A 57671-nucleotide genomic window follows, 5' to 3' on the forward strand; every position below is an offset into this window, starting at 1 on the left:
TTTGTCAACTTCATTCGCATTCCTGAAAATGCAAAGAAATTTGGATTGTTGAAATTATTTTGTGAGACTGTAGTTTCAGCGGGCTCAATCCAAAACTGTAAAAGCTGTTTTAGGTGAAGATTAATAAGCGGTTGTATCTCTCCGTTATTTACCATAATTGAGAACTCTTCTGTTTTAAAGTAAGGATACCTTGCTTGAAACGTATAATTACCATTTTGAAGTGTATCAAATTGAAAATATCCTTGCGAATCGGTTGTTGTCCATCTGTTCAACTCTAATATCTTTACCATTATGCCAGAGTGTTCTGTTTGATTCTCAAGCCTCACGAACATTCTGGGTGTTTCATTTGGCTTTGTCGCTTCTTCTTGGCACCCAGTTAATAGAACCACCGTCACTAACATCAAAAGAAAACGTGAAAGTAAAGAGAATGTTTTCATTTTAACAATTCCCTTTTAGCGGGTTAAAAATAATTTGTATGTTTTAAATAGCAAAAAATATTCAGGATTAATTGTAGCAAGTTATTCCTAAAATTTTACATTAAAAGTGTCCAAAAAAAAATTGAAAGTCAAGACACAATAGTTCAGCTGACTTTGTCTTGTAAGCCAGACAGACTAAAATCTTTCGGTCAAGCTTGAGAATAAAGCGACCGACTCAATTCTGACAGAGTCGGTACCAACCGGCGGTGCCAATTCGCAGTAGTGGACAAGTCCGCTGGGACGGATAAAAAGCAGAAAAAGAATTTTGTTGTGTCATAATGCTTTTCTTCTTACTGTCACGATCCGTCAACTGACGGAGGTCCGTGACGGCACTAAACCGCGCCATTTTTTAGTTGATCATAAGAGAAGTTTGTCATATTCAGAGTGGGTACCGATCCAGAACCACAGTATTCCTTTTTCGATTTCTATTCCAATGGTGCGATATTTTTTTCCAACCCTTGCCGAATAATAGCTTTTAGCCTTCTTAAAGTATAGTGAGGGATGTTCGGGGTTTGATTTAAGTAGCTCAAAATTTTTGTCCGCCAATTCTTGCACTTCTTTTGGTAATTTTTCGTAACACGCCCAGAACGATGGACCGGCAAAGTGTTTTATATCTCTTTGCATTTACCCGTTCTGTAATCATCGAGAGCTGCATTGGCAAGAACATCTAATTTCCCCGAAGATACATCTTCCTCGAACTGTTTATCCCATAGCTTAGCGTCAAATTCTTCATACCATTCTCTAAATGCCGCCAATTCATCTTTTGCGAGTTTTTCAATAGCTGATTCAATTTCTTTAACAGAAGTCATTTGCTAATCTCCTCAGTTATGATTTTTTGTTTATTGACTTTCTTTTCTGTAGATAGTCCGTAGATGTTTGAAACACGAATAATCTAATCAAAATTATTTTTAGTTAAAAGAGAAGGCAATTATTTCTAACTCTCTGAGTATTCATCATCCAATTCCCATTTTAATGGATTGTTGATTATATATTGGCGGATGTTGTAAAGACTTTTTTTGCTACGGATTATATGTTCGTAGTAATTGCGCTGCCATCTGAAATATTTAAGTTCGTTTTTATTGCACCATTGTGTTACCGAGGATTTGAAAGCGCGTATGATCGAACCCAACGATTTTGGTATAATATGTTGAAATTTATTTTGTTGGGGTTCAAAATTTTGAACCCCAACATTATTAATTATAATAATCCCATGTAAATGATTCGGCATTACAACGTACTCGTCTAATTCAACATGGCAAAAATGTTTTGGGATTTCTTCCCAATGTTTTTTAACAATAGTTCCAATTTTATTCAATATCGTTTTCCCATTAACAACTCTACCGAATAAGCACATTTTATCTTTTGTGCAGATTGTAATATAGTACCAGCCTGCCTGTGAGTAATCATATTCTTTTAACCTAATAGATTTACATTTGTGAATCTGTTCCATCACAGCATTAAAATGCCTTCGTGTTTCAGCAGCCATTCCTTTCTCCACAAACCGCCGGCATATCCGGTGAGGTTTCCATTACTTCCGATTACACGGTGACACGGAATGATTATCGCGATTTTGTTCTTACTGTTTGCTTTACCAACTGCACGAATTGCTTTCACATCACCAAGTGATTTTGCAAGTTCCAAATAACTGACCGTTTTGCCGAATGAAATTTTCAGCAGTTCATTCCAGACTTTTTTCTGGAACTCTGTTCCATCGTGATTTAGCTTTACGGTGAACTCTTTTCGTTTACCTTTGAAGTATTCATCGAGTTGAGTGACGCACTCATCTAAAATTGGATGAGTTCGCAACCCCTTTTCAGCTTGTTCTTCGATAAAATCTACTGAGTTGATTCCATTTTCGCTGGCTGTGATTTTGGTCAGTCCAATTGGAGAATTGTAGTAGGTTTCGTGTTTATCTATATGGTTTGTTATTATCATTTGTTGCATTTCAATATCATTTGCTGTAGGACAGATTAATCACAAGGATATTTCGCATAATCTGTCCTACCATATTCAGGCTGTCACGATCTGTCAACAGACGGAAGTTCGTGACAGCCTGCAAATTACCGATTTTACGCTGTTGCTTTCTGCATTCCTGCTGGTTTTTCCTTAAATAAAATTGATGTGATTAATTCTGTAAGGAAACCATATACAATTCCCATAACTAAAGTTGCTATCATTATAGCTGGTCTGTCCATTACAGGAAACGCCATAGGAATACTACCGATGAAGCCGATAACAATTCCGTGAAGCCACCATTGCAATCTTATGGCGCTTACACCGATTGTAAAGCCCATCAGTGTTCGGCTAAAAATTATTGTCCACTTTGTTGCTGTGGATATTGGCTCGTCTGGATTTGAGCTTGCTAAAAGCATGCAAACGATTCCAAAGATGAACCCGCAGATTGTTGCGATTAGTACTCGTTTTGTTGTAAGCATTGTTGTGCCTCCGATTTTTTTAAAGGTGTTGTTTAAAGTTTAGTCAATAAGCAATTGACAATTCCGAATTCTACAATCCACTCCGTCGGTTGACGGACGAATTCCGCACTCCGCGTTTGACATTATCTTTTCTTTCTTAATTGAGAGCTATGACTTATTATTTTTTTAACTTAAAATTTTATGTGTTCATTTAGCTCACAATAGTAATTTTATAATTAAGCCTCAACCCTTTCCTTCCTCTAATGCTCTTTCTAACAAATCAGAAATATCTAATTCTTTTGCCCAATGTTTGAGGTATTCTACATCGAGTAAATTTCCTTGAACTTTTATAACGCCTAACACATCCAACCATTGGCGTTCAGATACTTTTTCGCCTAACTTATACCACTCAAGTTTGTTTAGAATAATATCTTCTGCAGAGCAAAGGTAAATTTGAAGCGAATTGTTTTCAACATCAATTGTATCTTTTCGTTTTCTTTCGAATGCTTTTTGAGAGTATAGTTTTTCTTTTAATATAAATACATCGACCTTCAGCATTGTTTCAAGATGTATCAAATTAAAAGAAGAAGTTGTTTGGATTGCATCTTGAATCATATTTTCATCGATGAAATAATCCGGTTTAAGTTTTTTTACAAGCGAGTTAACTTGATATGGCTTTAGATTTGAAATTAAATCAACGTCTAATGTTGCTCTTGCAATACCATAAGCAGAACTTGCTATTGAACCACCGATGTAATACGATATTCCTAACTCTTCAAAAGCTTTTATAACGGGCTCTATTGCAGATAAAATTTCCATTTTTCACATGTGATTTTCTTCAATAGATGCACGATATTTGTTAGCTAATTCGTCGCCGTAGTGATATTTAATAAAAAGCATGTCCAATTCATTTGGGGATAATTTGGGATTAGCTCTTGATATTGCTCTTCGAGAAAGTTGTAACATTGTCTTGGTTAAATGTTGTACTTGCAAAATTCTTTTTGTCACGCTTGAATTTCTTATGAGAGAGATGAGAAATTTTTCTACTTCTGGATTAGTATCTATCGATTGAGTAATCATAAGTTTTAGTATCTTGTTTTTAATTTCCTTATTTAACACTTGGTGGTATATTTTTTAGGTTTCTAATAAAATTCCTTTTTTCTCTATTTCGTTTTTAGTAAAAGGGGAATTTTCAAAATCTGCAGGAGTAAACGGATGAGTCTCTATTCTTGGTTCAACTTTAACGACTAGTGGAATAAGCATTTTATTGTCTTCCAATCTAAATCCCATAAAGCTTTCGGAGACGATGGCAATATCTATATCAGACCATTCTAAATTAGCTTCGTCATCATTTGCAAAAGAACCAAACAAATACATGGCTTGGATTTTTATATTATTGTCTCTTAAAACCTTAGCAAGCTCTTTTGCTTTTCTTATTGCATATTGTTTATCGTATTTAATACCCATTGTCTTAGTTTGTTAATTCTATTTAATTCGTTGCTTACAAAATCAAATGTGTACTTTTTATAAAAACTTTCTTTGTATTCAGGATATCTTGTCTGAAGATTGTACTCATTAGTGATTTTTAATTCAGCAATAATGTCTTCATTTAAATCCATTTCACATTTTAAAGCAAGCATATATAAATCGTGCTTAAAAGGCGGAATCTCACCAAATTTTTCAACATACAATGCTTTAAAGAGTTTTTCGAGACTTAAATGAGCAATGAATAAAGCAAAATGTTTCCGTTCATTTTTTTTGACAGATTTCATTTGCTGAAATCCAATCCTCTTCAGAACTATCAAGCCAGTATTTAACGTGTTGTTCTTTATTCATCATAACTTTGTTCAAATATGATTATTAAACTCAACACTTGCAATTATGTTTTACTTAACTTCACACTTCGCATTTAACATTATCCTTTCTTCCTCATACTTCTATAAACGCCAACTACCGCACCAATTATTTTAAATTTATCGTAGTTGTGTTTTATCTCGATTGGTTTGTAAGCTTTGTTTTCGGGTTACTACTTATAACACGGAGATTCGATTTGTAGACTAAGTTTTATGTATTTTTGAATTGATTAATAATAATCCTTATGCCAAAAGCTATACATCCTAGCGATAGAAATAAAGAGATTATAGTTTCTGGTTTGTATGGTGGGGCAAAGAATAATATCAAATGAACTATTGGAATAGCAATACTCAATATGAATATTTGAAGGGAAAACTTTTTCGTTATAAAAAGAGAAATCATTATTAAAAGATTAAAGCTCAAAACTAAAATTCTAAGCCATGGGGCAGCTCCATATAACCATTCCATTATGAATTAATTCGCTTTTTTTTTCTACTGTACCAAATTATTATTGATATCAATCCCCCAGCTATTATTGTTGTTTCGAATGCAATAAAGAAAACACTTTGCCATATAGAGTTAGAGTTTTGTAAGGTAAACCAATAAAAATACCATAATGTTGAAAAACCAAATATAATATATATGTCTTCCTTTTGAGCTTTCCTTATATCAATTATAAAAACTAGTATTGGAAAGAAAATTACAGCAATGTAGATGAAAACATTCATAAAATTTTTAGATAAAACAACCCGCTAAGCCGGCAGTAGCAAGAGCATAAGCTGCGGCAGCTACTACGCATCCCACTAATCCGGCGCAAGTAATAAGTCCTATAAATGCTACAATAAAGGAAAGAATGGCAATAATACACATCACAATATTTTTTTGTGTTTCATTAAAAACATCGCCATCCAAAATTACTTTGTAAGAATTAATAAAATTTTTTCTTGTTAAATTCTCTTTAAGTCGTTCGCAAATTTTTACAAACTCCGCATTCTCAGATGATCTTTTAATAGTTTCCATTATGGATGCAAAATTTCCTAATTCCTTAGCTGAGATAAGATTGTTAATATCGTTACTGTTTAGATTTACCTCTACCTCCTCTTCGTTGAATTTTGCTCTGATTACTTGCTCATTTAGCGGTTCTGATAGATCTGACAGAATTACCTCAGTATTTACAATTATTCCTTCGCCCATTCTAATTTCGCCGATGGCTTCTCTTTCAGTGAGATTTGTGCTAAAATTAATCTCGCCGGTTTCCGCAATATAAGTTCCAGAAAATTCTGCTGTACCATTTATAAAGTTGTTAAAGTTAATTTTTAACGTATCTGCGATTTGCATTTCGGAAATATTGTCGCCCAAGTTTCTAAATACTGACGTATTAAGCCTCTTTTTAGTTTAATAAAAAGTAAAATAAGATGGTAATAAATGCAAGGTAATATTTAAGATCCGCCAATTTCGAATTGATAATGTAGAAAAGACAATTTCATAATCCAAATTCCACACTATCCTTTCTTCCTCATACTTCTATAAACTCCAACAACAGCACCGATGATTTTGAATTTATCGTAGTTGTGCTTTATCTCGATCGGTTTAAATGCTTTGTTCTCGGATTTCAGCATTATTGTTCCGTTCTGACGGAAATATCTTTTTACAACAGCAGAATCATCGAGCACGGCAACGACGATTTGTCCATCTGTAATCTGTGCATTTGGATTTACTATCACAACATCTCCGCTGAAAATGTATGCATCCTTCAAACTGTCGCCTTTTACTTTTAGAAGAAAAGAATCTTTTGGCATACGGACGATTGTAGGCAGTTCTACTGTATCGATTGCGTCGGGATAAATCACGAGCGGATTTCCTGCGGCAACTTCTCCAAGCACCGGACGAGGAACAAAAAACTTATCCGAAAGCGTTAGTTCAATTCCTCTCGCAAGCAATGGATTTCGTTTGATGAATCCTTTTTGCTCAAGTGCTTTCAAGTGTTGCTGAACTGTTGAACGATTTTTGTAATTGAATTTTTTTGCAATCTCTGCCAATGTAGGCGGAATTTGTCTAAGCGACATCATATCAATTATGAAGTCAAGAATTCGTTTTTGTATTTCAGTTATTTGTTTGGACATGGAAACCTCTTAGGAATGTACAATTTATAATGTATAATTAATAATTACGGTGAATACAAATTTAGTTAGATAGGTAGAGATTTTAGTAAGGTATAAAATGTTTCAGTTTAGGAGTTGAAATTTTTATAAAATTATAGAGATGTCATCCCGACCATAAAGTGATAGGAAAGTTACAAGTCGGAATGACATCTCTTGTATAATTATTTTGTTAGTAAAAGCTTCTTAGTTGAAATAAACAATCCTGAGGTAAGTTGGTTCACTCCGTTCACCACAAGCTGATAGAAATAAACCCCGGAACTTAATTCGTATTTACTCGCATTGAACTCAACTTCATATTCACCGGGTTGCTTTGGTTCGTTAACAAGTACAGCCACTTCACGACCGAGTAAATCAAAGACCTTTAAATTCGTAAGTCCAAAATCTGAAATCGAAAATCTTATTTTGGTTGTGGGATTAAACGGATTCGGATTGTTCTGATACAATTGATAAGACAATACTTTGTTTTGACTTAATGCTTTTTCCATTGGTGGCCCATATACTCTTGTAGAAGCCGCATCAGACGGTACAGATTCTTTACTGGTATTATCTACAGCAGTTACTCTATACGAAGCAACACGCTCATTCGCAATTAGAGGACCTGTAATGCACTGCTCAGTATTATCTACAAAAAAAGTATCTGTTGTTTCAGCTAAGTATTGAAATCCCCATTCCTCAGTTACTTTTTTATAGACTTTATATTTGTGCATATCAGGTTCTTGGTTTCTGAACCATTTTAATAAAGGTTTGTTATTAGCATTGCAACTTATGGTTAAATGCTGTGGTTTGGATGGGGGTGCAGCCAATGGATTATTAATGAATATATTCACATGAATGTTATTGTATTGATCTTTTTGCAGTAGTTCTGCACATAGATTCTGAATATCCGGATATGTACTTGGATTGCTCCAAGGTGAAAATATCTGATTATATCCAATATTAAAATAATCTACAGTAGAACCCAAAAAGTCAGTATGATTTTTGGTCGAATAATAATTGAGTGGGTCTATTCTTTTCCCCCTTAAATTCAGTTTGTCTTCACCGAAAGGTTTATTCGGATCTAACCTCTTAAACGGAAAAGTATATAACCAATCGGGATATGGATAATTCGGAAAAGTATGCCAAACTCTTTCCCAGTTCCATCTACCAAAGGCACTTTCGATATCAACAGAATTATTAGTGCAGTGAGAAATTAAAAGCCCTGTTCCAGGACTCCTAATTGGACCACCATTATATATTAGCCAGGAGCTTTCATAAAAATTTACACGTTGGTGGTTTTCAATTAGAAAATATTCTGAAGTACCTGGAATACTAATTTTATAAACCTTGTGTGTGGTTAATGCATCTGTTAGGATAGAATCCACAGCATTTGAAGTTATAAGAATAGGAGTAATCCATCCCATTTTTATTCTCTCAAATGAGCTCATTACACCTGTTCCACTACCATCCATTAAACCATGATAACCAATACCCTCATAATGAGCATCAAACAAATAGTGCCCAAATTCATGTAGCATTACTGGAAGTCCACCGTGAAGATCAGTAACTCCATTTTGAAATGTGCCCGAACCCCACAAGTTGGCGCTTATAGTTACACCATCCCTAGTTAGTGAAGTACCACTGCCAAATGTTTGTCGAAATCCTGTAAGTCCAGCTATACCCTGATAAGGGCTCCCATCAAGCATTAGAGTGTTTGCAAATCTAAAACAAATTTTTATCATATCAACTTTGCCATCATTATTACTATCATAATTTGCAAAGTTTATAACTGGATCTATAGAAGTTAAAATTTCCTCAGTTAAATAACCTATATGTCTGCCGCTTGATATAAAATAATGACTCTGATTGTGTTGTGGCTGATAAAAAACAACATCACCAATAACATCATAAAGCCCATTAGACATTGTCTTAAAATAACCGCTCATGCTTGGATTAGAATAAGATTGTTGAACAGTGCTTGAAACTAAATTAGGGCCCCAGCTTGGCATTTGATTTAGTGTATCAGGCCATAAATCAGTGTGGGGCGATTGGTTAAAGTTATCATCAGAAAATTTACACAAGACAATTAGTATTCTAAAAGTTCCTGTGTTAGGAATAGCTGAACTTGTACTCGTACTATTCACCATGCAAAAATCTTCCTGACTATAAGAATAGTTAAAGGACAAACAAAAGAGCAGTAAAATGGAAAAATACTTTTTCATATTGTTACCTCGTTATTTTAATAAAGTTAATTTTTTAATCCTTGACTGCTGATTATTGACTGTCAGCCGACAGAAGTATATACCACTTGGCAATTCTTTATTCTCATCATTACGTCCATTCCAAAATACCATATGCATTCCTTCATTCATATTTTTAGAAAGAATTGTTTTTAATAACTGCCCCTGTAAGTTGTAAACTTGTAGGCTTATATCAGCAGATTTAGGTAAATAGAATTTAATTGTTGTAAGCGAATTGAATGGATTAGGGTAATTCTGAAAAAGCTCAAAACTTTTCAAAGGATTATAAATAATGTTTTCTACAGAAGTAATAGTAGTGTCTCCAAATGCAACTCCATTAATAATTGCACCTACCAATCCAATCATATATAAATCTCCTGTAGTTTCTGATAGTCCTATATCCCGAACGAAACTCCTTGTTTGAAAATTTATATCTGGAAACAATTTGATATGTAGGGCATTTCTCCATTTTTCATTCATTCTCCATACGAAGCTAGTTACAAATGAAGCTAATGTATCGCCGATACAAGAAGATAGACTATATATAAGCTCCTTCTTAGATTCTCTTAAATTCCATCTGCAAATTTGTCCTTGACTATCTACCATATCATACGTGTAATATGTGTATCCGAACGTATGATCAATTTCTCTTATCTTAAAATACTTGTCTCCATCACTTGTAATTGTGTCAGCTAAAACTCTTCTAGATATTGTCAAGGGAATAGCTCCTACATATCCCATATATTTCCAGAAATTTCCAATACGTAATGGATAAAACTCTCTCCAGTCAATTTCTTGTTTCAATACAATCATATCTCCGTAAACAGCTCCATCTATTACAGCACCCCAAAAACTTCCTTCTGGATTGAGGTAATCGTCTCTTAAATTTCCTTGATAAAAAACTACACCAAAGTTTTCAATAATTGTTTCGCTGTATTTCCTAATATTGGTTGAGTCAAATAGAGCTATATCGATTGCAAGCAATGTATCGCTAAACCCAACGACATAATATTTCTCTAAAACTTTCCAGAAAAAGTTTTCAAAGGGTGAAGGGTAAGTCTCATTTTTATTCTTAGTTAAATCATATAAAAGTTTATCTGAATTGTTTAAATAAGTATAGATTTTTCCCAAGCTGTCGGCTCTCTGGAAAGAATATTTAATCTCTCGATTTACACTATTGGCACAGTTCCACATCTTTATTTTCTTATATACTATTCCGTTCGGCATCAGTGTATCTGCGATAATTTCTTTAGCTATAGAAAAGTTTAGTCTTCGTGTAATACCAAACAATGTTGTCGTATCTTTCTCAATGAATTCCCAAAAGTCCCCAATGTTTAATGGATAAAATTTGTTCCAATCACCTTTAGTCTTTGGGTTAATTTCTCCGACTACCCTTGTAAATTTTCCACCGTATAAATCTTCTTTTTTATTATCTGCAAATACTGTGGAAAGAAATAAAAATAAAACAATTGAAATAAGTTTTAATTTTTTCATTTTTACCCTTTGAAACTTGTTTATTACTTGAAATGAATTAATCCTTATATAAACCCTGTCGTAAACTCACCGCAGTGTAAGAGACAGGCAACCACCTCCGCTTTTAATTTAAAAACTACCTGAACATTTTGAATGAGTTGAACACGCGCAAACTCTACACGGTATATATATAGAAGTAAGTAGTAAGTAGTAAGTAGTAAGTAAAACTCTCCCCTTAGAAAACTTTTTTAAACCGCCCCAGTTAACCCAGCCATATTTATGTACTGATGTTGTTTTCATTACTAAGTTATTCTTGTAATAAATATCAAGAAAGAAAAATTAAAACACAAGAAGGGATTAGATAAGACCAATAGTTGCCTTACTGTCATCATCTCGATTATGAAGTCGAGAATTCTTTTTTGTATTTCGGTTATTTGTTTGGACATGGGAATTATTCTCAATTAAAAGATTAAAAGATTTGTTGACCGAAGGTTGATTGAAAAATTGAAAGACGGAAATATTAAAAGATAGTTAATGTGAATTTCATAATTTAAAATGTGCGCTGGGAATTCTGATTTTAAAATTTTGTAGTAAGATGATCTTAGAGCTAATTTGCTTTAAGTCTATTTATTTCTTTTTTGATTTCATCAATGATTTCAGTATTAACTATTTCTTTTTTACCATTGATTTTCGTAGAGAAAATGTAAAATACTTTTCCACCAAATACTTCTGTAAATTTTAAATGAGTTTCTTCTTGAATAGCCCTTTCTTTATAGCTCTCCGGAAGTTGTATCCCTTCGTTAACCGGCTTAATCTGAAGCCCAATATATTTTTCATTTATTTTAATAAAGAAATCAACATTAAATAATCTATCCCAATCGTCCGGCGCTGGTTCAATTTTAATATCGAGATTTTTTTCTAGTTGCCCGTAAATTGTTTCAATCTCTGTCATGTAACCATCGAAAGTGCAATTGATGACAAGATTAATCATATAATCAATACAATCTTGTTCTGTGATATCATCAAGCTCAGCTTGTACAACCTCGGTGATTTTTACATAGAGTTTTTTACCAAGTTCTGTAATATGCTTTTTGCTTTTTACATTTTTGAAATAGTATTTTTTCCATTCTTCAATTGTCTTCGGTGAACACTTACGAATTGATTCAGAAGTCGGACCAACATTACGTTTGAAATTAAGTTGGAATCGATTCATTACACTATTAAGGATCCATTCTTTAGGCATTATCTGTTCCAAGTAAGTGCAGAAATTTATTTTTGTATTTAAAGTTGAGATCTGTATCAACTAAAACTAATTTTTCTTTAATAAGATGTGCATTTATAAAAGTTTTATTTTGTAAATATAGATAACAAAGTAATCGATCATAATCATCGTATTTTTGCTCATCGAATTTCAAATATACTTTTTGTCCCTTCGTTTTATTAAGAAGGAATTCCTTTGCTTTTCCGGTTACTTCTGGTTTTTCTTTTACTCCGATTAATCTAACAATCAAGTCATTATTTAGCTTTAATAATTCTGGGCTAATTATTTCGTTAACAGAATAATAATCTTCTCTTTTACTACCATTATTATCTAGTTTGGAGCCAAATTGAAGTTTTTTCAGGTCTATTTTTTTATCAAGCTTATGAGGGTCGTTAAATATGTAAGATTGTTTTTCAATTTCTTTTTGGAAGTCTATTTGAAGTGTTTTCTGAGTTAGAAACTCATACGAATATTCTTCAAAAAATTTATTTTCTTTAACAGATAGTTTATCTTTAATAACCGGAATAAACTTGTGATTAATTTCATAGCCAACAGAATTTCGGTTTAGATTTTTCGCGGCTAAAGAAGTTGTTCCGCTTCCAAGAAATGGATCAAGAATCGTATCTCCTACAAATGAAAACATTCTTATTAATCGCTTTGGAAGTTCTTCAGGAAACATTGCTATATGATTATCTTGTTTTGCCCCACCAAAATTCCAATGACCATGAAAATATGTATTCCATTCTTCTGTTGTTAATTTTGAAAGTTCTTTATTTTCCTTTGGAACTTTAGGTGGAAATCCACTTTTTTTGAATATCAAAATAAACTCATAGTCTAATTTTAATATTCCATTGCGAGGATAAGGAAACGAGCCCATTATAGTTGCGCCGCCAGTTGTGTTTGTAGTTGTCACTTTCTGCCAAATAATTGCTCCCATATAATCAAAGCCAATCGTTTCGCAAAACTTTATTATTTCGGTTCTAATTGGTATTACTTTATATCTTCCATAATAAACAGAACGGGCAAACTGATCGCCAATATTAATACATAACCTGCAGCCATCATGAAGAACACGATGACATTCTTTCCAAACGAGATTCAAGTTGTTTATATAATTTTCATAACTATCGTTGAATCCGATTTGATCACCGCTTCCATAATCTTTTAGCTGCCAATAAGGCGGAGATGTGATTATCAGATGAACGGATTCATCTTTCAACTCGTTCATCTTTCGTGAATCGCCGTTTATTATTAAGTGTTTCGTGTTCATTTTAGATTTTCATAAATATCAAAGAAAAATTTAAGCCTCTTTTTAATTTTTTCATTCATTTTTTCTACGTCAATATTTGTCATAACTTTTAGCCTTTAATTATGTTGATATTTCCACTTCTCTCTTGGATAATGTCTAAATATTCAGATTGAAGTTCTATTAATATTGATTTTCGATTTAATTCTTTTGCTACTTTTCCGGTTGTACCTGAGCCAGCAAACGGATCTAAAACAATTCCGTCTGAAGGGCAACAACATTTTATAGCAATTTCTGGAATCCGCGAAGGGAACACAGCAAAATGACGATATTGACTTTTTGCAGTGTTAATTTTGAAAAAATCTGGAATCATATCGACATCAATTATATCCCCTGGATTTTTACCATTTGGATGATAATTAATTTGCTGCAGCACTTCTTCAGTTTCTGTCATTTCAAAATCATGTTTGGAATCAAACTTTAATAATTCCTTAAGCTTTAGCCAATCTTCTATAGAAGGATAAGAGCCGCCAGCATCTTTGCGGAACCAATGTCCAACAGTATGCCGGTAAGAGTTACCAAAAAATTTGACAATATCTATATTTGTGAATCCTCTCTTATCTCTCCAAAAAGCTAAGTAATCACAAATTGTCTCTTGCGAGGAAGTTATTTTTCTTTTGGTTATGTATTTGATCCCATTTACTGAGATTCTTCCGCCAGGAGATGCCCCAATGTTAGATTCGTTTCCTTTAAATTTTCCATTGTAATTAGTTTTAGCCAGTTTTAATTCGAGCTGTTCTGTTTTGTGGGGAATTCTAATTGCATCAATATTGAAATAAACTTTTTTTTCCCAGTCATTTTTTGTAAAGAAATAAATTGGTTCGTAAGTATTCTTAAATCTTGATTTGACCGGAGAGGGCATATGATCAGGTTTATACCAAATTATTTGATTCCGCAATAACCATCCCCTTTCTTGCATTCCAATTGCAACTCGTTGAGGTATCATTTGTAAATTTTGATCAACGTAAGTATCTCCAATATTTAGAAAATATGCACCGTCATCTTTCAAAATGCGTAGGAATTCCTTACTTAATTGTACAATTTTTTCAACGTAATCTTTTGGATTTTTTTCTCTTCCAATTTGTTCTTCAGCGTTATAATCACGGAGATTCCAATAAGGAGGCGAAGTAACAATAACGGAAATTGATTTATCGGGAATCATCTTAATGCACTCAAATACATCACCATTGAGTATTAACGGAGTTGTATTTTTGGGTAAGTTTACGAAGTCTTTAACTCTGGCGTAGCTTGTTTTTTCATTTGTTCTTTTTAAAAGTACATTATAACTGTTAGCGGCTCTTTCTTTCACTAATGGAGGTTTTTGCTTTGTGCCTTTATAGCTTACTTCTTTTTTGGGGGAACTTGTTTTAGCTTTCTTTTTAACAGCCATACAATTATTCGTCTTTGTGTTCTATTAACAATAACTTCATGATTTTCAATTTATATAAATATAGATAAATATTCTTAAAGTAAAAGTTCGATTTTGAAAAATCGTTCTTATTAATTTGATACAACTCCGTCACGTAAGTCACATTTTTTCTGCTTATTGAATCAGATTACAGTGTAAAAATAATACCATACATCTGTATGGTAGTTTATAAAATCGAAGGGAATTTGTCAAGAGCTTTTTTTGATTACACTGATTTAATTTGATTGAAGCATGGTTATGGAAATTATTCCTCAAAAAAAATAAAAACCTAAGATTTTAAGCTTTGAAATACATCCCCGCGATTGAGGATTGTAAATTTATTTTTCGGGACTTAGTGTAAGAAGCTTATATTTTTGATAAACTTTAGCCGAAGTATTGAATTGGATATATTTTCCTTTCAGCCACATTCTGGTTTGGTCTGAATAGTTATCGTGTGTAATGTGACCGGATTGCCCGCTTGTAAGAATTATAAGTGAACTGTCAATCTTGCTTAAATCAACTATCTGCCGCATTGAAGGTCCGAGATAATTATCGTAAGGTTCAGAGAATTTGAAGCTTGTATTATTAAGAGTGGTTTGATCGCCGCCGATTTCAAACGGACCGATATCGACAAGATAATCTATTATCGAACTCTGTCCGCTAAAAGGATGTTTGAACTTAACTTTATGAATTTTTCCCCACTGCCAGGATCTTGGATCATCTCCAAATTCATTTTCTAGTTTGGTAATCGCTTCGACTAAACTTTTGCGAATGATTTCTTCTTTGGTTTCTGTCTGATCTGTGTTGATGTTGTCGAACCAGGAAATGGAGACTGGATTTTGATGAATTATCGTTGAATCTGCAGTCCTGCTTTGCTTGTTATACTGTTTTGATAGTAATTGAAGAATGACTCTATGCGGAACATTACCAATAAATATGAATTGTTTGAAAAGTTCTTCACCCATTTCATCGACAAATGTATTTTTCAAAAGTTCGGAATAAAAATAATTGTAAATACCCGAAGTCTGATCATACTGATTCATTTCTGCGTTCCAATTTTTGAAGTAAGTCAGTGCAGTTTCGAGGTTCTTATCTTTTACTTCAACGTTTTCAAATGCATCTAAAATGTGGCGAGTGATTTTTCTGGCGTGTGGTGAAACTACATCATTTTGAAATTTAATGAAGTCATCCTTATTGAATTTTTCCTTTGAAGTTAAAAGTTCGTGAATCCGTTCAGTGCGCGATGCCGGCTCCCACAAATTGCCTATATAATAAGATAGGTTGTGAGAGGGTAAATTGTTGTTGGTCGCAATAAATCCATCTGCAGGATTTAAGACTTCAGGCAGATCTTCAAAATGTACAAAATCCTTCCAATCAAACTCAGAAGTCTCACCATTTTTTGGAATAAGTGGAAAAGGATTATTCCGTAGCGAAATTTTACCGGCGGCTTTATAAAAAATATTTCCGTCGGAATCAGCACAGAGAAAATTTTGGGCAGGTGCATTGAAGTGTTTAAGAGCATTTTTGAAATCACGATAATTTCTTGCTTTGCTGATCTTATAGAATGTTAAAACCTCATCGCTTAATTCGTATCCAGTCCAAGACATTGAGAGTGTATTATCGATTTTTGCTTCATTTGAAAATTCATTTGCTTGATCAATTATCGGTCCGCGGTGAGCCTTTTTTATTTTGAAGATCACATCGGCGGAATCTTTTACTCTAATGGTATCTGACTTTATTACAAGATTTTTATATTCACTATTGAAGAAGTATTTTGTTTGTGTAGAATCAAGTGATTCGATAAACAAATCGCAATCATCCAACATTAAATTTGTAAGTCCCCATGCAAGTTCTTTGTTTTTTCCGATAACTACTCCAGGTGAACCGGGAATTGTAACTCCCGAAACTGAAAGAGTTGGTGAACTTAAAGAGACAATATACCATTTCGAAGGGAGTGAATAAATCAAATGCGGATCGTTAGCTAAAATTGGTTTTCCGCTCTCAGAACGTTTTGATGATACAACCCATGAATTACTTCCCGATTGCGAATCATACCAACCCATGAACTCACGAAATGAAACATTCAGTTCGTAAAAATCAGAAAGGTGGTTGTGAATAGATTTCACTGAATTAAATCTGGGTAATGATAATTTTTTTAATTCCGCATCTCTCGACAGGGCTCGAGATAAATTCCGGACTCCGAATTCCGCACTTTTAATAATTGTTGGTGCATCGACTGGATATTCTGGAATAATTTGGATGAGCTTTTCAGACGGAATTTTCTCTGCAAGCTGTGCATAAACAACATCTGTCCACCAGCCCATATTCAATTCCCAAGCCATCAATCGAGCCATTATGAAAGTCTGCCAAGGTTCCCATTTATCAGGTTTATATGCAAGCAGATCGAATTCAAGTTGATAATTTTCTTTATTAATTCGTAAAAATTCATTTATTCCCTTTGCATAAGAAGAGCAAATTCGTTTTGTTTCTTGGGAAGATTCTGCAAAAAGTTTCTTTGCAAGCTCTTCGATCCCGATTGTTCTGAACATCTTATCAAATTTGATTGTCTTAGTTCCAAAGATTTCCGAGAGTCTTCCCATTCCTGCACGTCTCAGAAGATCCATTTGCCACATTCTATCTTGAGCATGTACAAAACCAAGACCGATGAATAAATCGTCTTCATTCATTGCTTCGATGTATGGAATCCCAAAATCATCACGGCATATTTTTACTGTTTGATTCACTGAAGGAAGAGTAATTTCTCCATCCATCTGTGGAAAAGATTTTGTGATCATCCGATTGACAAAAAACCATGCAGCAATTGAAATAAGAACAAAAACAATCCCTAACCCGATTAATACTTTTTTATAAGGTTTCATTACAAAACTTTTTATGAAATATCTAATTCTTTTGTAATAAAAATCCAAATCCAATCGTAATAACTGGCATTAGCAAATAAGTAATACCGATATCCGATAAATATTCACCAAATGTCATTTTCATTGGACCCCACATAAACATTGATAGGTCAATGATAAAACTTACAAGGAAAAATATAAGTCCGAGAAGAATCCCTTCTTTAAGAGAATTCGTTTCAACTTTTTTGAAATATAGAATTGAAAAAATTACGACTGCTGCACAAACAGCTACAGGCATAATTGATTCAAACAGAGGGCGGTTAGATTCTCGAATAGGAAAGATGAACATTGCTACAACAAATGGAATTACCCAAACTGCAAGTGCATAAAGAAGCGCTGATTTGATTGATCTCATTTTAACTCCTACTGACTTTTGGAAATTTTTTCTTTATATCATCTTAAACTCTATGGATACTGTGGGAGAACATCGCCAAGCTTGCCAATCAAAATTATTTTTCAAAAGATTTTAACTGGTAGAATAACTTTACTTATTAAAATTACTTCAATCTTTGATATTTTCTAAATATACTCACTAATTTTTTCAACGAACCTAACTGCATTCTCATAGTTTATTCTAATTTCTTTGGCATCAAGAAGTGAATGAATAGTATAGTCACTTTCCTGTCTGTTCTCGAAAGCTTCTTTATAGGCATCATATAGAGTTTGGTCAAAAATTTTCTCTTCGTGAATAAATTTTTTATTGAACCATCCCATGAGTTGTTTATGCTTTGAAGTAATATAATTCTCAAGGTAAGCGAGAGCTACCACAGAGTAAAAAATTGAATAGTAAATTCTATTAAGAGCATTTGCCAATCTTACGTTTTCGAGATTGATCCTCGCATCTTCCAGAGCTTCTTTTGATTTATTTAGGAAGCTTGATATGAACAGTTTTTTCTCCTCAACCATAGTATAATCCATACTTTGTTACTTCTTCATAGAAAAATGGATTGAACCTGAATTGTTGAGGAGTTAAAATTTTTATATCAAGAAAAATATTTTGCTCGTACTCTAATTCACTAACGAATCTATAAATTTTGTACTTCTTGTTTCTATTAACGTTGTCAAATAAAGCAACGTAATCGTAATCACTGAACTCAGTGAAATCTCCTTTAGTATGTGAGCCAAAAAAATATAATCCTTTAAAATCAGTAAAATTCTGTTGAAAGAACTCTTTTATCTTTAGAGTAATTAAATTGTCGCGAGAACTTAATTTGTTCATCTTATTTATTTAAGCGTTTACTATCAAAATAATTTAATTTTTCAATAATTGCTGGCAATATCTCGCCGGACTTACCAATCAAAGTTACATTCGCATAGTGTGACAGATCGGTATAATCAACATTTACTTCAACAATGAAAGCACCAGATTGTTTAGCATAAATTATCATGTAAGCGGCGGGATAAACTACAGCAGAAGTACCAACAGAAAAAAACACATCGCAATTTTCTGCTGCTGATGCTGCACTTGCATATTGATCTTGGGGTAATATCTCGCCGAACCAAACTACGTCTGGACGAATTAAACCGCCGCAATCACACTTAATCGCGTGTTCAGAATAGTTGCCGGTTAAGTCGTGATTTTTTTTACACTTGATGCAATAATTTCTCTCGATGTTACCGTGCAGTTCAAATATTTTCTTAGAGCCGGCACGCCGATGAAGATTATCAACGTTTTGGGTAATTACGCAAAAATCAGCGAACAGTTTTTCAAACTCTGCAATTGCATAATGTCCGGGATTCGGTTTTACTTCGCTCATTATTTTTCTTCTGTGAGAATACCAGCTGGTAACTAAATCGGGGTTTTTCATAAATGCATCGAAGTTAGCAAGCTCTTCTGGTTTGAATTTAGTCCATAGTCCGCCTTTATCACGAAATGTAGGAACACCGCTTTCGGCCGAGACACCTGCACCGGTGAAAACAACTACAGATTTTGCCGTAGAAAGTTTTTCAATTACTGTTTCAATTTGAGCATTAAAAGAGGGATTGCTCATCTTTAATCTGAGTTTTTTTAGATGGGGATTTTTTCCGATCAGAATCAATTGGGTTGTTTAATTGTCCCTCATCCATTGACAATTGTCCATTATCATTTGTCCTTTTCGAAATGTAAAGCGAGCTGCCTATTAATGAGTGGAATCTAGTCCATGTTGCATCGCTTGATTCTTGCTGGACTAATGTTTTATATGCGTTAGTTTTTGCGCTTAACTCATCAGCATGATAGAGGGCAATCGCTTCAATTGTTTTTGGTTCAACCGGAGAAGCATTTTCAAGTTTACCTTGATGACTCAATATCAAATGAAGAAGAAGCGTTTTCAGTTCATCGGAAAAGTTTGGGATTTGCTGACAAGCATTTTCAATCCAGCTTACCGCCATCACAATATGCCCGATCAATCTTCCTTTATCGGTATAGTCAAATGCAGTTTCGTACGAGAGTTCCTCAATTTTACCGATATCGTGAAGAAGAGCACCGGTAATTAATAAGTCACGATTCAAATCAGAATGAATATCGCACATCAGGTCACAGATCTTTACAATTTCAAGTGTGTGTTCTAGCAGACCGCCAATGTAACTATGATGCCAGGATTTTCCAGCTGGTGCATAAGAAAATTTTTGAAATTTTTCCTCATTGAAAATCAGTTCGAGTAACTTATTTAATGGTTCATTTTTTATCTTTTTAACTCGCTCCCAAAATTCATTTTGCATTTCGGTAATGTCGCGATCGGATGTTTGAAGAAAATCACTTATGCTGACTTGATCTTTTTGAGTCGAGACATGCGCACGCTCAATTTTAAGTTGAAGCCGGTCATTGTATGACTCAACAAAACCTTTGATTTTTACTATCGAGCCTTGGACTGCAGAAGACTGAAACTCCTCAAATCCATCCCAATAATTTGCAGTGATTGAACCGGATTTATCACCGAATTCAAGACTTAGATAGTCTCTTCCAGTTTTAGTTTGCTTAACTTCAATTTTTTTGAGTAGAAAGAAATGGTTAACAATTTCTTTGTTTTGCAGTTCTTTAATCGGTTTTTGCTGAAGCATCTTAAATAAACTTACAAAAGGAAGGGGTGAGAAACAACTGGTGATTGAGCTTAGCAAACATCGAACTGAATGTAGAATGTATAATGTAAAATGGAAGATGGAAAATGGTTGATGGTGAATGAAAGATGTGAAATAGTTGGTTGAAAATCGAATGTGTTTATAAGTTGACCTATTATTTTAACTATACTAATTGAGAGTATAGAACAACTGAGTTTATTCCCTTTGCGCTAATTGTATGAAATACTGCGATGGAGTCTTCGAATTCTTTAAAAAATAGACCAATCAATTTATTCCCTTTCATTCAATCTCTTCTTATATTTCATTATGAAACAGATTAAAAAGGTATTGGAACCAAAGATGAAATGGGGAATTGCCGGCTTAGGTTACATTGCCGAAAATTCCGTTATTCCTGCAATTAAACTTTTAAGAAGAAATCGAATTACCGCTGTATTTAGTAATTCATTTGACAGAGCGAGAACTATCTCGCAGAAATATTCTGTAAAAGATTACACAAGCGATTATCAAAAATTTTTGGAGTATGACTTTAATGCACTTTATGTGGCGAGCGCGAATAAAGATCATTACTATCAAGTCATTCAAGCCGCACGAGCGGGCAAACATATCATCTGCGAAAAACCTTTAGCGATGAACTCTGCCCAAGCTAAAGAAATGGTTGAAGCGTGCAAGGAGAATAATGTTAAGTTATCGGTTGGATACATTCAGCGGTTTCATCCGTTAACAATAAAAGCCAAAGAGATTCTTGAAAACGGAATGATAGGGAAACTCGTGCTCATAAATGTTTCGCAATCTTTGAACTATCCGCCCGGAGACAACTACCGCTTCAAAAAAGAATTTTCTGGCGGGGGAGCTTTAAGAGACGTCGGAACTCATTGTATCGATTTGCTAAAGTACTTCGGGGACGAAATTACATCAATAAAAGGATTTTTAGACAATGTAATCTATCAAAGTGAAGTCGAAGATTTTTCCTGTGCTAATGTCAAGTTTAGAAGAGGAGGTTATGGAAATTTTTATGCTTCATATTGTATTTCGAAGCCAATTAATCGGATTGAGTTAATTGGATACAAAGGAACATTGATAATCGAAAATCTTATCGGCAAAAGATTTGATTATGCCAAGCTGATAATTTCCATTGACGGGCAAACTAAAAAAGCATTTCGCAAGCGTGGAAATAAAATTGTGAATTTACTTAAAAACTTCCAATCATCTGTTTTGAAAGGAACCCCGCTTTTAGTAACCGGTGAAGATGGTCTTTTCAATCTGCAACTTATGGAGGAGCTTGAAAAAAGTTGTGGGTAAAAGCTGAGCTTGTTGAAATCTGTAAATTGATTTATGAGAAGGGCTTCGTTGCCGCAACTGATGGAAATATTTCTGTACGGCTTGATGATCAAAAAATTCTTTGCACACCGAGTGCTGTTTCGAAGGGAAAAGTCAAACAAGATCAACTTGTCACAGTTGATTTTGATGGGAATGTTGTTTTTGGAAACAGAAAACCTTCGACTGAGCTTGCTCTGCATCTTGAAATTTATAAAACTCGAGACGATGTAAATGCAGTGATCCATGCTCATCCGATTTATGCAACCGGATTTGCAAGCTCGAAATTAGCACTGAGCAGTTGTGTTTTTCCTGAAGTTATTTTAGGGCTTGGAGTTGTGCCAGTTTGCACATATGGAACACCAGCTACAAATGAAGTTGTTGATTCGATCAAACCATTTTTAAATCAGACAAATATTTTACTTCTTCAAAATCATGGAGCGGTAAGTTTCGGGACGAACCTTTGGGATGCATATTATAAGATGGAAAAACTTGAACATGCAGCCAATACTTTATTTGTGGCGCGAATGCTCGGCGGTGAAAATGTTTTGACACAAGATCAAATGAATAAGTTGTACGAAGTGAATGAAAATATTTATAAGATTTCGCAAAAAATGAAAATTCCTTGCGAACCTTTGAAATAAAACTGCTTCTCACTATTACGTGTAAATGAAGATTGTTATATATAGAAGAATTGAATTCCGGGAGATAATTTGAAGATAATTGTACTAACGGGTGGTACTTCACCCGAAAGAGAAATTTCTTTAAGAAGCGGCAGAGCAATCGCAAATGGACTAAGAGCAAAAGGGCATGAAGTGATTGCGATTGATCCAGCATTTGGAACAAAACAACTAAAATCTGAAGAACAACTCTTTACTTACGATCCATTGGAGAAAAGAATTTCAAATGAGAACTATATAAAATGTATAGATTCAAATTTATTCGATGGTTGTGAGCTGATTTTCATTGCTTTGCACGGCAAATGGGGGGAAGATGGGACGGTGCAATCTTTACTGGATCTTAAAGGATTGAAATATACGGGTTCAGGAGTTCTCTCAAGTGCAATGGCGATTGATAAAACTCTAACAAAAATTCTTTTTCAGCATTATCATGTAAATACACCAAAGTGGCTGACAATAAATGGAACCGGTTATGAGATTATTTCAATTCAAGAGCACGTCATAAAACTTATCGGTCTTCCTTGTATAGTTAAACCAAATGATCAAGGTTCAACTGTTGGATTTACTTTGGTAAAAACAATTGATGAACTCGAAGCCGCAATTGAATTAGCTTTAAAATATTCAAACCGTGCATTAATTGAAGAATATATTCATGGAAGAGAATTGACAGCTTCAATTTTAGGAAAACAAGTTTTACCAATTGTTGAAGTTCGTCCTAAACACGAACTGTATGATTACGAATGTAAATACACAAAAGGAATGACCGAATATTTTTGTCCGGCATCACTCGATGAAAAAATCGTGAAACAAATCGAGCATCAGTCTCTTTTGGCTTTTGAATCGTGTGAGTGTGAAGCATTTGCTCGCGTTGATTTTATTTTGAACGATAAGAATGAATTATTCTGTCTTGAAATTAATACAATTCCCGGAATGACAGATTTGAGCTTAGTACCAATGGCTGCAAAAGCTATTGGTATAGAATTTCCTGATCTCGTGGAAAAAATTGTTGAGCTTTCGCTTTGACTTCAACACAAAAAAAAATTTTAATTTTGTTTGGAATCGTCTCGCTTTTACTCCTCATTGCATTCACTTTGATTTTTACCGAAAAAGGATTTTATACTTATTATAAAATGAAAAATGAAAAAGAGCGGCTTCAATTCGAAATCGATAGTCTAAAAAGAGTAAACGATAGCCTTCGAACTGAAATTGAATTATTGCAAACCAGTGACGAGAAAATTGAACAAGTTGCCCGCGAAAAGTATGGTTTAGTTAAGCCTGGGGAAAAAATATACAAATTTGAAAAATGACAAAATTAATTCCGCTTGCCGAACGTGCCCGCCCGAAAAAACTTTCTGAATTTGTAGGACAGGAACATTTACTTGGAGAGGGTAAATCTCTCAGTATTTTAATTGAAAATCAAAAAATCGGATCGATGATTTTTTGGGGACCGCCTGGCTCTGGAAAAACTACTCTTGCAAGAATAATTGCACAATCATTGAACTCTGAATTTTTTCAAATTAGTGCAGTGACTTCAGGTGTACGTGATATTCGTACAATCATTCAGCATGCTGAGAAAAATTTTCAAATTGACCGAAAGACAATTTTATTTATAGATGAAATTCACCGTTTTAATAAAGCACAACAGGATTCTTTACTTCACTCAGTTGAGTCTGGCGTTCTAATTCTAATGGGTGCAACAACCGAGAATCCATCATTTGAAGTTATATCTCCCTTATTATCTCGCTGCAGAGTTTATGTCTTGAAACCTTTATCTGAGGAAAATTTAAAGACGATTTTAACCAACATTATTCATTCAGATGAATATCTTAAAAAGTTAAATATTGAAATTATTGATATCGATTATCTAATCTTAATGTCGAATGGCGATGCTAGAATTTTATTAAATGGATTAGAAACTTCGATTGAAATCGCTGATAAGTCAACGACAGAAAAAATTATAATAACAAGAGAAATCATCAGCGAAGCATTTCAGAAGAGAAAAGTTGATTACGATAAAGCCGGCGAAGAACATTACAATCTAATCTCAGCATTCATAAAAAGTGTTCGCGGCAGTGATCCAGATGCCGCTGTTTATTGGCTCGCTCGTATGCTTGAAGGCGGAGAAGATCCTTTATTCATAGCTCGTCGAATGATAGTTTTGGCATCAGAAGATATTGGAAATGCATCTCCGACTGCGCTCGTTTTAGCGACGAATACTTTCACAGCGTGTCACTATATTGGGATGCCTGAGGCTAGGATAATTTTAAGTCAATGTGCTACTTATCTGGCATCTGTTCCAAAGAGTAATTCCTCATACAAAGCTATTAATGCGGCTATGAACGACGTCGAAAAGCTCCCAAATTATCCTGTCCCGCTCCATTTAAGAAATGCACCGACTCAATTAATGAAAGACCTTAACTACGGAAAAGATTACAAGTATGCACACAGTTTCGATGAGCATTTTGTTAAAGACGATTACCTGCCAATAGAAATAAGAGGCAAGCAATACTATGAACCAACTGATCTTGGGCAGGAAAAAAATCTTAAAGAAAGATTAAAATCTCTTTGGGGAAAAAGAAAAAAGTACTAACCGGCATTACTCTCGTATAAAATATTTACCTGGCAGCTGTTTTATCAAACCTTTGAATTCGAGTGTGAGTAAGTGTACCAAACATTCTGAAGTCTGACTTTCGGCTCTTTCAGCTAATGAATCTATGTGTATCGGATTAGTATCTATTAATTCAAATAGCTTACTTTCGAAAATATTTAACTGCGAAGTATCAATCCTCTTTTCTTCTTTCGACTGAATTCTAAACTTATTTCCGAATTCAGAGATAACATCATCAACCGAAGTGATTAATTTTGCATGCCCACGCTGAATGAGTTGATTCGTTCCGCGGCTTTGCTTTGTTTCAACGGGTCCTGGTAAAGCAAAAACTTCTCTATTTTGGTCTAATGCAAATTGAGCGGTAAGTCTGGCACCACCATTAAAATCAGTCTCAATAACAATTGTGCCCAGGGATAATCCACTAATAATTCTATTCCGTCTGGGAAAATTCATTGCGTCAGGTTTTGTACCGAACGAATATTCAGAAATCACACAACCGCTCTCAGTGATTTTATCAAAAAGCTTTTTATTTTCTGGCGGATAAATTATATCGAGTCCTGATCCAAGTACAGAAATGGTTCGTCCGCCATGTTTCAAAGCTGAATAATGAGCAGTCGTATCTATCCCTCTTGCCAGTCCACTTACGATTGTGATATTGTAACTTACTAAGTCCGAGACCAATTTCTCTGTCGACTTATTCCCATAACTAGTCGGTGTACGAGTTCCAACAACAGCAATAGCATTTTCATCAGATTTTTCAAAGTTACCTTTAGCAAAAATTATTACGGGAGGATCATAAATTTTTCGAAGTAAATATGGATAATCTTCATCCCAGAAAGAAATGATTTGAGTTTTATTTTTTTCGGATAGTAAAATTTGACGCTCGGCAAATGGAAGAAAATTATTCTCTTCAGCTTCTCGTAAAATTCTTTTGCTAATTGTAGAATTGATACCTTCTATTGAATTAAGTTCGGTGAAATCAGCATCAAAGACATCATGAAGAGAGGAAAAATTAGAAACTAGTGTTCTGAGTTTGTTTACTCCAATCCCCTCGATTTTTGATAATTGAAGGATTTTTAAGTAATCGTTTGAGGTAAAAGCAGTCATGACCTCTTAATAAAAAATTATTTTTTAATTTCTAATTGATCAACAACTGCCACAATAACACTGTGGACAGGTGCGTTTTTATGCCCTAAAATTTGTTGCGCCGCATCTCCTTCTTGAGTTACAAGTACGATATCGTTCACTCCAGCATCCACAAAATCTAAAGCAATTAAATCTTTTTCCCCTTTTAAATTTAAATTAAGATCAACTGGATGAACAATCAAATGCTTATGAGAAATAAGATGCTTATTTTTTTGAGTCGAGACTAAGGTTCCGGTTACCCTACCAAGAATCATTTATTATCTGAACTTGAAACTAATTTTGCAGATTTCTTTTTTGCAAATATCCCGAATGGAAAAATTAAGAAATATGCAACTCCTAAAATAATAGGAGATATATACAGTGCCGCCGTGCTATCCCAAGGCTGGGTGGTCATTACGACGAATCCAACAAAAATTAATGCGAAACCAATTGCAAATATCAAAAAGCTTTTCTTGCCAAGTGGGATATTAAATAAATCAGCTCTCTTCTTTTGCAGAACTGTTTTTTTTATTTTTTTGACCATATTAAATCCTGCATCATATATTAAATAAATAGCCCAGTGTTGGGGGAACCACTGGGCCGACCATCTTACTGTATAATGAACAGTAACCACAAAGGTCTACCGTAAATTTATAAATAGATATTATCTAATTCAAGAGTAATTATTCTTTGAGATTTGATAGACAATCTTTCTTATGGTATCGAATTGTAAATATGGATACTCCTCACGAATATTATCTATTGCATCTCCTGCACTAATTCTATTTGCTCGTAACTCTTTGAATTTTTTTCTGATTTGATAATCTCTGACGGCTTTTTCATCGACCAAGTTATGCTCTTTTAACAAAGCATAAATATCATCCGAAATTAAATCGGAAAGTGGATTGTTAAATTTATCTTTCATAGTTAACCTCATCATCTAATTTATCGCCATATAAACAAACAATTTTGCATAATAAATAATTCCTTAGTCATTATATTTCAAAACATTAAAATTACTTTGGTATTTAACGTAATAAAATATACAAAGTTCGATTTCAAAAAGCGATAAAATTGTTTCAAAAAAAAATATTTAAAATCACTTGACAAACCACATTCCATCAGGTATATTTGTGTCCCATTTGAACATATAAAGTTCGTTTGAAAAATTGAAAAAAGAGTGCGTCTTGCGAGACGCATTTTTTGTTCTTTGAAAGAATGAGTGTGTTGAACCAGTCAGTTCAACAGTTTCAAACCTCAAAATTTTATACAGAATCAAACTTTACTACGGAGAGTTTGATCCTGGCTCAGGACGAACGCTGGCGGCGTGCTTAACACATGCAAGTCAACGAGAAAAGTGTAGCAATATGCTGAGTAAAGTGGCGCACGGGTGAGTAACGCGTAGGTAATTTGCCTTAGGGTTGGGAATAACCCCGCGAAAGCGGGGCTAATACCGAATAATGCAGCGGGCCCGCATGGGTATGTTGTTAAAGAGGCAGCAATGTCTCGCCTTAAGATAAGCCTGCGTCTGATTAGCTAGTTGGTAGAGTAAAAGCCTACCAAGGCAACGATCAGTAGCTGGTCTGAGAGGATGATCAGCCACACTGGAACTGAGACACGGTCCAGACTCCTACGGGAGGCAGCAGTGAGGAATATTGGGCAATGCCCGAAAGGGTGACCCAGCAACGCCGCGTGGAGGATGAAGTCCTTCTGGATGTAAACTCCTGTTGGAAGGGACGAACAACTAATGCCCGTAAGAGCATTAGTCTGACGGTACCTTCAAAGAAAGCACCGGCTAACTACGTGCCAGCAGCCGCGGTAATACGTAGGGTGCTAGCGTTGTCCGGATTTACTGGGTGTAAAGGGCGCGCAGGCGGACCTTTAAGTCATGGGTGAAATCTTTCCGCTTAACGGAAAAACCGCCCCTGATACTATTGGTCTTGAGTACGGTAGAGGGAGATGGAATTCCAGGTGTAGCGGTGAAATGCGTAGATATCTGGAAGAACACCAGTGGCGAAGGCGATCTCCTGGCCCGTAACTGACGCTCAGGCGCGAAAGCGTGGGTAGCAAACAGGATTAGATACCCTGGTAGTCCACGCTGTAAACGATGGATACTAGATGTTGGCTCGCAAGAGTCAGTGTCGCAGCTAACGCATTAAGTATCCCACCTGGGAAGTACGATCGCAAGGTTGAAACTCAAAGGAATTGACGGGGGCCCGCACAAGCAGTGGAGCATGTGGTTTAATTCGATGCAACGCGAAGAACCTTACCTAGGCTCGAAAGACTAGATTATCCATCGGTGAAAGCCGGTGGCGCTTCGGCAATCTAGACAGGTGCTGCATGGCTGTCGTCAGCTCGTGTCGTGAGATGTTGGGTTAAGTCCCGCAACGAGCGCAACCCTTGTCCTTAGTTGCCATCAGGTAAAGCTGGGCACTCTAAGGAGACTGCCTACGCAAGTAGTGAGGAAGGTGGGGATGACGTCAAGTCCTCATGGCCCTTACGCCTAGGGCTACACACGTGCTACAATGGGTGCTACAAAGGGCTGCGAGACCGCAAGGTGGAGCCAATCCCAGAAAAGCATCCTCAGTTCAGATTGGAGTCTGCAACTCGACTCCATGAAGCTGGAATTGCTAGTAATCGCGCATCAGCACGGCGCGGTGAATACGTTCCCGGGCCTTGTACACACCGCCCGTCAAGCCATGGAAGCTGGGGGTACCCGAAGTCGCTGTACTAACCGCAAGGAAGTAGGCGCCTAAGGTAAAACCAGTGACTGGGGCTAAGTCGTAACAAGGTAGCCGTACCGGAAGGTGTGGCTGGATCACCTCCTTTCTAAAGAGTAATAAACTGTTACTGATTGACTCGCACTCATTCTTTTATTTGTTCTTTAATAATGTGATTATCCCTAACGGGCCTGTAGCTCAGATGGTTAGAGCGCACGCCTGATAAGCGTGAGGTCAGTGGTTCAACTCCACTCAGGCCCACAAACGGGTGTTCGCTCCAACCTTCTGGTATCAGAAGATGTTGGGGCTATAGCTCAATTGGGAGAGCGCCTGCCTTGCACGCAGGAGGTTAGCGGTTCGAGCCCGCTTAGCTCCACAAGTCTTTTTGAGTGTTCTTTGAAATTTTGGATGAGTGAATTTCTAATTGCTATTTTATAACAATTAGAATGAAACTTTGAGCCTAACTAAGTTTACCTGTGAAAAAATTTTTATAGTAATTTTTGGTTAAGTTACTAAGAGCATACGGCGGATGCCTTGGCACAAGAAGTCGATGAAGGACGCGGTTACCTGCGATAAACCACGGCGAGGTGGAAACAACCTAAGATCCGTGGGTCTCCGAATGGGGAAACCCTCCTCGAGTAATATTGAGGAACTGCCATTTGAATAGATAGAATGGCTAGAGACAACCCAGCGAAGTGAAACATCTCAGTAGCTGGTGGAAAAGAAAACAAATGTGATTTCCTTAGTAGTGGCGAGCGAAAAGGAAACAGCCTAAACTATCCAACATGTTAAAGCCTGCAAGCCTTGTGTTGGTAGTGTTGTGGGAATTAGTTTGATCTAATTGCAGTATGATCGAAGAGTCAAAAATTAAAGAGATAATCGAATCACTTGGAAAGGTGAACCACAGAAAGTGAAAGTCTTGTAGGTGAAATCTTTTTAACTCTTTGAACTAGTCTCCCAAGTACCACGGAGTAAGTGGAAGTCTGTGGGAATCTGCCAGAACCATCTGGTAAGGCTAAATACTCTCTTGTGACCGATAGTGAACCAGTACCGTGAGGGAAAGGTGAAAAGCACCCTTAAGAAGGGGGTGAAATAGTACCTGAAACCGTATGCTTACAAACGGTTGGAGTCCCGATTTATCGGGATGACAGCGTGCCTTTTGGATAATGAGCCAACGAGTTACTCGTACGTTGCAAGGTTAATCCCTTAAGGGGAGTAGCCGAAGCGAAAGCAAGTTCGAAATGAGCGATTTAAGTAACGTGCGGTAGACGCGAAACCGTGTGATCTACCGTTGACCAGGATGAAGCCCCGGTAAAACGGGGTGGAGGTCCGAACTGATGTGGGTTGAAAACCGCTCGGATGAGTTGACGGTAGGAGCGAAAGACCAATCAAACTCGGTTATAGCTCGTACTCCTCGAAATAGCTTTAGGGCTAGCCTCGTATATAGTGTTATGGAGGTAGAGCACTGATTGGGCTAGGGCCGTCACAACGGTACCAAACCCAGACAAACTCCGAATTCCATTAACATGTTTTGCGGGAGTCAGGCAGTGGGGGATAAGCTTCATTGCCAAGAGGGGAACAACCCAGACCGTCGGCTAAGGTCCCCAAATTCCAGTTAACAGAGAAAGGATGTTAAGTTGCTCAGACAACTAGGATGTTGGCTTAGAAGCAGCCATTCATTTAAAGAGTGCGTAATAGCTCACTAGTCTAGCGACTTGGCGTCGACAATACTCGGGACTAAAACTGGATACCGAAGCTGCGGATTCTCCGTTTATCGGAGAGTGGTAGAGGAGCATTCTATATGGGAATCTGGAACAGATATCCCGCCTTCGGCGGGATGAAGGTGTGGTGCGAGCCATGCTGAACCGTATAGAAAAGCAAATGTTGGCATAAGTAACGATAAAACAGATGAAAAATCTGTTCACCGAAAGTCTAAGGTTTCCTGAGCAACGTTAATCGTCTCAGGGTTAGTCGGACCCTAAGCCGAGGCCGAAAGGCGTAGGTGATGGGAAACAGGTCAATATTCCTGTACCTGGTAAGTTTTGTTTAACTTTAAGGGGTGACGCAGGAGTGAAAGGTCAGCCACCTGTTGGATTAGGTGGTCTAAGTGTGTAGGCGGGGAATGCAGGCAAATCCGCATTCTCTTAACGCTGAGGCACGAACGGGAGTCCGCAAGGACACAAACTGACACTAAACATGCTGCCAAGAAAAACCTCGTAAAGGAGAAATTTATCAGACCGTACCGCAAACCGACACAGGTAGACGAGATGAGTATTCTAAGGTGCTCGAGTGAGCCGTGGTTAAGGAACTCGGCAAATTAACCCCGTAACTTCGGAATAAGGGGTGTCCTGATTGGTATAAGATTTACGCGAAAGCTAATCGGGATCGCAGTGAAATGGGCCAAGCGACTGTTTAACAAAAACACAGGTCTCTGCGAAGTCAATCAAGACGATGTATAGGGACTGACACCTGCCCGGTGCTGGAAGGTTAAGGGAAGAGGTTATGCCGACTTGTCGGCAGAAGCTTTGAACCGAAGCCCCAGTAAACGGCGGCCGTAACTATAACGGTCCTAAGGTAGCGAAATTCCTTGTCGGGTAAGTTCCGACCTGCACGAATGGTGTAACGATTTGGTCACTGTCTCAACCACGGGCTCGGTGAAATTGTGGTACCGGTGAAGACGCCGGTTACCCGCATATGGACGGAAAGACCCCGTGCACCTTTACTGCACCCTAACATTGGGTTTGAGTAAAGCATGTGTAGGATAGGTGGGAGACTTTGAAGTGGCGCCGCTAGGCGTCATGGAGTCAACGGTGAAATACCACCCTTGTTTTATTTGAATTCTAACCTCGGTCCTTGAATCAGGATCAGGAACAGTGTTAGGCGGGTAGTTTGACTGGGGCGGTCGCCTCCTAAAATGTAACGGAGGCTCCCAAAGGTACCCTCAGCATGGTCGGTAATCATGCGTCGAGTGTAAAGACATAAGGGTGCTTAACTGCGAGACCTACAAGTCGAGCAGGTGCGAAAGCAGGGCTTAGTGATCCGACGGTAGCGAGTGGAAGTGCCGTCGCTCAAAGGATAAAAGGTACGCCGGGGATAACAGGCTGATCTTACCCAAGAGTTCATATCGACGGTAAGGTTTGGCACCTCGATGTCGGCTCATCGCATCCTGGGGCTGAAGAAGGTCCCAAGGGTTTGGCTGTTCGCCAATTAAAGCGGTACGTGAGCTGGGTTCAGAACGTCGTGAGACAGTTCGGTCCCTATCCTATGCGGGCGCAGGATATTTGAGAAGAGTCGCTCTTAGTACGAGAGGACCGGAGTGAACGAACCTCTAGTGCACCAGTTGTCGCGCCAGCGGCATCGCTGGGTAGCTATGTTCGGTTGTGATAAGCGCTGAAAGCATCTAAGCGCGAAACACACTTCAAGATTAGATATCCCCTTCCCCGATTTTTCGGGGAACTAAAGACTCCAAGGAGATTACTTGGTCGATAGGCTGCAGGTGTAAGTATAGTAATATATTTAGCCGAGCAGTACTAATAAGTCGTGCGACTTAACCTATATTTTTATTTTATCACAGAAAATTTAGTTGTGTTTGAAGTTTCCACTCTCCAAAATTTTTTATTATGATTTTCGCTTAAAGCGAATGAGTTTTCTTGGTGACCATAGCCAGAGTGGTACACCTCTTCCCATTTCGAACAGAGAAGTTAAGACTCTGAACGCCGATGGTACTGCATGGGCAACTGTGCGGGAGAGTAGGTAGTCGCCAAGTTTATTTTTTAATCCCGACTAATTTCTAGTCGGGATTTTTTATTTTAAAGGTGTGCTGGAGTTATGATAAACATTGAGAGTGAACACCAGAGGTGGGCCTGCACAATAATCTAGTTTCCAAATATTTAGATGTCGATTATTTCATCAAAGGGATTCTTGATTCGTTATAAAATCTATGTGATTATTTAGAATTGAGTGTAAATCTATTCGGTGTTTCAATCAGAAATTTTCTCACCACTTAATTCATTTATTATGAAATCGTAAATTTCATTCTGATCAGAATTAGATACAGAAGACGAAGGAGTATTTTGCTGTTCGCTTGTTTGCTTGACGGGAGTTTTGGAAGGTTCTTTTTTCACGCTGAATCTGATCGGAGCGCCAAAATACTTTTTTGATTCTTGTGAGAGATAATCTTTGAAGCTTTCTATTACTGTTATCTGTTCAGGCTGGTTGCAAATTAAATTTATTTGATTTTTTTCTATTGAGTGTAATGTAGATTTTTCCAATGAGCTGCCAATTAAACTGCGGTCGTTTTTTACTATCTCTATAAATGATTTCCACCTTTGCTGAATTTCTTCCATTGAATTCGAGGTGTATGATGGAATAATTTTATCAGCGATAATTTTTGGCTTTTCGGATTTTTCCAAAGTGTTATATAGTTCAAGGGCAGGTTCTTTCTGATTCGAGCTTGTTTTGGCCGTTTCAGATATTGTTTTATCGATAGGGTGAGCAATCTTAGTGGTTAAATTGGATGAAATAGTTCTTGAAACTGATTTTCCCTTCAATGACTTTATTTCTTTGATCAAAGATTCAATGTCCACAGCACTTGGGAGTTCAACCAACTGAGCAAGTGCAATTTCCAGAGTTAATTTTTGATTTGAGCTTTGTTTTAAGTCTGTCTGACACTTTGTTAAAAGTGAGAGAATTCTCAATATATCATTATTGCTAAATTGGCTTGAGAACGATTTGTATTTTTCTTTTGCTGTTTCACTTGCTTCAACTAAAGAAGTGTCGTTTGTAATATTGACTGATAAAATATTTCTAAAGTGTTCGATGAGTCCATTAACGAACGTTATCAAATCCCAGCCATTGTAGTAAACTTCATTTGAAACCTTGAAAGCGTCCAAGTGATTTTTGGAAATTACAGCATCTGATATTCGAAAATAAATATCTTCGTTTATTGCATTTAAAATATTTGAGACTTCGTCAAATGTTACCTTCCCGCCGGAATAAGCAACTATTTGATCAAAAATGCTTTGAGCATCGCGCATCGCACCATCGGCTTTTTTCGCGATTATACTGAGGGCATCATCTTCGAATTCCACATTTTCCGCTTTAGCTATGTTCGCAAGATGAGTTTTGATCTCGTCCATTGTGAGCCTGCGAAAATCGTACCGCTGACAACGAGATAAAATCGTCGACGGGACTTTGTGAATGTCTGTAGTGGCAAAAATGAAAATCACATGTGCGGGGGGCTCTTCAAGTGTTTTGAGAAGTGCATTGAACGATTCATTTGTTAGCATATGCACTTCATCGATAATATAAATCTTATATTTTACGGTTGAAGGTGCGTATTTAACTGACTCTCGCAGAGTTCTAATCTCATCGATTCTACGATTTGAAGCTCCATCAATTTCGATTACGTCAATATTTGCTCCGCTCGTGATTGTTTTACAAGTTTCACATACGTTACATGGATTGAAATTCTTCTGATTGGGACAGTTCAGAGATTTTGCGAGAATTCTTGCAGTCGAAGTTTTTCCAATTCCGCGAGGTCCGGCAAAAATGAAAGCATGAGCAACTTTACCGGCTTTGATAGAATTCTTTAATGTTTGGGTGACATGTTCCTGCCCAATTACATCATCATAAATTTGTGGACGCCATTTTCGTGCGGTTACTTGATAGATTTGCTCGCTCATATTTTACTGTATTCTAAATTGGAAATTCTCTCAGCAAGAATATAACATAATTTTTCAAGATTATCTTTATCGATTAAGTTGAAATTCGATTGATTATAACTATCGATGTCAAGAACTCCAAAGATATTCCCTCTTAAAATAATTGGAATGACGATTTCAGATCTTGAACCGGAATCGCACGCAATATGTCCGGGAAATTTTTCTACATCGTCAACAATTATTGTTTCCCGCGTTTGAACAGTCGTACCGCAGACTCCTTTTCCGATTTCTATCTGCGAACAAGCAACTCTACCTTGAAATGGACCGAGTATTAGTTTCTCGTTTTTCAAAAGATAAAATCCAACCCACGAAAACGAACTGAAAGCTTGTTTAAGAATGGCTGTAAAATTTGAGAGCAGCGATATTAATTCATTCTCACCTTTAATGAGTGATTCGCATTGCGGGAGAATTTCGGAATATATCTCTTGTTTATTGCCCGATGAGATTTTTATTTCTTTCACTTCTTAGTTTTCTTCAACGATGATGTTGAGAGGACTTTATTTCCAAATACGAATGGAATCGCATCAAGAATTGTATTGATAGGAATAATCTTTAATCCTTTTTTGACTGTTTCGGGAATATCTACTAAATCTTTCATGTTCTCATTCGGGATTAAAACTTTTTTAATTCCGCTTCTTTGTGCGGCGAGAAGCTTCTCAGTTAATCCACCAATTGCAAGAACATTCCCACGCAAAGTTATTTCACCAGTCATTGCGACGTCATGATTCGCTGGTTTTGTTTTAATCGCAGAAAGCATTGCCATCGTCATTGTGATGCCGGCAGATGGTCCATCCTTTGGGATCGCTCCTTCGGGAAGATGGATATGAATCTCCTTTCCTTTATAGAAGTTTGAATTGATACCAAGTTTTTTTGCGTTGGACCGAATGTAACTTAGTGCTGCTTGAGCTGACTCTTTCATCACATCGCCAAGCTGACCTGTAAGAGTTAGTTTTTCAGGTCCGTTCATGATAGTAACTTCGACATCGAGAATTTCGCCCCCGACACTCGTCCACGATAATCCAGTAATGCTTCCGATTTTCTTCTCTCTTACAACGGTTTTACTTCTGAATTTCGGGACGCTGAGATATTTTTCAAGATTATCAGCAGTGATTTTTCTTTTAATGTTGGATATATCTTTTCCATTCGATGATTTCTCGAATACGATTTCCTTCGCGACTTTTCTGAAAACAGTTGCGATTTCCCGCTCAAGATTTCTTACGCCTGCTTCTTTCGTGTATTCTCGAACAATTTTCTGAATTGCATCATCTTGAATCAAAATATTTTTTGGATTCAATCCATGCTCGGTTAATTGCTTTGGTATAATATGAAGTTTTGCAATTTCAAGTTTGTCATGTTCTAGATAACCTGGCAGCTCAATTATTTCCATCCTATCCTGTAATGGAAGTGGAATATTATAACGAATATTTGCTGTAGTAATGAATAAAACTTTTGAAAGATCGTAATCGCAATCGAGATAATGATCGTTAAAAGTATGATTCTGTTCAGGATCGAGAACTTCAAGCATTGCGGCTGATGGATCGCCCCTAAAGTCCATACTCATTTTATCAATTTCATCAAGAAGAATTACTGGATTTATGACGCCAGCTTTTTTCATCGATTGAATAATTTTACCGGGCATTGAACCGATGTAAGTTCTGCGGTGTCCTCTTATTTCTGCTTCGTCTCGTACACCGCCAAGAGAGATGCGAACAAAATTTCTGTTGAGTGCACGAGCAATTGATTTTGCTAAAGATGTTTTTCCAACGCCTGGAGGACCGGAAAAGCAAAGAATTTGTCCTTTCATTTCTTTTACTAAGTTTAAGACAGCTATGTGTTCTAAAATTCTTTGCTTCGGTTTTTCGAGTCCAAAGTGATCTTCTTCAAGAATTTTTTCAACATGCTTCAAATTCAGATTATCTTTTGTTTTTTTACTCCAGGGTAAATCGGTGAGCCAATCCAAATAATTTCTAAGAACTGTCGATTCAGGAGACATTGGTGGAGTTTTTTTCAATTTATTAAGTTCTTCGAGAGCTTTTTCTTCCACCTCTTTCGGCATTTTTGCTTTTTTAATTTTATCACGTAATTTTTGATTTTCCGGTGATGAATCTTCCTCCTCCCCAAGCTCATCTTGAAGAATTCTGATCTGCTCTTGAATTAGAAACTTTCTCTGAGTTTTTTGAATGTTCTCTTGGACTTTGAGATCTATCTCTTTCTCAATTTTGAGTACATCAATTTCGGATTTTAAAATTTTTATCAATTCATAAAATTTATCTTTTAAGGTGTATTGTTGAAGAATCGCCTGCTTAACTTCTACGGTTTGAATTACATTGGCTGCAGAATAAAAAAGCTTTCGGATTGGATCGGAAATATTATCAAAGGCAGTTAAAGTCTCGCTTGGTATATTTCTGTTGAGTTTAACGTACTCGCTAAAAAGATTCGAAAGATGGCGGACTAAAGCATCGTGCTCTACGTTTTCTTCAATTTCGTGTGAGATAACTTCTATTTCAGCTTCGATATAATTTGAATTATCTATGAATGATTTTATAAATCCATGTGCAACACCATCGACTAAAATTTTCATTAATCCATTCGGCAAGCGGAGTATTTGCACTATTTTTGCAATAGTACCTTCCGTAAATAAGTCTTCTTGCTTCGGATCATCAATGTTTGGCTTTTTCTGTGCGACAAGAAAAATATATTTATCCGATTCAGTAGCAGAAGTTGCAGCTCGAATTGATTGCTCTCTTCCGACTAAAACCGGGAAGATCATATATGGATAAATTACAACGTCTCTAAGCGGAAGGACAGGCAGTCTGTTAGGGAAATTAAATATTTCAGTAAAAGATCTTTCCTCTTCATTGTTCACGATATTACTCAAATCGGGTTCTCCTCATTTGTCATATTAGTAATACAAATTTACAAAAAAAACCAACTTCAATTCATTGCATTTTTTTGGTGCTAAAAAGGAATAAGGTTGATAACTTCTAATTGTTTGTAACCATTCAATCAGTTAATTTTAAATTGAAGCAATAATTAAATGATTTATAATCTTAAAATAAAAATTAAGCAAAAATTTGGGGAAGGAAGTCTTCCAATCAAAATTATTGACGGTATTTACGGAGAGATCAAAAAGACTATTCCTTTACGATTCCGGTATGGTAAGGAATATAGGTTGATGCTTAATTTTTTGAATGAGTCTCAATATTGGACAAAAGAAAAGCTTGAAGAGTATCAATACGATAAAATGAGTCAGTTGTTAAATCATGCAGAGAACTATGTATTATGGTACAAGAAAAAGTTTGCCGAGTGGGGTGTCAATGTAAAAGATTTTGTGAATCTGGGAGATATTAGAAAATTTCCAGTCGTCACAAAAGAAGAAATTCGAGACAATCTAGATCAATTTCTTGATATTAGAATTAATAAAAATTCACTCATGTATGTTACAACAGGGGGCTCGACAGGTATCCCTTTCGCATTTTATCAACCCTCAAGCCTTGAAAAAATAGATTATGCATTCTTCTCGCATCATTGGGGATGGTTGGATTGTAAACTTTCTGATCTTTCAGTCGTACTGCGAGGGGAATATGTCGGAAGTGAGAAAAAATTATTTTACTTCAAACCAAGTAAAAACGAATGGCATTTTTCGACATATTTTTTAACTGAAGAAAACGTTAGAATTTATATTAATAAACTCAATGAAATTAAACCCAAATTTCTTCAGGCTTATCCCTCGGCTGTCGAGATACTAGCAAAATATTTGCTTGATCAAAATCTTAAAATGGATTTTAAATTAGCCGCTATAATGTGTGGTTCTGAAAATGTTTATAGTGATCAGGTTGAAATTATTGAAAAAGCATTTCATACACATGTACATTGCTGGTATGGTCAAGCAGAGAGAGTTTGTTTGGCCCCATGGACAAAAAATTCGAGATATTATCATGTTTATCCTCAATATGGATTAACAGAACTATTAAGTGATAAAGGGGAAGAAGTTACATCTGAAGATGAGATTGGTGAAATTATCGCGACCGGATTTCATAATCTTGTCATGCCACTGATTAGATACAAAACGCGTGATCTAGCATTGCATACAAATAAAAAAAGTCCAGATGGAATCAATTTTCGACTTTTTTCTAGAATTGAAGGAAGATTGCAAGAGCTCATTGTCACCTCTTCTGGGAGATTAATATCGATGACTGCAATTAACATGCATGACAACACATTTGATAATGTTAAACAATTTCAATTCTTTCAAAATGAACCGGGAATATTAATCTTGCGAGTAATCCCTAACAGTAATTTCGGTGAAACGGATAAAAATAGAATAATCGATCATATAAAAAACAAAATTGGTAAGGATACTGAGTTGATTTTGGAATTAGTTCAGAGTATTGAAAAAACTAAAAGTGGGAAACTGCGTTTTTTAATTCAACACCTCCCAATAAATAGGTGGGAAAGTTTAGAAAGAATAACATAATGGCAAAATCAATTTACCCAATTATTGATAGCAGATCGAAAAACGAAGTGGCTGTTTTTATTGATGATAAGTGTAAATATTCGTCAAATACACCTTACCATCCAAATGAACTTTATCCTGAATATCCTTTTAGAGAGAATAATATTGAAAAAACATCAGTTTTAGAAAAAGATTCCTACTATGCTGTACGCCAAATCTTTCATCTCCTCGAATATGATATAAATAACTTTGGAACAAAGAATTGGAATCCATTAGGACATATTATTAAACCAGGCCAGAATGTTGTTTTGAAACCAAATTTCATTTTACATTACAACGAAGCAGGATATGATATATATGCAAGCTTAACCCATCCTTCAGTAATTAGAGCAATGGCCGATTATTGTTATATCGCAATGAAGGGGAAAGGAAATCTTTGCATCGCTGAAGCTCCTCAAATGAATTGTGAATTTGATAAGATTGAAGAATTAATGAAACTTCAATCAATCAAAGAATTCTATAAAAAAGAAGCTAATTTTGATTTTAACATTATTGATATTCGACGCCTTAAATGTAAATTTGATTATGACAAAGGCTATTTCCCTTCAGATTCGTTTGTAACGAATGAAAATGCAGATCCTTTGGGCTACACTATTATTGATCTTGGAAATGAAAGTTATCTGCATGGAATAATTGGATTGGAAAATTTATATGGCGCAGATTATGATAGGAAGTTCACGGTTGCCAATCATTCGAGAGGTGTACATAAATACTGCATTTCGAATACAATACTTAACGCTGATACTGTGATATGTCTTCCTAAGTTAAAAACTCATAAAAAGGTTGGTGTTACTTTAAATATTAAGCTTCTTGTCGGTATTAACGGCGATAAAAACTACTTGGCTCATTATCGTATAGGAACGGCAGATCAGAATGGAGATGAATATCCAACTACAAGTAAAACAAATGTCAGAATCTCAAGAAAAGTTGCAAGATTCATTAATGATAATCTTTTTGCAAAACGATCAAAGTTTACGGATCAAATTTTTCTGCTTATAAAAACCATTGGACAACCAGTACTTAATTTTTTGAGAAACAAAAATATTGTTCTCCTGCCCGACGAGAAGGATAGAGTCTATGGAGGTAATTGGTATGGGAATGATACAGCATGGAGAATGGCATGCGACCTTGCTCGCATCTTGTTCTACTCAGATAAAAATGGAAAAATAAAATCTGTTCCACAGAGGAATATTTTATCAGTAGTTGATGGAATCATTGCCGGTGAAGGTGACGGACCTATGTCCCCTGAACCTAAAAATATTGGAACTTTAATCTCTGGGGAGAACATTCTCGCGGTTGATACTGCATGTGCAACATTGATGGGCTTTGATTACCGAAAAATTAAAATGCTTTCCAATTCTTGGAAGAAAAACAAATTTTCGATAGTAGATTTCTCACCTGTAAAGTCCAAGATTAAGTCAAATATACCTTCAATTAATGAGTCGTCAGTTGAGAATTGTATGTTTTTCAATTTTAAACCACATCCTCAATGGGAAGGACACATTGAATTAGATGAGTAATCAAAATGAATCATCCCCCGAGTCTTGACTTTGATGAGAAAAGAATATACGTTTGCCATAGAATACAAAAGGGATCAGAAGTAAATTTTCAAGTTTTAGGGGTTACATGATTCCTGATCACATTCAGTTAAATAAATTGAGGTGTAAAATGAAGAAAATATTTTTTTTCTTGTCATGTGCATCGTTCATCTTTTTATTTAGTTGTTCTAAAATCTCCGAAGAAATAGTTAATCCTTCTGAAAACGCAAAAGGAGGCGTGACATTCACCCTACTGAAAAGTGCTATCCCACCGGAAGTGAAAGTCGTCTCCATTAAACTTGAACGAAGTGGATATCCTATTGTAAAAGACTCAGTTGTACTTTCGACAGCAACAGATACAGTGAGGATGCAAGTAAATAATTTGATTATCGGATATTGGAATCTAACAGTTACTGCTCAAGATGAATTCGGCATTGTCAAATATACAGGTTTTGCTTATGTACAAGTTTTAGAAGGGATTACAACATCGGTTTATATCGCTATGTCTCCGGTTGGTAGTGGAACGGGAAATCTTGAAATTTTTATCTATTGGGGACTTGCTAAATCAAAATGGACGATGTATTTAAATAATCCTGTTCTTAATCAGTCACCTGGTGGTTGGGACGCTGAACATTTTTATGTAGTTGATCCAACAATAGTAAAAGTTGGAAGTCAGTATAAAATGTGGTACACATCTGGAAATAACTCAAGACAATCAATAGCATATGCAACTTCGTCGAATGGTATTAATTGGACAAAACACGGAATTGTTATAGAGAAGGGTCCGATTGAATCATGGTTTAATAACGGTGTTTCAGACCCTACAGTTATTTATGAAGATGGAATATATAAGATGTGGTTTGTTGGTAAACATTATGAAAATATTCATAATGGAATTGGGTATGCAACTTCAATTGATGGCGTGAATTGGACATTACCTGCTTCACCCGTAATATCACCAAGTGGAACAAAACCACATCTATTCGGCCCATGTATCCTCAAGAAGGAGGGGATATATTTTCTTTATTACACAGTTGGCTACTCAATTTATAATCGCGAAATCTTCCTTATGAAGTCTGTAAATGGTACAAGTTGGGAGGATTATGGAATGGTGCTCAAACGGAGAGAAGGACTAAAATGGGAAGAAGATGGTGTATTTGTACCTATGGTTTTTTATGATGAAGGGAAGTTTAAAATGTATTACTCTTCAATGAGCGATACTCGGAATTCACGAATTACTTTGTATTGCGGTTACACTGAATCAAATGACGGATTGACATGGATAAACCGTCCATTATATCCGGAACTCGAAGCCCCTCATACCAAACCCTGGTTGACGATGTCTGCAACATATCCATACATAATTCGTGAAGGGAGTAAATTGCGAATGTGGTTTTCAGGTCTGTCTACAATCCCAAATCAATGGCAAATCGGCTACGCTGAACAATAGAAATTTTATAGTCCACTTAAACGAACCCGATTCATTAACGAGTCGGGTTTTTTTGTGCTTTCTCTGAAAATTGTTTCTATCCTATTATTCATTTAACTTTGAATAAAATGGAAGGAATTGATGAAATTCATTGAAACTGCTGGTAAGGCAGCTCATGAAGCAGGCAAGTTGATTTTAGATAGTATTGGCAAGGTAAAAGATATCACATTTAAAACCATGCCGACAAATCTTGTTACTGAAGTCGATAAAAAAGCTGAAGAAATAATAATCGATATATTATTGAAGGAGTTTCCCGATTTTGATGTTCTTGCTGAGGAAAGCGGATCGTCTTCCACAAAAAATTCTGAATATATGTGGGTAATTGATCCACTTGACGGAACAACGAATTTCACGCATTCGCTTCCAATTTTTTCAATTTCAATTGGACTCATTAAAGGAAACGATGTGATTGCAGGTGTTGTGTATGACCCGACTCGTGAACAACTATTTCATGCTGAACTTGGAAAAGGAGCGTATTTAAATAATAAAAAACTACACGTTTCAAAAGTTAAGGATGTAAAGAAAGCTTTACTCGTTACCGGATTCCCATACAATGTTGAACAAAATCCCGATCATTGTTTCGAAAGATTTATCAAAATGACAAGCGAGAGCCGTGCTGTCCGCCGGCTTGGTTCAGCCGCGATTGATTTCGCTTATGTAGCCGCTGGAATCTTTGATGGATTCTGGGAAGTGAAACTCAATCCATGGGATATTGCCGCTGGTTATCTGCTTGTAAAAGAGGCAGGGGGGAAAGTGACTAATTTTGCCGGAGAGGAAAGCGATATTTACAACAAACAAATTCTTGCCTCTAATGGGCATATTCACAATAAAATGGTGGAACTTCTCGCCGAAGCAGAGCATATCAAAATATCTTTATGATAGATTTCTTTTATTCGATCGACGTTTCCATTTTTTACTTTATTAATGGAACACTCGCCAATCCAGTATTTGACAAATTGATGCCTTTCATAACGGAAGTGAAGAATTGGTACCTCGTCTACGTTTTATTGTGGTTTATAATTCTATTTAAAGGAGGAAAGTATAGATTCGCGATGGCAATCTCTATGATTCTTCTTATTACAATAACCGATCAGGTCAGCAGTTCGCTTCTGAAAAATTTGTTTGAACGTGTGAGACCATGTAATGCCTTGCCAGATGTCCATCTACTTGCAGGATGCACAGGCTCGTATTCTTTTCCTTCGTCGCATGCGGTAAATAACTTCGCCGCGGCGACGTTCTTTTCATTCTATTATAAACATTTAAAATGGCTTTTGTTTTCGGTTGCTGTGATAATTGCTTTGTCCAGAATTTTCGTGGGAGTTCATTATCCGTCGGATGTTCTTGGCGGAGCCGTTATCGGTACCATACTCGGATACCTATGTGTTAAGCTGACCGAGAGAATTTTAAGGATTATTTATGAATAAGAATATCAAAAATCAAATTGTAAAAAGTAAAATTATAAATTCAAATGAAAAATGGAGTAATTTAAATTTTGATTTTATAATGTCATTTTACTTTTTAATTTTTACACTTTAATATTATTTAATTTATGTGCGGAATTTGCGGAATACTTTCATTCGATAAAAAACCAATAGAAGAACATGTGCTTCAGAAAATGACGGATGTTCTAATTCATCGTGGACCCGACGATGAGGGGACTTACGTCAATCCGAATAAAAGTGTTGGATTCGGTTTTAGAAGACTCTCAATAGTTGATCTTTCTCATGCTGGGCATCAGCCAATGTCGAATCATGATGAAACGATATGGATCGTCTTCAATGGGGAAATCTATAATCATCTTGAAGTTAGAAAAGAATTAGAGAAACTTGGTTACAAGTACAAATCACGAAGCGATACCGAAACTTTGATTTATGCTTACGAGCATTACGGGATAGATTTTGTTCATAAAATCCATGGAATGTATGCGATAGCGATTTGGGATGAGCGAAAAAAAATATTAATTGCCTATCGCGATCGAATCGGTAAAAAACCTTTTTATTATACTTTTCAAAATGGAAGATTTGTTTTTGCGTCAGAGATTAAGTCAATCCTGCTTCATCCGAAAGTTGTAAAAGAACTTGATGAAGATTCGCTTAATCAATATTTAACTTTTCTAATTCCGCCGGCTCCAAACACAATGTTCAAAAAAATCAAGAAGCTTCCCCCTGCACATCGAATGATCATTAACGATTCTGGTGATGTAAAAATCGAAAAGTACTGGGAAATCCTCGGCGAAGATCCCGATGTTTTAGAAAATGATGAAGAGAATGTTTCTCAGAAAATCATAGATATGCTTCGCCAATCAATTAAGGATAGAATGATGAGCGATGTGCCATTTGGAGTTTTTCTCAGCGGAGGAATAGATTCGAGTACGAATGTTGCTCTAATGGCAGAGCTGATGGATAGACCTGTTGATACTTTTTCGGTTGGATTCAAAGATTTAGAAAAGTACAACGAGATGTATTATGCACGCAAAGTCGCAAAGCTTTTTAATACAAATCATAAAGAAATTTTGATCGGTTCAGAAGATGCGTTGGAGTTCTTTCCCAAATTAGTATATCATCAAGATGAACCGCTTGCGGATCCCGTATGTATTCCACTCTACTTTGTTTCAAAACTTGCGCGAGATAATGGTACAATAGTTGTCCAAGTGGGAGAGGGAAGCGATGAGCAATTCGCCGGCTACGAATGGATGAAACGCGATTTGAATTACGCTAATAGAGAGTACAAATTGCTTCAAAAATGTCCTTCACCGATACAAAGCGTAATTTATTCTCTATTCTCAAATTATTGGAAATCGAAAGGGAAAATATTAGAACTTGAGTACTTGAGACGAACAATCGGCGGTGAAGAATTATATTGGGGCGGAGCAGTTAATTTTACAAATGAGCATAAAAAAATATTATTTAATAAAGAATTTAATAGTTCAATTTCATACGATTACATTGAAAGTATATATAGTCAGTATGGAAATCTCTCAAGTATCAATGATACATTGAGGAAAATGATTTTTGTTGAATTTAGAAATCGTCTCCCCGAATTATTGCTAATGAGAGTTGATAAAATGGCAATGGCAACTTCGGTCGAAGCAAGGGTGCCTTTTCTTGATTATCGCATTGTGGAATATTCATTCAGGATTAATTCAAAGCTTAAAATAAAACAGGGAATAACTAAATATATCTTAAAAAAATCCGTCGAGAATATATTGCCAAGCGAAATTATCTATCGTAAAAAGCAGGGATTTGCTGCGCCGATGAATGAATGGTTAAGAGGGGATCTATCGTTATTTACTAAAAACGTTTTAAGTAATTCAAGCATTCATAAACTCGGATTTTTCAACAAGGATTATATCCTTAGTTTACTTTCGTCACAGCTGTCAAATCGATATGACTATGTACAAAACACTTGGAATTTGTTAAATCTTTTTATGTGGTATGATTACTGGTTCGAGGGAAAAAGCATTTCATAAATGAGCTACGTTGATAAAATCTCCATCGCAGGTCTTACTCGGACTGCAAAACAAACAATTGCACTATATGTCTCGCAAATTGGTGCGATGCTGTTCGGAGTTCTGTTCACAATTATTAATTCAAGATATTTGAGTCAAACTGAGTTTGGAACGCTTAATTTTTATATTCAAGTAATTACTTTTCTCGCACTCATTTTTGAATTCGGATATTTTGCCGCCGGTTCGCGACTTATTGCAATACAAAAAGAGTATCAAGAAGAACGAAAATTAATCGGTGCACTTATTGTAATTGGAGTTTTTATTTCAATGGGATTTGTGCTTTTGTTATCTGCAATTTCCTTTTTTATTGACGGATTATTCGAATCTAATATTCAATTTTTACTTTTAATTGGACTCGTACCAGCCGCTGCATTTCCTTTTCAATATCTAATGCAATTAGTGTTTCAAGGGAGCAATGAGGTTATTAAACTATCTTTATATAATGTTCTTCCTCGGATATTTTACTTTGCTTTGATCGGCATTGCTGTGCTGACCGAAACTTTCAGTCTTACATATACCGCATTCACTTATGTTCTCTCGATGTTTCTTATTACAATTTTGATTTTATTTTTCAGCAGACCAAAATTTGAAGAACTGAAAAAATATTTTACGCTGATAAAAAAAGAAACTCGTGAATATGGATTCCAAGTTTATACCGGCAGAGTTGCAGGAATGATGGGGTACCAATCGAACATACTATTAATTCAATATTTTGTAAAAGAGATTCAAGTAGCAAACTACGCTCTTGTGAATTTTTTCGCCTCGCCAATTTCGATGTTCTCGCGTTCTCTATGTACTTCTCTATTCAAAGGATTCGCGGATCAAAATGCAATTCCGCCAAGAGTTTTTAGAGTGAATTATATTTGGTTGGTGGGTGTGAGCTTTATTTACTTGTTAATTGGTGGGATTGTACTTGAATTTCTTTTTTCGGATAAGTATGTGGAGGCAATTCCAATAATTGTACCGATGGTTGCTGCAAATTTTTTTATGGGCGCTTTTCAGCCGTACAATTTTTTCTTGAGTGCAAAAGGAAAAGGTAAGTATCTAAGAAACACAGCAATTGTCCTAACAGTATCAACTCTATTCTTTAATTTATTGCTGATACCAAGTTATGGTGCGATCGGAGCAGCTTATGCAACTTTGATCTCACTTTTTTTAGATTATTTAGTTCATGTTTACTATTACAAAAAGTCGTTAAAGGAATTATAATGATAAGTGAAAAACAAAAAGATGTTATTACAAGTTTTACAAAGCATTTAAATCCCGATGATGTTTTTGATGTGCGTGAAGATTGGGATTACATGTTTAAATCAAAATTCAAAGTTGACTATAGATTGGTTTCTCAAATTCCTGGTGGATTAAAAAATAAAACTGTTCTGAATATCGGTACGTTCTTTCCAATAGATGAAATATATTTCGCATCGCATGTGAAGGAAATGCATTCTGTCGATATTGGTGAAAAAATCATCAACGTTGCAAGTAAGATTGCAAATCAAGAGATTCATCCCGCTTTTCGTGAAAAGATTAAAATAAAAGTCTCTGATGCAGCACAACTTCCATTTGAAAATAATTACTTCGATGTTGCATTTTCATTTTCCACACTTGAGCATATTCCCGAAAAAGAAAAACGCGAAAAAGCCTTTTCAGAGATTGCAAGAGTCACGAAGAAAAGTGGTTTTGTTATCCTTACTGTACCGAATAAACTGAACGTCGGCAAATATTTTAAAAGCGTTACAATGCAAAAAAAAGGAACAAGCCCATTTGGCTACGAGCATCATTACACTCCAGGGGAATTAAAACGAATTATGGTAAAAAATGGTTTGCAGCCGATTCATTTTGCTTCGAGCGCAGGTGATTACTCAGGCATTTTCACTACAGTGCATGACATTTTCTTCAGAAAATTTGGACATCGAATGGGATGGCTGGGGCAGAAAAAGTAATTGATAATTGGAAATTGAGATTTGATAATTGAGTCCGATGAAAACTTTTTTCAAAAAAGTTAAAATATTTTTCATCCACTTTATTCGGAAACCCATATTTATTTTTTGGGTGAAATGGATAAAGAGAAAGTCTATGAAAGATTTCATCCCCAATTACTTTCTTTCAAGTCTGGATTATCACACTCCGGGATTCAAAGAAAAATTAATTGAGATTGAATCGAAAGAAAAAATTCTTTCGGATGCAGAAACTATAATTCAAAACAAATTCAAAACACTCGGTTCTGAGCTTACATGCCTTGGAGAAAAAATTAATTGGCAGAAAGATTTCAAATCTGGCAGAATTTGGGAAAAGAAATTTTATACGGAAATAGATTCTAAACATTCTGTAAATGAAAGTGACATTAAAGTTCCTTGGGAGTTGAGCAGATTTCACCAAGCAATTTGGCTGGGGAAAGCATATTTAATCACAAATGATGAAAAGTATTCTGAAAGATATTTTGATCTGATTTCCGACTGGGTGGATGAAAATCCATTTTGCTTTGGTGTAAATTGGAATTGTGCAATGGAAGTTGCAATTCGTGCAGTCAATTGGATAATTTCACTCCATATCTTCAAATCATCGAGACTTTTCACAAAAGAAATGGAATTGAAAATTGTTAATTCACTTTACGAGCATGGGCGATTCATTCGGAATAATCTAGAATATGGAAGACGAAATGGAAATCATTATTTAAGCGATTTGATGGGATTAGTTTGGATTGGAGGATTTTTCAAAAACTATTCGTTCGGAAAGAGGTGGATTAATTTTGCAAGAAGAGAAGTGGATAAAGAAATCAAAATCCAAGTTTATAAGGATGGAGTTAATTATGAAAAGTCTACATACTATCAACGACTAGTTACTGAGATCTTGTACAACTCGCAGGCAGCATTACAATTAAATGATCAATCGTTGTCGGAAAAATCGCTGACTAAACTGGGAAAGATGTTTCAATTTATTTCCAGTTACTCTCTTGGCGAGGCAATTCCAAACGTCGGTGATAATGATAATGGAAGAGTCACACAATATTCCTTTAACGAAAAAATTGACGACTTTCGTTATTTGATTTCCATAGGAAAGATCCTAATGCCGAATGCGGAAGGCGGAATGCAGAATGGAAAGATAGCATCCGATGCTTTATTTTTATTCGGCTTGAAGAAAGTTACTGAATTCAAATCCTTTTACTCCGCACTTCGAACTCCGCACTCCGAATTTAATAACACTCCGCAATCCGCATTAACATCAATCAGTTTTCCTCGAGGTGGTTTTTATATAATGCGAAATGAAAAAACGTTTGTGTTTATCGATGCAGGCGATATTGGTATGAACGGATGGGGAGGACATGGTCACAACGACGTATTCAGTTTTGAATTTGCTTACAAAGGCAAACGCTTCATAGTTGATCCAGGAACGTATTGTTATACTTCAAATCCGGAACTGAGACAAAAATTCAGATCGACTTCTTCTCACAATACAATTATGATTGACGATATTGAGCAAGCCGAATTTCTAAATCTCTTTAGAATAAAAGAGGATTTAACTAAACCGAAAATAATTTTATGGGAATCGGATTCAGAACGTGATATTCTGATCGCTGAGCATTATGGCTATACTCGATTAGAATCTCCAGTTGTGCATAGAAGAAAATTTGAATTTGAAAAGAAGATAAATGGACTGACCATAATTGATTCACTCCAAGGTGAATCTGAACATAAAGTTGATTTATTTATTCATTTCCATCCTGATGTGGAAGTCTCGCAGACCAATGCTGCAGAATTTAAATTGTCGCATTCAGACACAATTCTTAGTCTTAAAATTCAAACAAGAATGAAGGACTATGATATAAAGATTGAGGAATGCAATTACTCGAAAAGCTATGGTAAAATTACAAAAAGCTTGAAGCTGCATCTCTCGTTTATGACTCAATTACCTTGTGAGATTGAAACAGTTATCAAAACAATGAATTGAAGTTAATATCGAGTTGATTTTTGCATCGCTTGAGGACTGATTAAGAGAGGTTTAATCGACCAAATTTCCAAAAAGAACCTAAAAAACATCACTTCAAATATATTTACAAAATCATTATAATTGTACTAAGGTATGGACGAAGGAAATGATATGACGACTCGATATATAATAAGTGATTATTTGGAACAAGCCATGAATCTCGCCGAATATGATAAACTTGAAGATAGTTCTTTCGCCGGAAAAATTCCTGGTTGCAAGGGTGTAATAGCTTTCGGCAATTCACTAAGAGAATGTGAAGCTGAATTGCGTTCAACACTTGAAGATTGGATTTTAATCGGTTTGAAGCTTAAGCATCCGCTTCCGGTGATTAAAGGTATTGATTTAAATAAAGAACCCAAACGTGAGCAAGTGGAGTCCGTGTAAACGGAGAGACTTTGTACGCAAACTGCATCATCTTAATTTCGACGGGCCATTTTCTGGCGCTAAACATCAATTTATGGTATATAATAAATACCGCTTGACGATTCCCTCAAATGATGAATATTCAGTCCCTCAACTCCGTATTATGATTCGTGAAATTGAAGTGATAATTGGACGTGAAATAACCATCGAAGAGTGGTATAAATTGTAACAATCAACAGTAATTAAGTCGGTTTTTTATCTTCATGGTCATCTCCACTAAAAATATTAAGCTCTCCTAGAGTATAATTTTAGTATGTAATAATCTTAATGGAGAAAAATTCTTCAGAGCATTGAAATATGTTGATCTAATTTTGATGCTTCCCTAATCCAGTTACAAATATGAAAATTATAGTAATCGGACACACCTGTAAAGATATCATTCATAAAGATGATCAAGTAACTGAATCATTCGGCGGTATCATTTATAGTCTTCTCGGATTCGCTTTGGTTATGAAAAAAGAAGATAACGTTCTGCCGTTTTTCAATATCAACCTGAATGATTATGAAAAATATTTTGATGTTTTATTAGGGACTCCGATTAATGATTTTTCATTAATTCAAAAAACAGATCGCCATACAAACCTCGTTCATCTTATTTTTGACGGAAGCGATTTGAAATTTGAATGTTATCAAGAGAAAGCCGAAAAGATTGATCTGACGGCAGCGTTATCCAAAATTGCTACCGACTCGAATTTCTATATTAATATGATCTCCGGATTTGAAATTGAACTCGATGACTTAAGAGAGATTAAAAAACATACAACCGGGAAAATTTATTTTGATTTCCACACTATGACACGAGGAATGGATGAGAACGGAAAACGTTTCTATCGACCAATTGAAAATTGGAGAGAATGGACTCGATACTGCGATGTCATTCAGTTTAATGAAATTGAAATGCAGAATCTCACTCCAGAAAAATTAAATGAAGGAAATTTTGTGACCGAAGCGATTAAAACCGGCACGAAGATAATTAACATAACAAAAGGAAACGCAGGAGCAATTTCATATTTTATTGATAATGAATTGATCAGAAGTCAATTTGTTTCAGTTGATAAAAATTTAATTCATAAAAATTCGATTGGCTGCGGCGACATATTCGGCTCCGTTTTTGCTTACAAGTATTTTAATAATTATAATGTAAAAGATTCGCTTGAAGAAGCGGTTCGAATCTCTTCAAAGAAAATCGAAATTGAAAATATTGAAGAGATAATTTCACTAAGAAAGTAATTTTGTTTGTATAGGTAAATGATCAAAAGAAGAATACTAATAGTCGGATGCAACGGTTTGTTAGGGCAAGCTTTGGTAGAAAGTCTCTCGCGCGCAAATAATGATGAACTTTTACTCGCTTCTGTTGAAGATAATTTTGTTGGAAATTCAAATTTCCCTTATGTTCAGCTCGATATTTCAAAACGGAATGAAGCCAAAAAAGTCGTACTAGATTTTTTCCCGGATATTGTAATTAATGCTGCAGCATACACTAATGTTGATGGATGCGAAGATAACAAAGAATTAGCCTGGAATATAAACGTCAATGGGGCGAAATATTTAGTCGAGGGTTGTCGAGTCGTAGATGCAAAACTTATTCATCTTTCTACAGATTTTATTTTTGATGGCATCAATGGTCCTTACAGCGAACTCGATAAGCCGAATCCTATTTCTTACTATGGCAGGACAAAATTAGGGAGCGAGAACGAAATAAAAATCGGAGGCATTCCATTTACTATTGTTCGTACTAATGTTATTTACGGAATCCAAAAAGGGATTAAAAAAGATTTTGTCCAGTGGGTTGTGGAGAATTTGAGAGAAGAAAAAAAAATAAATGTTGTCACCGATCAAATGAATAATCCTGCATTTGTCAATGACCTGGCAGATGGGATCATTTTAACTATTGATAAGAAAAAACCCGGAATTTTTAACATTGGCGGAATTGAACTAATAAGCAGATATGATTTTGCCGGTAAAATCGCTGAGGTTTTTGATCTTGACAAAAATTTAATTAATCCAATTTTGACTTCTCAATTAAATCAAAAAGCAAAGCGACCTTTGAAAGGTGGGCTGATTATTCTCAAAGCACAATCAGAACTTAACTTCAAGCCTCACACTTTGAAAGAAAATTTGAAATTCATTAAAAGAAAATTACAATTATAAATGGATCTTGTTTCAAACTATAACGGCTTTATCTTCGATTTAGATGGAACTATTTATCGTGAAAATCAATTGATCCATAAAGCAAACGAAGTAGTAAATCGAGTCATATCCAATGGGAAGAAATTTGTTTTCCTGTCGAATCGAACTACAAGCGAAATAGAAATTTATTCTGAAAAACTTAACCGATTTGATATTAGGTGCACTCCAAATGATATCATTACATCTGCCGAAATTACAAGCGATTATTTAGCTGAGAATCATTCAAACGAAAAAGTTTTTGTTATCGGAGAAAATCCTTTGATCAAATGTCTGAATAATTCTGGGATTGAAACTACGGATGTGATTTCTAAAATCGATATAGTTCTGATTTCTCTCGATAGAACTTTGACGTTCGAAAAATTTCATATTGCGCAGAATGCATTAAAACGCGGAGCGAGATTTTTTGCTGCGAATACTGATTTGACTTGCCCGATCGAAGAAGACGAAATCCCCGATGCAGGCGCAACTATCGCTGCACTTGAACGTCTTACGAACAGAAAACTTGAAATGAATTTTGGAAAGCCATCACGCTTGATGATCGAACGTGCACTTAGAAAACTTGGAATTCCTCCGAATGAATGTTTAATCGTCGGTGATAGGCTCGATACCGATATTGCAATGGGAAATTATTTTGGGATTGATACTGCGCTGGTTTTAAGCGGAGTCACCCCTTCTTACGAAAAAGACGGGAGAGAAATCGAACCAACATTTATCATTCATGATATTTCGAAATTAATCGATACAAAGAAAATCATTTAGAAAATATTGAGGTTAGTCTAATGAAAGTCAAAAATATATTGTTACTCTTTTTAATTATTGTTTCTGTATCCTTTGCACAAAACGGAACGAAGAAATTTACAATCGAAGAAATTTACGGCAGTATGAAATTTATGGGAAAATCTATTCGAGGTGTGCAGTGGATCGAAAAAGGTGAAAAGTTTACCTATCTCGAAACTGATATGGCAACCCGCTCGACTGATATTTGGGTTTACGATATAAAAAACAAAAAACGAGAAGTGTTTCTGAAATCATCAGAATTAAAGCTTGAAGATTCGGATAAACCATTTTCGATAATGAATTACAGTTTTTCCCCGAATGAAAGATATATTCTTTTCACTGGAGTTTTGCCCGCACGGACATTGAAAAGCGGGGGCGCGATCTACATTTATGACCTTAAAGAGAAAAGATTTTCGGAGATTGAAACTTCCGGAAGCACGATGAACGTTAAGTTCTCCGAGGACGGGACAAAATTGGGTTATGTGATAAAAGATAATATTTATGTTTATGATCTCGCATCGAATGTCGAACGGCAACTAACCTTTGATGGAAACGGCGTTATTCTCAACGGTCATTTCGATTGGGTTTATGAAGAAGAATTCTCAATCATCGACGGATGGCAGTTCTCACCTGATGGAAAAGAAATCGCTTTTTGGCAGTTGGATCAATCGCCTGTTCCGGAAATTGAAATTCAGCAATTTGATTCTCTTTACTTTAATTCTATTATAATGCGTTACCCAAAAGCTGGCGATAAAAATTCAATTGTCAAAATTGGTGTGATAGATATCGCATCTGGAAAAACAAATTGGATGAATATTGGTACAGAGATTGACATTTACATTCCACGAATTCGTTGGACGGAAAATTCCGGAGTGCTCGCAATCACGCGAATGAACAGACTCCAAAATAAACTCGAATTACTTTTAGCCGATTCGAAAAGTGGAAAATCGAAAGTTATTTACATTGATACCGATTCCTGTTGGGTGGATGTGGAAGATGCCAATTTAGTTTTTCTGAAAGATAAGAAACATTTTCTCATCACTTCTGAGCGAAGCGGATTCAAACATTTTTATCTGTATGATTTGAACGGAAAGATGATACGACAAATTACAAAAGGAAATTGGGAAGTAACATCACTCAGCTCACTCGATGAGAAAAATCAAATTATTTATTTTATCTCCGGAATGAATGATCCAACTTTGCGGCATCTGTATAAGATAAATCTGAATGGTAAAGGTTTTACACAAATCACCAAAGATGATGGGAACAATTCTATCAATTTCTCGCCTAACTCAAAATATTTTATCAGATCGTATTCAAACATCAGCTCAGTATCAAAAACTCAACTAGAAACTTCTGACGGCAAAGTAATCGAAGTTCTTGAAAATAACGAGAAGCTTGCAAATACCTTAGAAGAATACTCATTCGCACCGGCTGAGTTTTTAAGTTTCACAACTTCTGATGGAATTCAATTAAATGCAATGATGATCAAGCCAAAAGATTTTGATGCGTCAAAAAAATATCCTGTTCTTGTTTACAATTATTCCGGTCCAGGAAGTCAGATCGTCCGCAATGCTTGGCAGGGTGGACAATATCTTTGGTATCAAATGCTTGCTCAAGAAGGATATATAATTTTTATGCTCGATAATCGCGGAACCGGTGGAAGAGGGAAATCCTTTAAAAATATTGTCTACAAAAAACTTGGGTACTGGGAAGTGAACGATCAAATCGAAGGTACAAAATATCTGATGACGCTTCCTTATGTTGACGGTGAACGGATCGGAATTTGGGGATGGAGTTACGGAGGATATATGTCTGCTTTGACAATTATGGAAGGAAATGAATATTTCAAAGCGGCTGTTGCAGTCGCACCACTTGCCGACTGGAAATTTTACGATACGATTTACACCGAGCGATATATGTCCACTCCGCAGCTGAATCCGGAAGGATACGAAGCAGGTTCGGTTTTAAATAAAGTAGATAAACTCAAAGGAAAACTTTTGCTTGTTCATGGCACTGCAGACGATAATGTTCATTTCCAAAATACTGTTGTACTGGTTGATGAACTTGTAAAAGCGAATAAACAATTTCAAGTGATGTTTTATCCTGGGAAGAATCATGGAATCTACGGAGGGAAAACTCGTGAACAGTTGTTCACAATGATCACAAATTTTATTAGAGAGAATCTTTAATTAAATCAACCTTAAAGGTGACAAATCGTTTTTAATTTTGGCACCTTCAAGGTTGAAGTTATTCAAAAAGTTTGGCTTTTGAAAAAGGCTTTTAAATTTTAAGAATTTTTATTACTGCAGAGGAAATAAGAATTATTATGATTGTAGCAATAAAAAATATTAAATACCTTTTCTTCGAAGTTTTAATAAGCGGGGAAAAATTTATTGCGACTAATGAGCCAAAAAAAAATTGAATAATACATCAAACTTTCAACTCCAAAAAAATGAAATAAAATGACAGGAGTAAATATTACTGCCAGTATCAATAAGCTCAATTTTAATAACTGGGAGGTCACATTCTTGTCCATTTTTCACCTCTAACGAGTTTATTGATCAAATAGTAATTATTTAAGATATAATCTTTTCATTTCCATAATAATAAATGAAATCCAAAAATGCTAAATAAAATCGCAAGGTACCTGTTTTCCTCATCCATAACGGCATAGATTATTAAATAGGATGTTGCCAATAAAAGCAATATGAAGAAAATGGTTCCCATTGGTTTATTCTGATGGCTTCTTGAAAAGAAACTTGCGATCCCAAATAGCAAAACTAGACTGAACATTAATATAGTTTCCATATTTCCCTCGGTTCTTGGGCAAATTTCGAAATAGATAAATCAAAATGCAATCTGAATCCATAACGTTACTATAAACTCTTATTGAAGTCATCCAAACATTGCAGAAAAAAAGAATTGGAATCACATTTTGTCGGTTCGGACATTTGCATTGGTTAGTCTTTTTTAATTTTTTAAGGAAGCCGGACAACCTTCAAGGCGATGAAGTTTTTCAAATGATTGCACCCTCAAGGTTAAGCGTGATAAATTTCCCCCTTGATTTGATATTTAAGCACGCTTAAATTTTAGTTAAAAGCATGCTGAAAAATGCCTAACATATCGAAAGAAGATTATCTTCGAGTCATTTATAAAAATTATACTGAAGGCTCGCTCGTGACGGCGACTGTTATCGCAGAAAAGCTGAAAGTTTCAAATGCTGCAGTAACAGATATGCTGAAAAAGTTATCGAGGGCGAAGTTTGTCAATTACATTCCTTATAAAGGCGTGGAGTTGCTGCCGAAAGGAATGGAAACGGCAGTGAATCTTGTCCGCAGGCACAGAATCTGGGAGACTTACTTGTATAAAATCGTAGGTCTGCCTCTTTCGCTGGTCGATTCGGAAGCCGAAAATCTCGAGCATAGTTCGTCCGACGAATTGATAGATCGCTTAGAGGAAATCCTTGGATTCCCTGAATTCGATCCGCACGGCGACCCAATTCCGAGCAAGAAGGGCAAAATTCCAAAACTCAAAAAGAATGTAGCTCTATCCGAATTGCAAATTGACGAATGCGGCTCAATAGCCCGCGTAAGCGATGACAGCACCGAACTTCTCGATCACTTCAGCAAGCTTGGAATTGAGTTGGCGATGGAAGTAAAGGTGATAGAAAAAAGAAGTTTCGATAACTCAATGCTGATACGAGTTAAAAGAAAGAATCACAACATAAGCGAAAAGTTTGCCCAAAATATATTTATAGAGTTAAAACAATGAGCAGTATTTTTAGTCTAACAGATTTACGGAATGGACAAAAAGCAATTATAAGATCAATTGAAGTCAACGGATTGAACCGCCGCAGATTCTTCGACCTCGGCTTTATTCCCGGGACAGAAGTGAGCTTGGCGTTCAAGAGTCCTCTTGCCGATCCGATAGCATACAATATTCGCGGGACGGTGATTGCAATTCGGAATGAAGAAGCAAAAAACATTAAGGTTGAAATTATCTCGGAGATTAATAAATGAGCGAGAGCTGTTCAAAATTCGAAAGAAGTAAAGATATAAAACAAAACGTATATCAAATCGGATTAAACCTTAATCGAAACGAAAAGATAATTGCATTAGCAGGAAATCCGAACACGGGAAAAAGCACTGTCTTCAATCAATTAACAGGTTTGAAACAATACACAGGCAATTGGCCGGGAAAGACAGTAACCCGCGCCGAAGGTAAGTTTTCTTATAATAATGAAAACTATCTTCTAATTGATCTACCCGGGACTTACTCTCTGCTTTCAACGTCGGACGATGAAGAGATCGCCCGAAACTTCATTCTTTTTGGCAAGCCGGATGTTGTTATAGTGGTTGTAGATTCAACCTCTCTCGAAAGAAATTTGAACCTCGCGATTCAAATTATGCAAATCAAAAAAAAAGTAGTTGTTTGCTGCAACTTAATCGACGAGGCGGAGAGGAAAGGAATTAAGATTGATAGAGAAATGCTCGAACAGGATTTAGGTGTGCCTGTCGTATTGTCAAAT

General features: G+C 35.9%; 53 protein-coding genes, 2 tRNA genes, 3 rRNA genes and 1 pseudogene (1 of these 59 running past the window's edge). 28 read left to right on the forward strand and 31 right to left on the reverse strand.

Translation table 11 applies throughout. The features are described 5' to 3' along the window. From FJ213_01340 to FJ213_01450, 23 genes are all read right to left on the reverse strand, one after another. Positions 1–437: carboxypeptidase-like regulatory domain-containing protein (locus FJ213_01340; GenBank protein MBM4174808.1), on the reverse strand; the 437-nt coding region annotated here is incomplete at its 3' end. A gap of 396 nt (positions 438–833) precedes the next feature. Beyond that, complete coding sequence (locus FJ213_01345; protein MBM4174809.1) at positions 834–1100, reverse strand: type II toxin-antitoxin system HigB family toxin; 267 nt, start codon at positions 1098–1100, stop codon at positions 834–836. Further along, positions 1085–1285, reverse strand: a complete 201-nt coding sequence (locus FJ213_01350; GenBank protein ID MBM4174810.1) for a hypothetical protein — start codon at positions 1283–1285, stop codon at positions 1085–1087. The genes FJ213_01345 and FJ213_01350 overlap by 16 nt, the downstream gene beginning before the upstream one ends. Before the next feature lie 125 nt (positions 1286–1410). After that, positions 1411–1926, reverse strand: coding sequence for a hypothetical protein (locus tag FJ213_01355; protein MBM4174811.1), 516 nt, complete (start codon positions 1924–1926; stop codon positions 1411–1413). Then, entirely contained in the window at positions 1926–2411 is a 486-nt protein-coding gene (locus FJ213_01360; protein MBM4174812.1) for a methylated-DNA--[protein]-cysteine S-methyltransferase, read from the reverse strand. Before FJ213_01360 ends, FJ213_01355 begins: the two co-directional genes overlap by 1 nt. A 134-nt stretch (positions 2412–2545) precedes the next feature. Continuing rightward, positions 2546–2911 carry a hypothetical protein gene (locus FJ213_01365; protein ID MBM4174813.1) on the reverse strand — a complete coding sequence of 122 codons (366 nt, stop codon included), beginning with the start codon at positions 2909–2911 and terminating at the stop codon, positions 2546–2548. Between the two features lie 222 nt (positions 2912–3133). Further along, positions 3134–3709, reverse strand: coding sequence for a hypothetical protein (locus FJ213_01370; GenBank protein MBM4174814.1), 576 nt, complete (start codon positions 3707–3709; stop codon positions 3134–3136). Between the two features lie 3 nt (positions 3710–3712). Continuing rightward, entirely contained in the window at positions 3713–3970 is a 258-nt protein-coding gene (locus FJ213_01375) for a hypothetical protein (GenBank protein ID MBM4174815.1), read from the reverse strand. Positions 3971–4024: 54 nt separating this feature from the next. After that, positions 4025–4357 (reverse strand): nucleotidyltransferase domain-containing protein, encoded by a 333-nt coding sequence (locus FJ213_01380; GenBank protein MBM4174816.1) that lies wholly within the window; start codon positions 4355–4357, stop codon positions 4025–4027. Beyond that, positions 4324–4662, reverse strand: coding sequence for a HEPN domain-containing protein (locus FJ213_01385; protein ID MBM4174817.1), 339 nt, complete (start codon positions 4660–4662; stop codon positions 4324–4326). Before FJ213_01385 ends, FJ213_01380 begins: the two co-directional genes overlap by 34 nt. Before the next feature lie 817 nt (positions 4663–5479). Next, positions 5480–6082, reverse strand: a complete 603-nt coding sequence (locus FJ213_01390) for a hypothetical protein (protein MBM4174818.1) — start codon at positions 6080–6082, stop codon at positions 5480–5482. Between the two features lie 164 nt (positions 6083–6246). Next, positions 6247–6867 carry a transcriptional repressor LexA gene (gene lexA, locus FJ213_01395; GenBank protein ID MBM4174819.1) on the reverse strand — a complete coding sequence of 207 codons (621 nt, stop codon included), beginning with the start codon at positions 6865–6867 and terminating at the stop codon, positions 6247–6249. Between the two features lie 200 nt (positions 6868–7067). Beyond that, positions 7068–7613: a T9SS type A sorting domain-containing protein gene (locus FJ213_01400; GenBank protein ID MBM4174820.1), complete on the reverse strand. Its 546-nt coding sequence runs from the start codon at positions 7611–7613 to the stop codon at positions 7068–7070. Positions 7614–9116: 1503 nt separating this feature from the next. Continuing rightward, entirely contained in the window at positions 9117–10616 is a 1500-nt protein-coding gene (locus FJ213_01405; protein ID MBM4174821.1) for a T9SS type A sorting domain-containing protein, read from the reverse strand. Between the two features lie 586 nt (positions 10617–11202). Further along, positions 11203–11838: an MjaI family restriction endonuclease gene (locus FJ213_01410; protein ID MBM4174822.1), complete on the reverse strand. Its 636-nt coding sequence runs from the start codon at positions 11836–11838 to the stop codon at positions 11203–11205. Continuing rightward, positions 11831–13126: a site-specific DNA-methyltransferase gene (locus FJ213_01415; protein MBM4174823.1), complete on the reverse strand. Its 1296-nt coding sequence runs from the start codon at positions 13124–13126 to the stop codon at positions 11831–11833. Before FJ213_01415 ends, FJ213_01410 begins: the two co-directional genes overlap by 8 nt. 88 nt (positions 13127–13214) lie before the next feature. Further along, positions 13215–14552 (reverse strand): site-specific DNA-methyltransferase, encoded by a 1338-nt coding sequence (locus FJ213_01420; GenBank protein ID MBM4174824.1) that lies wholly within the window; start codon positions 14550–14552, stop codon positions 13215–13217. A 356-nt stretch (positions 14553–14908) separates the two neighbouring features. Then, positions 14909–17449 (reverse strand): penicillin acylase family protein, encoded by a 2541-nt coding sequence (locus FJ213_01425; protein MBM4174825.1) that lies wholly within the window; start codon positions 17447–17449, stop codon positions 14909–14911. Between the two features lie 22 nt (positions 17450–17471). Further along, positions 17472–17843, reverse strand: a complete 372-nt coding sequence (locus FJ213_01430; GenBank protein ID MBM4174826.1) for a hypothetical protein — start codon at positions 17841–17843, stop codon at positions 17472–17474. A 164-nt stretch (positions 17844–18007) separates the two neighbouring features. Beyond that, positions 18008–18406 (reverse strand): HEPN domain-containing protein, encoded by a 399-nt coding sequence (locus FJ213_01435; GenBank protein MBM4174827.1) that lies wholly within the window; start codon positions 18404–18406, stop codon positions 18008–18010. Beyond that, complete coding sequence (locus tag FJ213_01440; protein ID MBM4174828.1) at positions 18387–18707, reverse strand: nucleotidyltransferase domain-containing protein; 321 nt, start codon at positions 18705–18707, stop codon at positions 18387–18389. Before FJ213_01440 ends, FJ213_01435 begins: the two co-directional genes overlap by 20 nt. A 1-nt stretch (position 18708) precedes the next feature. After that, on the reverse strand, positions 18709–19479 hold the full coding sequence (locus FJ213_01445; GenBank protein MBM4174829.1) for an NAD-dependent deacylase: 771 nt from the start codon (positions 19477–19479) through the stop codon (positions 18709–18711). Beyond that, the gene (locus FJ213_01450) at positions 19460–20527 is read right to left on the reverse strand and encodes an HD domain-containing protein (protein ID MBM4174830.1); all 1068 of its coding nucleotides are present in this window, start codon (positions 20525–20527) and stop codon (positions 19460–19462) included. The genes FJ213_01445 and FJ213_01450 overlap by 20 nt, the downstream gene beginning before the upstream one ends. A gap of 324 nt (positions 20528–20851) precedes the next feature. Here FJ213_01450 and FJ213_01455 point away from each other — a divergent pair, with 324 nt between their 5' ends. Genes FJ213_01455 through FJ213_01475 form a run of 5 tightly spaced genes read left to right on the forward strand, consistent with a single transcriptional unit; the run spans position 20852 to position 25129 of the window. Then, positions 20852–21844 carry a Gfo/Idh/MocA family oxidoreductase gene (locus FJ213_01455; GenBank protein ID MBM4174831.1) on the forward strand — a complete coding sequence of 331 codons (993 nt, stop codon included), beginning with the start codon at positions 20852–20854 and terminating at the stop codon, positions 21842–21844. Next, entirely contained in the window at positions 21835–22503 is a 669-nt protein-coding gene (locus FJ213_01460) for a class II aldolase/adducin family protein (protein ID MBM4174832.1), read from the forward strand. Before FJ213_01455 ends, FJ213_01460 begins: the two co-directional genes overlap by 10 nt. 54 nt (positions 22504–22557) lie before the next feature. Beyond that, complete coding sequence (locus FJ213_01465; GenBank protein MBM4174833.1) at positions 22558–23562, forward strand: D-alanine--D-alanine ligase; 1005 nt, start codon at positions 22558–22560, stop codon at positions 23560–23562. Next, positions 23559–23846, forward strand: a complete 288-nt coding sequence (locus tag FJ213_01470) for a septum formation initiator family protein (protein MBM4174834.1) — start codon at positions 23559–23561, stop codon at positions 23844–23846. Before FJ213_01465 ends, FJ213_01470 begins: the two co-directional genes overlap by 4 nt. Then, positions 23843–25129 carry a replication-associated recombination protein A gene (locus FJ213_01475; GenBank protein MBM4174835.1) on the forward strand — a complete coding sequence of 429 codons (1287 nt, stop codon included), beginning with the start codon at positions 23843–23845 and terminating at the stop codon, positions 25127–25129. Before FJ213_01470 ends, FJ213_01475 begins: the two co-directional genes overlap by 4 nt. Positions 25130–25135: 6 nt before the next feature. On the opposite strand, the gene dprA is transcribed toward FJ213_01475, so the two are convergent. From dprA to FJ213_01495, 4 genes are all read right to left on the reverse strand, one after another. Beyond that, positions 25136–26254, reverse strand: coding sequence for a DNA-protecting protein DprA (gene dprA, locus FJ213_01480; GenBank protein MBM4174836.1), 1119 nt, complete (start codon positions 26252–26254; stop codon positions 25136–25138). Positions 26255–26271: 17 nt separating this feature from the next. After that, positions 26272–26547: an ethanolamine utilization protein EutN gene (locus tag FJ213_01485; GenBank protein MBM4174837.1), complete on the reverse strand. Its 276-nt coding sequence runs from the start codon at positions 26545–26547 to the stop codon at positions 26272–26274. Next, a complete protein-coding gene (locus FJ213_01490) occupies positions 26544–26816 on the reverse strand; it encodes a hypothetical protein (GenBank protein MBM4174838.1) in 273 nt (90 codons plus the stop codon). Before FJ213_01490 ends, FJ213_01485 begins: the two co-directional genes overlap by 4 nt. A 129-nt stretch (positions 26817–26945) precedes the next feature. Next, entirely contained in the window at positions 26946–27197 is a 252-nt protein-coding gene (locus FJ213_01495) for a hypothetical protein (GenBank protein MBM4174839.1), read from the reverse strand. Positions 27198–27561: 364 nt separating this feature from the next. On the opposite strand from FJ213_01495, the gene FJ213_01500 reads away from it, so the two are divergent. From FJ213_01500 to rrf, 5 genes are all read left to right on the forward strand, one after another. Continuing rightward, a 16S ribosomal RNA gene (locus FJ213_01500) occupies positions 27562–29104 on the forward strand. Between the two features lie 75 nt (positions 29105–29179). Next, positions 29180–29256: transfer RNA gene (locus FJ213_01505), tRNA-Ile, on the forward strand. 39 nt (positions 29257–29295) lie between these two features. After that, a tRNA-Ala gene (locus FJ213_01510) sits at positions 29296–29371 on the forward strand. Between the two features lie 116 nt (positions 29372–29487). Continuing rightward, a 23S ribosomal RNA gene (locus FJ213_01515) occupies positions 29488–32557 on the forward strand. Between the two features lie 84 nt (positions 32558–32641). Beyond that, positions 32642–32758 (forward strand): 5S ribosomal RNA (gene rrf / locus FJ213_01520). Together the 16S, 23S and 5S rRNA genes with 2 tRNA genes alongside form the textbook arrangement of a ribosomal RNA operon. A 214-nt stretch (positions 32759–32972) precedes the next feature. Here rrf and dnaX read toward each other — a convergent pair. Genes dnaX through lon form a run of 3 tightly spaced genes read right to left on the reverse strand, consistent with a single transcriptional unit; the run spans position 32973 to position 37485 of the window. Next, complete coding sequence (gene dnaX, locus FJ213_01525) at positions 32973–34676, reverse strand: DNA polymerase III subunit gamma/tau (protein ID MBM4174840.1); 1704 nt, start codon at positions 34674–34676, stop codon at positions 32973–32975. Continuing rightward, the gene (locus FJ213_01530; GenBank protein MBM4174841.1) at positions 34673–35176 is read right to left on the reverse strand and encodes a GAF domain-containing protein; all 504 of its coding nucleotides are present in this window, start codon (positions 35174–35176) and stop codon (positions 34673–34675) included. The genes dnaX and FJ213_01530 overlap by 4 nt, the downstream gene beginning before the upstream one ends. Beyond that, the gene (gene lon, locus FJ213_01535; GenBank protein ID MBM4174842.1) at positions 35173–37485 is read right to left on the reverse strand and encodes an endopeptidase La; all 2313 of its coding nucleotides are present in this window, start codon (positions 37483–37485) and stop codon (positions 35173–35175) included. The genes FJ213_01530 and lon overlap by 4 nt, the downstream gene beginning before the upstream one ends. 267 nt (positions 37486–37752) lie before the next feature. On the opposite strand from lon, the gene FJ213_01540 reads away from it, so the two are divergent. The 15 genes from FJ213_01540 to FJ213_01610 all read left to right on the forward strand — a co-directional run bounded on the left by FJ213_01540 (position 37753) and on the right by FJ213_01610 (position 55332). Next, complete coding sequence (locus FJ213_01540) at positions 37753–39192, forward strand: phenylacetate--CoA ligase family protein (GenBank protein MBM4174843.1); 1440 nt, start codon at positions 37753–37755, stop codon at positions 39190–39192. Next, positions 39192–40751: a DUF362 domain-containing protein gene (locus FJ213_01545; protein ID MBM4174844.1), complete on the forward strand. Its 1560-nt coding sequence runs from the start codon at positions 39192–39194 to the stop codon at positions 40749–40751. Before FJ213_01540 ends, FJ213_01545 begins: the two co-directional genes overlap by 1 nt. Before the next feature lie 148 nt (positions 40752–40899). Continuing rightward, positions 40900–42219, forward strand: a complete 1320-nt coding sequence (locus FJ213_01550; protein MBM4174845.1) for a hypothetical protein — start codon at positions 40900–40902, stop codon at positions 42217–42219. A gap of 120 nt (positions 42220–42339) precedes the next feature. Beyond that, on the forward strand, positions 42340–43137 hold the full coding sequence (locus FJ213_01555) for an inositol monophosphatase (GenBank protein MBM4174846.1): 798 nt from the start codon (positions 42340–42342) through the stop codon (positions 43135–43137). After that, positions 43137–43682, forward strand: coding sequence for a phosphatase PAP2 family protein (locus FJ213_01560; GenBank protein ID MBM4174847.1), 546 nt, complete (start codon positions 43137–43139; stop codon positions 43680–43682). Before FJ213_01555 ends, FJ213_01560 begins: the two co-directional genes overlap by 1 nt. 125 nt (positions 43683–43807) lie before the next feature. Continuing rightward, complete coding sequence (gene asnB / locus FJ213_01565; GenBank protein ID MBM4174848.1) at positions 43808–45727, forward strand: asparagine synthase (glutamine-hydrolyzing); 1920 nt, start codon at positions 43808–43810, stop codon at positions 45725–45727. After that, positions 45728–46975 (forward strand): hypothetical protein, encoded by a 1248-nt coding sequence (locus FJ213_01570; GenBank protein ID MBM4174849.1) that lies wholly within the window; start codon positions 45728–45730, stop codon positions 46973–46975. It abuts the gene before it with no gap. Then, entirely contained in the window at positions 46975–47706 is a 732-nt protein-coding gene (locus FJ213_01575; protein MBM4174850.1) for a class I SAM-dependent methyltransferase, read from the forward strand. Before FJ213_01570 ends, FJ213_01575 begins: the two co-directional genes overlap by 1 nt. A gap of 37 nt (positions 47707–47743) precedes the next feature. Next, positions 47744–49711, forward strand: coding sequence for a hypothetical protein (locus FJ213_01580; protein ID MBM4174851.1), 1968 nt, complete (start codon positions 47744–47746; stop codon positions 49709–49711). Positions 49712–49861: 150 nt separating this feature from the next. Further along, a complete protein-coding gene (locus FJ213_01585; protein MBM4174852.1) occupies positions 49862–50134 on the forward strand; it encodes a type II toxin-antitoxin system HicB family antitoxin in 273 nt (90 codons plus the stop codon). Between the two features lie 22 nt (positions 50135–50156). Further along, complete coding sequence (locus tag FJ213_01590; GenBank protein ID MBM4174853.1) at positions 50157–50342, forward strand: type II toxin-antitoxin system HicA family toxin; 186 nt, start codon at positions 50157–50159, stop codon at positions 50340–50342. A 170-nt stretch (positions 50343–50512) separates the two neighbouring features. Further along, complete coding sequence (locus FJ213_01595; GenBank protein ID MBM4174854.1) at positions 50513–51403, forward strand: carbohydrate kinase family protein; 891 nt, start codon at positions 50513–50515, stop codon at positions 51401–51403. Positions 51404–51421: 18 nt separating this feature from the next. Next, positions 51422–52324, forward strand: a complete 903-nt coding sequence (locus tag FJ213_01600) for an SDR family oxidoreductase (protein ID MBM4174855.1) — start codon at positions 51422–51424, stop codon at positions 52322–52324. Then, a complete protein-coding gene (locus FJ213_01605; GenBank protein ID MBM4174856.1) occupies positions 52325–53122 on the forward strand; it encodes an HAD-IIA family hydrolase in 798 nt (265 codons plus the stop codon). Between the two features lie 20 nt (positions 53123–53142). Then, positions 53143–55332, forward strand: coding sequence for a S9 family peptidase (locus FJ213_01610; protein ID MBM4174857.1), 2190 nt, complete (start codon positions 53143–53145; stop codon positions 55330–55332). 403 nt (positions 55333–55735) lie between these two features. On the opposite strand, the gene FJ213_01615 is transcribed toward FJ213_01610, so the two are convergent. After that, complete coding sequence (locus tag FJ213_01615; GenBank protein MBM4174858.1) at positions 55736–55951, reverse strand: hypothetical protein; 216 nt, start codon at positions 55949–55951, stop codon at positions 55736–55738. A 303-nt stretch (positions 55952–56254) separates the two neighbouring features. Between FJ213_01615 and FJ213_01620 the strand changes: the two genes are divergently transcribed. From FJ213_01620 to feoB, 3 genes and pseudogenes are all read left to right on the forward strand, one after another. Further along, positions 56255–56914: a metal-dependent transcriptional regulator gene (locus FJ213_01620; protein ID MBM4174859.1), complete on the forward strand. Its 660-nt coding sequence runs from the start codon at positions 56255–56257 to the stop codon at positions 56912–56914. Next, positions 56911–57162 carry a ferrous iron transport protein A gene (locus FJ213_01625; GenBank protein ID MBM4174860.1) on the forward strand — a complete coding sequence of 84 codons (252 nt, stop codon included), beginning with the start codon at positions 56911–56913 and terminating at the stop codon, positions 57160–57162. Before FJ213_01620 ends, FJ213_01625 begins: the two co-directional genes overlap by 4 nt. After that, positions 57159–57671: pseudogene (gene feoB, locus FJ213_01630) on the forward strand (ferrous iron transport protein B); it runs 1689 nt beyond the window's last position. The gene FJ213_01625 and the pseudogene feoB overlap by 4 nt, the downstream one beginning before the upstream one ends.

The organism is Ignavibacteria bacterium (genome assembly GCA_016873845.1).
Taxonomy (GTDB): Bacteria; Bacteroidota; Ignavibacteria; order Ch128b; family Ch128b; genus JAHJVF01.

Bases quoted from the DNA above. Each gene is read 5' to 3' on its own strand.
- FJ213_01545 (MBM4174844.1), top strand. From the start codon at position 39,192: ATGGCAAAATCAATTTACCCAATTATTGATAGCAGATCGAAAAACGAA.
- FJ213_01350 (MBM4174810.1), bottom strand. From the start codon at position 1,285: ATGACTTCTGTTAAAGAAATTGAATCAGCTATTGAAAAACTCGCAAAA.
- FJ213_01415 (MBM4174823.1), bottom strand. From the start codon at position 13,126: ATGAACACGAAACACTTAATAATAAACGGCGATTCACGAAAGATGAAC.
- FJ213_01610 (MBM4174857.1), top strand. From the start codon at position 53,143: ATGAAAGTCAAAAATATATTGTTACTCTTTTTAATTATTGTTTCTGTA.
- FJ213_01595 (MBM4174854.1), top strand. From the start codon at position 50,513: ATGAAAATTATAGTAATCGGACACACCTGTAAAGATATCATTCATAAA.
- FJ213_01625 (MBM4174860.1), top strand. From the start codon at position 56,911: ATGAGCAGTATTTTTAGTCTAACAGATTTACGGAATGGACAAAAAGCA.
- FJ213_01600 (MBM4174855.1), top strand. From the start codon at position 51,422: ATGATCAAAAGAAGAATACTAATAGTCGGATGCAACGGTTTGTTAGGG.
- lon (MBM4174842.1), bottom strand. From the start codon at position 37,485: ATGATCTTCCCGGTTTTAGTCGGAAGAGAGCAATCAATTCGAGCTGCA.
- FJ213_01550 (MBM4174845.1), top strand. From the start codon at position 40,900: ATGAAGAAAATATTTTTTTTCTTGTCATGTGCATCGTTCATCTTTTTA.
- FJ213_01355 (MBM4174811.1), bottom strand. From the start codon at position 1,926: ATGGAACAGATTCACAAATGTAAATCTATTAGGTTAAAAGAATATGAT.
- FJ213_01440 (MBM4174828.1), bottom strand. From the start codon at position 18,707: ATGAACAAATTAAGTTCTCGCGACAATTTAATTACTCTAAAGATAAAA.
- dprA (MBM4174836.1), bottom strand. From the start codon at position 26,254: ATGACTGCTTTTACCTCAAACGATTACTTAAAAATCCTTCAATTATCA.
- FJ213_01580 (MBM4174851.1), top strand. From the start codon at position 47,744: ATGAAAACTTTTTTCAAAAAAGTTAAAATATTTTTCATCCACTTTATT.
- FJ213_01410 (MBM4174822.1), bottom strand. From the start codon at position 11,838: ATGCCTAAAGAATGGATCCTTAATAGTGTAATGAATCGATTCCAACTT.
- FJ213_01365 (MBM4174813.1), bottom strand. From the start codon at position 2,911: ATGCTTACAACAAAACGAGTACTAATCGCAACAATCTGCGGGTTCATC.
- FJ213_01570 (MBM4174849.1), top strand. From the start codon at position 45,728: ATGAGCTACGTTGATAAAATCTCCATCGCAGGTCTTACTCGGACTGCA.
- FJ213_01420 (MBM4174824.1), bottom strand. From the start codon at position 14,552: ATGGCTGTTAAAAAGAAAGCTAAAACAAGTTCCCCCAAAAAAGAAGTA.
- FJ213_01585 (MBM4174852.1), top strand. From the start codon at position 49,862: ATGACGACTCGATATATAATAAGTGATTATTTGGAACAAGCCATGAAT.
- FJ213_01360 (MBM4174812.1), bottom strand. From the start codon at position 2,411: ATGATAATAACAAACCATATAGATAAACACGAAACCTACTACAATTCT.
- FJ213_01390 (MBM4174818.1), bottom strand. From the start codon at position 6,082: ATGCAAATCGCAGATACGTTAAAAATTAACTTTAACAACTTTATAAAT.
- FJ213_01380 (MBM4174816.1), bottom strand. From the start codon at position 4,357: ATGGGTATTAAATACGATAAACAATATGCAATAAGAAAAGCAAAAGAG.
- FJ213_01430 (MBM4174826.1), bottom strand. From the start codon at position 17,843: ATGAGATCAATCAAATCAGCGCTTCTTTATGCACTTGCAGTTTGGGTA.
- FJ213_01405 (MBM4174821.1), bottom strand. From the start codon at position 10,616: ATGAAAAAATTAAAACTTATTTCAATTGTTTTATTTTTATTTCTTTCC.
- FJ213_01435 (MBM4174827.1), bottom strand. From the start codon at position 18,406: ATGGATTATACTATGGTTGAGGAGAAAAAACTGTTCATATCAAGCTTC.
- FJ213_01575 (MBM4174850.1), top strand. From the start codon at position 46,975: ATGATAAGTGAAAAACAAAAAGATGTTATTACAAGTTTTACAAAGCAT.
- FJ213_01495 (MBM4174839.1), bottom strand. From the start codon at position 27,197: ATGAAAGATAAATTTAACAATCCACTTTCCGATTTAATTTCGGATGAT.
- FJ213_01475 (MBM4174835.1), top strand. From the start codon at position 23,843: ATGACAAAATTAATTCCGCTTGCCGAACGTGCCCGCCCGAAAAAACTT.
- dnaX (MBM4174840.1), bottom strand. From the start codon at position 34,676: ATGAGCGAGCAAATCTATCAAGTAACCGCACGAAAATGGCGTCCACAA.
- lexA (MBM4174819.1), bottom strand. From the start codon at position 6,867: ATGTCCAAACAAATAACTGAAATACAAAAACGAATTCTTGACTTCATA.
- asnB (MBM4174848.1), top strand. From the start codon at position 43,808: ATGTGCGGAATTTGCGGAATACTTTCATTCGATAAAAAACCAATAGAA.
- FJ213_01385 (MBM4174817.1), bottom strand. From the start codon at position 4,662: ATGAAATCTGTCAAAAAAAATGAACGGAAACATTTTGCTTTATTCATT.
- FJ213_01605 (MBM4174856.1), top strand. From the start codon at position 52,325: ATGGATCTTGTTTCAAACTATAACGGCTTTATCTTCGATTTAGATGGA.
- FJ213_01455 (MBM4174831.1), top strand. From the start codon at position 20,852: ATGAAACAGATTAAAAAGGTATTGGAACCAAAGATGAAATGGGGAATT.
- FJ213_01540 (MBM4174843.1), top strand. From the start codon at position 37,753: ATGATTTATAATCTTAAAATAAAAATTAAGCAAAAATTTGGGGAAGGA.
- FJ213_01555 (MBM4174846.1), top strand. From the start codon at position 42,340: ATGAAATTCATTGAAACTGCTGGTAAGGCAGCTCATGAAGCAGGCAAG.
- FJ213_01370 (MBM4174814.1), bottom strand. From the start codon at position 3,709: ATGGAAATTTTATCTGCAATAGAGCCCGTTATAAAAGCTTTTGAAGAG.
- FJ213_01425 (MBM4174825.1), bottom strand. From the start codon at position 17,449: ATGAAACCTTATAAAAAAGTATTAATCGGGTTAGGGATTGTTTTTGTT.
- FJ213_01450 (MBM4174830.1), bottom strand. From the start codon at position 20,527: ATGCTTCAGCAAAAACCGATTAAAGAACTGCAAAACAAAGAAATTGTT.
- FJ213_01490 (MBM4174838.1), bottom strand. From the start codon at position 26,816: ATGGTCAAAAAAATAAAAAAAACAGTTCTGCAAAAGAAGAGAGCTGAT.
- FJ213_01615 (MBM4174858.1), bottom strand. From the start codon at position 55,951: ATGGAAACTATATTAATGTTCAGTCTAGTTTTGCTATTTGGGATCGCA.
- FJ213_01620 (MBM4174859.1), top strand. From the start codon at position 56,255: ATGCCTAACATATCGAAAGAAGATTATCTTCGAGTCATTTATAAAAAT.
- FJ213_01345 (MBM4174809.1), bottom strand. From the start codon at position 1,100: ATGCAAAGAGATATAAAACACTTTGCCGGTCCATCGTTCTGGGCGTGT.
- FJ213_01375 (MBM4174815.1), bottom strand. From the start codon at position 3,970: ATGATTACTCAATCGATAGATACTAATCCAGAAGTAGAAAAATTTCTC.
- FJ213_01445 (MBM4174829.1), bottom strand. From the start codon at position 19,479: ATGAGCAATCCCTCTTTTAATGCTCAAATTGAAACAGTAATTGAAAAA.
- FJ213_01485 (MBM4174837.1), bottom strand. From the start codon at position 26,547: ATGATTCTTGGTAGGGTAACCGGAACCTTAGTCTCGACTCAAAAAAAT.
- FJ213_01400 (MBM4174820.1), bottom strand. From the start codon at position 7,613: ATGCACAAATATAAAGTCTATAAAAAAGTAACTGAGGAATGGGGATTT.